48 protein-coding genes (2 of these 48 running past the window's edge) are annotated in these 57,671 nt (G+C 36.9%); 5 read left to right on the top strand and 43 right to left on the bottom strand.

Features of this window, described 5'->3' with window-relative positions:
- On the bottom strand, positions 1-2,055 hold the 5' portion of the coding sequence (locus tag NKG37_RS16560; RefSeq protein WP_254414972.1) for a hypothetical protein. The gene continues 333 nt to the left of window position 1, outside the view; 2,055 of the gene's 2,388 nt are visible here — the first part of the coding sequence; it begins with the start codon at positions 2,053-2,055; its stop codon lies beyond the left edge, outside the window.
- 435 nt (positions 2,056-2,490) lie between these two features.
- On the opposite strand from NKG37_RS16560, the gene NKG37_RS16555 reads away from it, so the two are divergent.
- On the top strand, positions 2,491-3,720 hold the full coding sequence (locus tag NKG37_RS16555; protein WP_100525939.1) for an IS110 family RNA-guided transposase: 1,230 nt from the start codon (positions 2,491-2,493) through the stop codon (positions 3,718-3,720).
- 651 nt (positions 3,721-4,371) lie between these two features.
- Here the strand turns inward: NKG37_RS16555 and NKG37_RS16550 are convergent.
- From NKG37_RS16550 to NKG37_RS16480, 15 genes are all read right to left on the bottom strand, one after another.
- Positions 4,372-4,638, bottom strand: a complete 267-nt coding sequence (locus tag NKG37_RS16550; protein WP_016201086.1) for a hypothetical protein — start codon at positions 4,636-4,638, stop codon at positions 4,372-4,374.
- A 235-nt stretch (positions 4,639-4,873) separates the two neighbouring features.
- Positions 4,874-5,341, bottom strand: a complete 468-nt coding sequence (gene tnpA, locus NKG37_RS16545) for an IS200/IS605 family transposase (protein ID WP_100525941.1) — start codon at positions 5,339-5,341, stop codon at positions 4,874-4,876.
- A 188-nt stretch (positions 5,342-5,529) separates the two neighbouring features.
- Positions 5,530-6,519 (bottom strand): signal recognition particle-docking protein FtsY, encoded by a 990-nt coding sequence (gene ftsY, locus NKG37_RS16540; protein ID WP_016201085.1) that lies wholly within the window; start codon positions 6,517-6,519, stop codon positions 5,530-5,532.
- Between the two features lie 184 nt (positions 6,520-6,703).
- The gene (gene smc / locus NKG37_RS16535) at positions 6,704-10,273 is read right to left on the bottom strand and encodes a chromosome segregation protein SMC (RefSeq protein WP_254414971.1); all 3,570 of its coding nucleotides are present in this window, start codon (positions 10,271-10,273) and stop codon (positions 6,704-6,706) included.
- 64 nt (positions 10,274-10,337) lie between these two features.
- On the bottom strand, positions 10,338-11,078 hold the full coding sequence (rnc, locus tag NKG37_RS16530) for a ribonuclease III (RefSeq protein WP_016201083.1): 741 nt from the start codon (positions 11,076-11,078) through the stop codon (positions 10,338-10,340).
- A gap of 430 nt (positions 11,079-11,508) precedes the next feature.
- The gene (locus tag NKG37_RS16525) at positions 11,509-11,739 is read right to left on the bottom strand and encodes an acyl carrier protein (protein WP_016201082.1); all 231 of its coding nucleotides are present in this window, start codon (positions 11,737-11,739) and stop codon (positions 11,509-11,511) included.
- A gap of 116 nt (positions 11,740-11,855) precedes the next feature.
- Entirely contained in the window at positions 11,856-12,599 is a 744-nt protein-coding gene (gene fabG / locus NKG37_RS16520) for a 3-oxoacyl-[acyl-carrier-protein] reductase (protein WP_254414970.1), read from the bottom strand.
- Positions 12,600-13,544 (bottom strand): ACP S-malonyltransferase, encoded by a 945-nt coding sequence (fabD, locus tag NKG37_RS16515; protein WP_254414969.1) that lies wholly within the window; start codon positions 13,542-13,544, stop codon positions 12,600-12,602. It lies immediately after the preceding gene.
- A 53-nt stretch (positions 13,545-13,597) separates the two neighbouring features.
- Positions 13,598-14,587 (bottom strand): phosphate acyltransferase PlsX, encoded by a 990-nt coding sequence (plsX, locus tag NKG37_RS16510; RefSeq protein WP_254416411.1) that lies wholly within the window; start codon positions 14,585-14,587, stop codon positions 13,598-13,600.
- 16 nt (positions 14,588-14,603) lie between these two features.
- Positions 14,604-15,167, bottom strand: coding sequence for a transcription factor FapR (fapR, locus tag NKG37_RS16505; RefSeq protein ID WP_254414968.1), 564 nt, complete (start codon positions 15,165-15,167; stop codon positions 14,604-14,606).
- A gap of 359 nt (positions 15,168-15,526) precedes the next feature.
- Entirely contained in the window at positions 15,527-17,575 is a 2,049-nt protein-coding gene (gene recG, locus NKG37_RS16500) for an ATP-dependent DNA helicase RecG (protein ID WP_254414967.1), read from the bottom strand.
- Positions 17,572-18,459, bottom strand: a complete 888-nt coding sequence (gene sdaAA, locus NKG37_RS16495; protein WP_254414966.1) for an L-serine ammonia-lyase, iron-sulfur-dependent, subunit alpha — start codon at positions 18,457-18,459, stop codon at positions 17,572-17,574. Before sdaAA ends, recG begins: the two co-directional genes overlap by 4 nt.
- A gap of 14 nt (positions 18,460-18,473) precedes the next feature.
- On the bottom strand, positions 18,474-19,136 hold the full coding sequence (gene sdaAB, locus NKG37_RS16490) for an L-serine ammonia-lyase, iron-sulfur-dependent subunit beta (RefSeq protein WP_016201075.1): 663 nt from the start codon (positions 19,134-19,136) through the stop codon (positions 18,474-18,476).
- A gap of 494 nt (positions 19,137-19,630) precedes the next feature.
- The gene (locus NKG37_RS16485) at positions 19,631-21,310 is read right to left on the bottom strand and encodes a DAK2 domain-containing protein (protein ID WP_016201073.1); all 1,680 of its coding nucleotides are present in this window, start codon (positions 21,308-21,310) and stop codon (positions 19,631-19,633) included.
- A 16-nt stretch (positions 21,311-21,326) separates the two neighbouring features.
- A complete protein-coding gene (locus tag NKG37_RS16480) occupies positions 21,327-21,689 on the bottom strand; it encodes an Asp23/Gls24 family envelope stress response protein (protein WP_016201072.1) in 363 nt (120 codons plus the stop codon).
- 382 nt (positions 21,690-22,071) lie between these two features.
- Here NKG37_RS16480 and rpmB point away from each other — a divergent pair, with 382 nt between their 5' ends.
- Positions 22,072-22,260: a 50S ribosomal protein L28 gene (gene rpmB, locus NKG37_RS16475; protein ID WP_016201071.1), complete on the top strand. Its 189-nt coding sequence runs from the start codon at positions 22,072-22,074 to the stop codon at positions 22,258-22,260.
- Positions 22,261-22,415: 155 nt separating this feature from the next.
- Here the strand turns inward: rpmB and spoVM are convergent, their stop codons facing one another.
- The 11 genes from spoVM to NKG37_RS16420 all read right to left on the bottom strand — a co-directional run bounded on the left by spoVM (position 22,416) and on the right by NKG37_RS16420 (position 34,759).
- A complete protein-coding gene (gene spoVM / locus NKG37_RS16470) occupies positions 22,416-22,496 on the bottom strand; it encodes a stage V sporulation protein SpoVM (protein WP_016201070.1) in 81 nt (26 codons plus the stop codon).
- Positions 22,497-22,584: 88 nt separating this feature from the next.
- On the bottom strand, positions 22,585-23,229 hold the full coding sequence (locus NKG37_RS16465; RefSeq protein WP_254414965.1) for a thiamine diphosphokinase: 645 nt from the start codon (positions 23,227-23,229) through the stop codon (positions 22,585-22,587).
- Between the two features lie 316 nt (positions 23,230-23,545).
- Positions 23,546-24,427 (bottom strand): ribosome small subunit-dependent GTPase A, encoded by an 882-nt coding sequence (rsgA, locus tag NKG37_RS16460; protein WP_101730038.1) that lies wholly within the window; start codon positions 24,425-24,427, stop codon positions 23,546-23,548.
- 150 nt (positions 24,428-24,577) lie between these two features.
- Complete coding sequence (gene pknB / locus NKG37_RS16455; protein WP_254414964.1) at positions 24,578-26,599, bottom strand: Stk1 family PASTA domain-containing Ser/Thr kinase; 2,022 nt, start codon at positions 26,597-26,599, stop codon at positions 24,578-24,580.
- A complete protein-coding gene (locus tag NKG37_RS16450; protein WP_101730039.1) occupies positions 26,596-27,354 on the bottom strand; it encodes a Stp1/IreP family PP2C-type Ser/Thr phosphatase in 759 nt (252 codons plus the stop codon). The genes pknB and NKG37_RS16450 overlap by 4 nt, the downstream gene beginning before the upstream one ends.
- Before the next feature lie 6 nt (positions 27,355-27,360).
- On the bottom strand, positions 27,361-28,458 hold the full coding sequence (gene rlmN / locus NKG37_RS16445; RefSeq protein ID WP_254414963.1) for a dual-specificity RNA methyltransferase RlmN: 1,098 nt from the start codon (positions 28,456-28,458) through the stop codon (positions 27,361-27,363).
- Positions 28,455-29,807, bottom strand: a complete 1,353-nt coding sequence (rsmB, locus tag NKG37_RS16440) for a 16S rRNA (cytosine(967)-C(5))-methyltransferase RsmB (protein WP_254414962.1) — start codon at positions 29,805-29,807, stop codon at positions 28,455-28,457. Before rsmB ends, rlmN begins: the two co-directional genes overlap by 4 nt.
- Positions 29,794-30,753, bottom strand: coding sequence for a methionyl-tRNA formyltransferase (gene fmt, locus NKG37_RS16435; RefSeq protein WP_254414961.1), 960 nt, complete (start codon positions 30,751-30,753; stop codon positions 29,794-29,796). The genes rsmB and fmt overlap by 14 nt, the downstream gene beginning before the upstream one ends.
- The gene (gene def / locus NKG37_RS16430; protein ID WP_254414960.1) at positions 30,746-31,234 is read right to left on the bottom strand and encodes a peptide deformylase; all 489 of its coding nucleotides are present in this window, start codon (positions 31,232-31,234) and stop codon (positions 30,746-30,748) included. The genes fmt and def overlap by 8 nt, the downstream gene beginning before the upstream one ends.
- Before the next feature lie 449 nt (positions 31,235-31,683).
- The gene (locus NKG37_RS16425; protein WP_254414959.1) at positions 31,684-33,000 is read right to left on the bottom strand and encodes an ISLre2 family transposase; all 1,317 of its coding nucleotides are present in this window, start codon (positions 32,998-33,000) and stop codon (positions 31,684-31,686) included.
- 247 nt (positions 33,001-33,247) lie between these two features.
- Entirely contained in the window at positions 33,248-34,759 is a 1,512-nt protein-coding gene (locus NKG37_RS16420) for a glycoside hydrolase family 2 protein (protein WP_254414958.1), read from the bottom strand.
- Between the two features lie 306 nt (positions 34,760-35,065).
- Between NKG37_RS16420 and NKG37_RS16415 the strand changes: the two genes are divergently transcribed.
- Complete coding sequence (locus NKG37_RS16415; protein WP_254414795.1) at positions 35,066-36,253, top strand: IS4 family transposase; 1,188 nt, start codon at positions 35,066-35,068, stop codon at positions 36,251-36,253.
- Between the two features lie 125 nt (positions 36,254-36,378).
- Here NKG37_RS16415 and NKG37_RS16410 read toward each other — a convergent pair whose 3' ends face one another.
- The 6 genes from NKG37_RS16410 to NKG37_RS16385 all read right to left on the bottom strand — a co-directional run bounded on the left by NKG37_RS16410 (position 36,379) and on the right by NKG37_RS16385 (position 42,223).
- Positions 36,379-36,651 carry a hypothetical protein gene (locus NKG37_RS16410; RefSeq protein ID WP_254414957.1) on the bottom strand — a complete coding sequence of 91 codons (273 nt, stop codon included), beginning with the start codon at positions 36,649-36,651 and terminating at the stop codon, positions 36,379-36,381.
- Between the two features lie 18 nt (positions 36,652-36,669).
- Positions 36,670-38,412 (bottom strand): glycoside hydrolase family 2 protein, encoded by a 1,743-nt coding sequence (locus NKG37_RS16405; protein ID WP_169188360.1) that lies wholly within the window; start codon positions 38,410-38,412, stop codon positions 36,670-36,672.
- A 4-nt stretch (positions 38,413-38,416) separates the two neighbouring features.
- Complete coding sequence (locus tag NKG37_RS16400; protein WP_016201060.1) at positions 38,417-38,848, bottom strand: hypothetical protein; 432 nt, start codon at positions 38,846-38,848, stop codon at positions 38,417-38,419.
- A complete protein-coding gene (locus NKG37_RS16395) occupies positions 38,848-39,693 on the bottom strand; it encodes a carbohydrate ABC transporter permease (protein ID WP_016201059.1) in 846 nt (281 codons plus the stop codon). Before NKG37_RS16395 ends, NKG37_RS16400 begins: the two co-directional genes overlap by 1 nt.
- A 16-nt stretch (positions 39,694-39,709) precedes the next feature.
- On the bottom strand, positions 39,710-40,633 hold the full coding sequence (locus tag NKG37_RS16390; protein WP_367975949.1) for a carbohydrate ABC transporter permease: 924 nt from the start codon (positions 40,631-40,633) through the stop codon (positions 39,710-39,712).
- A gap of 321 nt (positions 40,634-40,954) precedes the next feature.
- Complete coding sequence (locus NKG37_RS16385) at positions 40,955-42,223, bottom strand: extracellular solute-binding protein (protein ID WP_169188358.1); 1,269 nt, start codon at positions 42,221-42,223, stop codon at positions 40,955-40,957.
- Positions 42,224-42,448: 225 nt separating this feature from the next.
- Here NKG37_RS16385 and NKG37_RS16380 point away from each other — a divergent pair, with 225 nt between their 5' ends.
- Complete coding sequence (locus NKG37_RS16380) at positions 42,449-43,366, top strand: ArsR/SmtB family transcription factor (RefSeq protein WP_254414956.1); 918 nt, start codon at positions 42,449-42,451, stop codon at positions 43,364-43,366.
- A gap of 109 nt (positions 43,367-43,475) precedes the next feature.
- Here the strand turns inward: NKG37_RS16380 and priA are convergent, their stop codons facing one another.
- The 7 genes from priA to NKG37_RS16345 all read right to left on the bottom strand — a co-directional run bounded on the left by priA (position 43,476) and on the right by NKG37_RS16345 (position 52,614).
- The gene (priA, locus tag NKG37_RS16375; RefSeq protein ID WP_254414955.1) at positions 43,476-45,887 is read right to left on the bottom strand and encodes a primosomal protein N'; all 2,412 of its coding nucleotides are present in this window, start codon (positions 45,885-45,887) and stop codon (positions 43,476-43,478) included.
- Entirely contained in the window at positions 45,884-47,092 is a 1,209-nt protein-coding gene (gene coaBC / locus NKG37_RS16370) for a bifunctional phosphopantothenoylcysteine decarboxylase/phosphopantothenate--cysteine ligase CoaBC (protein WP_101730049.1), read from the bottom strand. Before coaBC ends, priA begins: the two co-directional genes overlap by 4 nt.
- A gap of 385 nt (positions 47,093-47,477) precedes the next feature.
- On the bottom strand, positions 47,478-47,699 hold the full coding sequence (rpoZ, locus tag NKG37_RS16365) for a DNA-directed RNA polymerase subunit omega (RefSeq protein ID WP_016201048.1): 222 nt from the start codon (positions 47,697-47,699) through the stop codon (positions 47,478-47,480).
- Between the two features lie 3 nt (positions 47,700-47,702).
- Positions 47,703-48,317, bottom strand: a complete 615-nt coding sequence (gene gmk, locus NKG37_RS16360; protein WP_016201047.1) for a guanylate kinase — start codon at positions 48,315-48,317, stop codon at positions 47,703-47,705.
- A gap of 9 nt (positions 48,318-48,326) precedes the next feature.
- Positions 48,327-48,590: an extracellular matrix/biofilm regulator RemA gene (gene remA / locus NKG37_RS16355; protein ID WP_016201046.1), complete on the bottom strand. Its 264-nt coding sequence runs from the start codon at positions 48,588-48,590 to the stop codon at positions 48,327-48,329.
- 60 nt (positions 48,591-48,650) lie between these two features.
- On the bottom strand, positions 48,651-49,526 hold the full coding sequence (locus NKG37_RS16350) for a YicC/YloC family endoribonuclease (RefSeq protein ID WP_254414954.1): 876 nt from the start codon (positions 49,524-49,526) through the stop codon (positions 48,651-48,653).
- Between the two features lie 409 nt (positions 49,527-49,935).
- Entirely contained in the window at positions 49,936-52,614 is a 2,679-nt protein-coding gene (locus tag NKG37_RS16345; protein ID WP_254414953.1) for a calcium-translocating P-type ATPase, SERCA-type, read from the bottom strand.
- 330 nt (positions 52,615-52,944) lie between these two features.
- On the opposite strand from NKG37_RS16345, the gene NKG37_RS16340 reads away from it, so the two are divergent.
- Positions 52,945-54,657: an Rqc2 family fibronectin-binding protein gene (locus NKG37_RS16340; RefSeq protein ID WP_016201043.1), complete on the top strand. Its 1,713-nt coding sequence runs from the start codon at positions 52,945-52,947 to the stop codon at positions 54,655-54,657.
- An 843-nt stretch (positions 54,658-55,500) separates the two neighbouring features.
- Here the strand turns inward: NKG37_RS16340 and pyrE are convergent.
- The 3 genes in view from pyrE to NKG37_RS16325 are tightly spaced (each overlapping or abutting the next) and all read right to left on the bottom strand, a layout consistent with a single transcriptional unit that may run on beyond the window.
- Positions 55,501-56,118 (bottom strand): orotate phosphoribosyltransferase, encoded by a 618-nt coding sequence (gene pyrE, locus NKG37_RS16335; protein WP_169188354.1) that lies wholly within the window; start codon positions 56,116-56,118, stop codon positions 55,501-55,503.
- Entirely contained in the window at positions 56,115-56,831 is a 717-nt protein-coding gene (gene pyrF / locus NKG37_RS16330; RefSeq protein ID WP_254414952.1) for an orotidine-5'-phosphate decarboxylase, read from the bottom strand. Before pyrF ends, pyrE begins: the two co-directional genes overlap by 4 nt.
- On the bottom strand, positions 56,803-57,671 hold the 3' portion of the coding sequence (locus NKG37_RS16325) for a dihydroorotate dehydrogenase (protein ID WP_254414951.1). 73 nt of this gene lie beyond the right edge of the window; 869 of the gene's 942 nt are visible here — the last part of the coding sequence; the start codon falls outside the window, past its right edge; the stop codon is at positions 56,803-56,805. Before NKG37_RS16325 ends, pyrF begins: the two co-directional genes overlap by 29 nt.

Genomic DNA, 57,671 nt, shown 5'->3' with positions numbered 1-57,671 from the left:
GATAGCCCCCTCGATTACCGTTAATTTCTGTTCCATGTTCCCTTCATTTAAGGTAAACGGTCCAGGAAAATTATTTGCTATTGTAATAGGCTCCATAATTAAGTTAGTGCTATTCTTCGTTACCTTTCCACTTGTTAATCCAACCTTGACAATATCCTCATTCGTAATTCCAATTAACAACGGATCTCCAGTTGACACATTCTTAAAGTAATCCGTATTTAACACCATACTTGACGCAGCTAATTCCCTATACTCATTTAAATCTTTGCCATTATAATCATAAAGATAATAGCCCTGATTTGTATCAGTTGGTCTGGAAAAATACTTATGTTTATGGGTAGCCTTAACTTTTTTTGTTTCTCCAGCAGCTAGGGAGCCTAAGTCGATTTTTTCCGTCCCAGACCATATAAATACTCTTGCAAAGTCATATGGATAATGATTGGTTATCGTCCCAGAAATTTCTTTCTCTGTTGTGTCAAATTCATGACCAAATCCGCCTTCTAGCGGTATGATAGATTTGCCGAACATAGTACGACTAGACCAATACTCTACTTCTGGAAAAATAATTTCATTCTTTTTTATTTTTTCACTTGTAATGGCCTTTACTTGCAATTCTCCATATCCTAAATACGGAATTGGCGTATATGCATTCTTATCATACGTTAACGTAAAATCACCTGATCTATTCGATAAAAGCGTAGTTGCTTGATATCCAGATAAATAGTTATCGTTATATTGATAAATGCCCATTTCATTGAATTGTGGATTTTTTATTTTATCCTTTGCACCTGTAAAGAACACTCCAATTGATAAAAGAATGGATAGACACGGAATAATCCACCAAGCATGTTCACGCTTGTCGATCTTTTTTAACATAAAATATAAAATCGGCACAATAACGAGCAAATATCCTGCTAAAATAATTAATAAGATACTTGTTGATATAGTAGAATTTTTAAAATACTCATTCGATTCCACAAAGTTATAATAAAGATTACTGATTGGACTATTACTATACTGATAATTAGCGGAATGTTGCGTATTCTCTGCTAATAGTATTTTTTCCATCCAACTATTGAATCCTTGCCAGCTAAGAAAAGCCGGATCACTTAGTGAAAAGGAAGTTTGCATTACTTTTCCTCCACCAAGTGTCTTTTTAGCAATAATAGGCTGGTTATTATGTAAAACAATTGCTTCAGCTCCATCTGTTAGCGAAGATTGAAAACCATTTATTTTCTCTTGTTGTTTGCTTTTTGAATCAATTGCCTCCAAGGAAATCGTTTCTTGATCACCAAGTGCTAACGGCATGAATGTTTCTAAATTGCCGTATACCTGCTTACCATTTGTTGAGGCACCAGTGATTAAAATACCTCCATTTTCAATCCAATTTTTAATCGCTTGTTGCTGCGCATCTGTTAATTCTGTAAGCGAAAACTGATCAACGAGTAAATAACTTACAGTTTCAAGAGCTAACGCTTGATCTGGTAAATCTTCTTTTAAAAGTTCTGTTGTATAAATTGAATTACTTGGAAACTTTCTTAAATCTTTAAATTTATCATATTGATCAGTTAGAATACCTAAGGTTTGTTGAGAAATAAAATTAACTCTCACTTCTTTTACTCCAGCAAAAGTTACCTCATCACCCTTCTTCCAACTCCCGCGATATAATTTCATTTTATTATTAGCATAGTTAGAATCAGAAGAAATCCCTGGCATTGTGACCATATAGGTCTTCTTACTATTCGCCGGAATATCTACAGACACTAATGTTTGTCCTCCCACTTCATAACTCGGAGAATAAGGAACTAATAAATCACCTTTGAAATCTTTACCACTATTTTCAATGGTAACCTTTAATAAAAATCCCTTTCCGTCGATTACTTTTCCAGCTAATCCAGCTTCTGTTGTAATTTTTATTTCGGCTGTAGATGTTGCTGCATTTGCTTCTTTTACAATAAAAGTAGTGGCCAAAAATAAAATAAAACATATGATTATGACTTTTTTGACATTTCGCAAACTCTGTTTCCCCCATTTTTTATTTTTGGCTGTTTTCATAAAGTTTGTTGCTATTACCCGCAGCCGGGAATACACTTCGCTTTCCGTGGGGCTCGCGCTGAGCCGCTTCGGCTCACAGGAGTCTACGTGTATTCCGGCTGCTCCATTTTCCAACTAATTCTTTTCTCCTATTGAAAAAAATAATCTTTTAGAAAAACTCTCATGGCGGCGTTACCCGCCGCCACCGTCTATCATGAAAACTTGCTCCTATCCCATGATAGAAAGTCTAAACCACTTAACACCTGACCATAATTAATAGTACAATACGACCAGTCCGAAGACTGTTTGGTGGATCAATACAAGTTGATACCCCGTTAGAAAAACTGGTTGTGACAGTTTAAAAGAACCGTCTAATGTGTTTATAAACACGAATACAAAAATTTTGTATGATGACTTCTGTCGCTTGTATTGTATTAAAATCTTTGAGGTGATTATATGGAAGCTATGATTGAACGGTGTGCAGGCCTAGATGTACACCAAGAAACAGTAGTTGCTTGTGTTTTATTTGGTTCATTAGATAAAAAACCAAATAAAGAGATTCAAACCTTTCCAACAACCACAAGTGGCCTTTTGGCACTTAGCGACTGGCTATCCTCACACAAAATAACGGATGCTGTAATGGAAAGTACCGGTGTATATTGGAAGCCCGTTTGGAATGTTATAGAATGTGACTTCCAATTAATCCTTGCCAATGCCCAACATGTTAAAAATGTTCCCGGAAGGAAAACAGACGTAAAAGATGCGGAGTGGTTAGCTAAACTTTTGCGTTCTGGACTAATTGAAAAAAATTTTGTACCGCCCAAAGAAATTCGTGATTTGCGAGATTTAACCCGGTATCGTAAAAAACTCATCCATACACGAACTTCTGAGCGCAATCGAATCCACAAAATTCTACAGGATGCAAATATTAAACTAACTTCTGTTTTATCTGACATTTTTGGTGTCACTGGTTGTCGCATTATTGAAGCCCTAATAAACGGCGAAAAAATAGGTGTGTTTGAACTTCAACAAATGGTTGATTCAAGAGTTAAGGCGAGCACAACAGATATTGCAGAAGCCCTTAACGGTGGAATACGTAAACATCATATTGATATGTTACGTTTCCATTGGGACCATATCAATCACATCGATGAAACAATCGAAAAAGTAGTTGAACGCATAGACCAAGCGCTTATTCCTTATCAAGAGGAGTGCGAACTACTAGATACCATACCGGGTGTGGATAAAAATGCATCCGCAATCTTTATAGCTGAAATGGGTGTAGACATGTCAGTATTTAAAAGTTCTAAACATCTAGCCTCATGGGCTGGAGTGAGTCCAGGAAATTATGAGAGTGCCGGTAAAAAAAAAACAGGTAAAACTCAGTACGGAAACAAATCATTAAGAACCACCGCTGTTGAATGTTCCATGGCTACAGATAGACAGTATAATCGCATATCTGCACATAGAAAAAGAATTATGAAACGACAAGGAAAATCGAAAGCACGGATCGCTTCCGCTCATTTAATCCTAACAATTGCTTACAATATTTTAAAAACAAGGCAACCATATCAGGAACTAGGCCCTGATTATGTTGATCTCGAACAAAGTAAAGAACAAAAAATGATTCAATACTTAAAAAGGAAAGGGTATCGTATTGAACCCACTAATGAACAAATTGCTTAATGAATAACAAAAGCACTATATTTAATCATTCCTAGCCTTTTAAAAAAGTTCAAATTTAGAAGGTTCAGCTTAGTGTTGCCTTTTACCTAAAGAGTTTTCATACAAACAGCCTTATTTTTTATTCTATTTAATAGACGTCTGTTAACTGTTTCCCCCCTACAGTAAATTAGAAAAAAATTCATAATGTAATTTTACATTATTATATACTTTTTATACATATATTTTTTTTTGTAATTTCATTATGAGTTTCTATATTTTATTAGACGAGGGGAATGTTGGAAATGTTTTATGTGTTAGCAACTATTTTTTTACGCGTAAAATTTAAAAACTCCTGTTTTGGTATGCTTACAGAAGTTTTGGTGATTAGTATGGATTATAAAATTGTTCGTTTTAACATTTTGTTGTGAAAGATTAATTTATATTTCATTTATCAGCAGTCTTATCAGTCAAAATTTTAATATATCAGCCAAATTTTCCTTCTTTTCAGCCAAACTTTTTATTTATCAGCCAAATTCTCCTTCTTTTCAGCCAAACTTTTTATTTATCAGCCAAATTCTCCTTCTTTTCAGCTAAACTTTTTATTTATCAGCCAAATTCTCCTTCTTTTCAGCTAAACTTTTTATTTTTATCAGCCAATACCACATCAATCTCCTAATTTAAGTGAAATAATATAAGAACGCTAGCTGGTATTGCTATTAAAAGTGCGCCAATTATTTTCATTCGCATACCTGTTAAACTACTTAGGAAAAGATTTTCTTCTTCTATAGTGAGTAAACTTTCTAATTCTGCTTCCTCGTATTTTTTAGCAGGCAAAGAGTCGCCAAGTCGAGCATAGGCATGATGCTGAACAAGATGTCCTTTAACTGTTAACACAATACCTCCAATAAGAATAAGTAATACAGCGCATTGAATAATCAAACATCTTCCCTCCGAAATAAATAGATAATGTTATTTTTTAGTATTCTACTTATCCTTATTTTTATAACGTCTTCGCAATAGTTTAACGATAATTTACAAATCAAAACCACCAGTGTGAACTGGTGGTTTGCTCTGCGGCTAAAAGCCTCTCTTACCGGCCTCGGCCTTAAAGGCCCACTGAAAAGGTTTCCCTTCTGCACCACATTCACTCACCAATTCTAAAGAATTTCTTTATTTACTTCCGATTTTTCTCACCCGTGAACGGATCGAATTCTTCGAACAAAGTTAGCTGATCAGCCATATAATCTTCTTTCAGCTGATTTCTTATATATTCTTGTATTTGTTTCTTATTTCTCCCCACGGTATCAACGTAGAAACCACGACACCAAAATTTACGATTCCCATAGCGATATTTCAAATTCGCATGTCGATCAAATATCATCAGGCTACTTTTTCCTTTTAGGTAACCCATGAACTGCGATACACTTAATTTTGGTGGAATACTAACCAACATATGGATATGATCCGGACAGGCATTTGCTTCATGTATAATGACACCTTTTCTTTCACATAGCTCTCTTATGATTTGTCCTATACTCTTTTTGTATTTGCCATAAATAATTTGCCTTCTGTATTTTGGGGCAAAGACTATGTGATACTTACAATTCCATGTTGTATGTGCTAAACTGTTCATGTCCTTCATAAGGGCATACCTCCTTCTTGCGTGAGATAAAGTGGTCGGGAAACCAACTTTATCCTACCATGAAAGGAGGTTTTTTTGTTACCTCGCTATAAGCTCTCCGGAACCCCCGGCATAGCCAGGGGTTTTCGAAACCATCAAAAAAAAGATGTCGTAAAGTTTCTTTTACGACATCCGACTTCCATTTTCTTTTATTCTTCGCTTTGCTCCACTAAGTTAGAAAATAAACCATATACATATTTTTCTGGATCGAATCCTTGAAGATCATCCATTTTTTCCCCTAATCCTACAAACTTAACTGGAATATGTAGTTCGTTACGAATCGCAAGAACAATTCCACCTTTAGCAGTCCCGTCTAATTTCGTTAGAACAATTCCACTTACATTTGTTGTTTCTTTAAATGTTTTTGCTTGCACTAATGCATTTTGTCCAGTCGTTGCATCTAGCACAAGTAACACTTCATGAGGAGCCCCTGGAACCTCTCGTTCAATTACTCGTTTAACTTTTTCTAATTCCTTCATTAAATTAACTTTATTCTGCAGTCTTCCAGCCGTATCACATAAAAGGATATCAGCTTGGCGAGATTTAGCAGCTTGAACGGCATCAAACATAACAGCTGCTGGATCAGATCCTTCTGTATGTTTAATGACATCTACTCCAACCCGATCTCCCCACACTTCCAATTGTTCGATTGCTCCAGCACGGAACGTATCTCCTGCAGCAAGTAACACTTTTTTACCTTCTTCTTTATACTTATGAGCAAGCTTACCTATTGTCGTTGTTTTCCCTACTCCATTTACGCCTACAAAGAGAATGACTGTTAACCCTTCTGCTTGCATATTAATTGTAGAAGATTCTTCTTCACCATTCTCATAAATAGCAACCAATTTCTCGGAAATTACATCTTGGACTTCTTTTGGATCTTGGATGTTTTTTCTTTTCACTTCTTTTTTTAGCTCATCAATTAACTCCATTACTGTTTCAAAGCCAACATCTGCTCCAATTAGGATTTCTTCCAGCTCTTCGAAGAAATCTTCATCCACTTTTCGGTAGCGAGAAACGAGATCATTCACTTTCTCTGAAAAATTATTTCTTGTTTTTGTCAGACCTTCTTTAAACTTCTCGGTTACCGTATTCGTCTGTTGAGACATTTTTTCTTTTAACTTTTTAAAAAAACTCATTAATATCCCTTCTTCCATTTCAAAAATACTGGTTATGTAAAAGATTTAAAATTTTAACAGTATTGCCAAAGTGCAAGCAATAAAATCTCCCAAGACCTACTGCCTAACCTTCGTAAAAAGCAGTAAGCCTTAGAAAACAGGAGCTTAATATTTTAAGATCACTTGTAGCTCATAGCTAAAAGACTTATCCATTTGCAACTAATTCATTGGTTTCACTTAGACGAACCGAAACTAGCTTTGAAACACCAGATTCTTGCATTGTTACCCCATAAAGCACATCTGCTTCTTCCATTGTTCCTTTACGGTGGGTAATAACAATAAACTGTGTCTCATGGCTATAGCGTTTTAAATAGGAGCTAAAACGAAATACGTTTGCTTCATCCAATGCTGCTTCAACCTCATCCAAAATACAGAACGGAACAGGTCTTACTTTCAGAATAGAGAATAATAGAGCAATTGCTGTTAGCGCTCTTTCCCCACCAGATAATAAACTTAAATTCTGTAGTTTTTTCCCTGGTGGTTGGGCAACAATCTCTACTCCTGTGTTTAAAAGATCTTCTGGATTCGTTAATACTAAATCGGCACTACCTCCGCCAAATAAGCTTTGAAAAACTGTTTCAAAATGAGCTTTTATTCCTTCAAAAGTTTGCTCAAATCGATTTTTCATTTCCTCATCCATTTCATCGATTACTTGGTAAAGGGTATCCTTCGCTTCTTCTAAATCTGTTTTTTGCTCTAGAAGAAACTCGTATCTTTCAGAAATTCGCTCATATTCCTCAATGGCACCAAGATTGACTGTTCCTAGTTCTTCCATTGCTAATTTAATTAGTTTCACCTTTTTACGTGCTTCATCTACTTCTAGTGTTAAAGGATAATCTAGTTTCGCTCCTTCATACGTCAATAAGTATTCCTCACGCAAATTAGTTAATCGAGTATCTAATTCTACGTCTACACGGTTTAATTTTACTTCTTCATCCTTTAAAGCTTGAACGATTCCTCGATGAATTCTACGTTGCTCCTTCGTTTCCAGTTCAAGCTCTTCTAATTGCATTTGCTTCTGCAATCTTTCCTCTCTGCGTAAAGAAATCAACTGGATGGTTTCTTGCTTTTCCTGCTGTTTCTGCTCGGCAGCTTCTTCTAATGTCGCTTCTCCGGAATGAGAATTACTCATTTCAGAAGATAGCAAACGAAGGTCTTCCTTTACAAGCTCCCACTTTTCTTCTGTTGTTTCATGTTCTTGAATAATGGTTGCTAGCTTATCCTTTTCATGTCGAAGCTGTTCTTTTTTAGCTGCAGATTGAATTCGTAAATCACTGATAACATTTACTACAGATTCCTTGGAAACAGTTTGTTTATTTTTCTGCTCCGTAAGCAAAGCAATCTCATTATCTAATTCAGACAGTTTTTTATTTTGTTGTTCAAGCTTTTGTTGCAAATCAGTACGCCTCTTTTGGAGAAGCTCTTGTTCTTGGTGAGAGTCAGCCTTGTTGCGGTCATATAGAGACAATTTATCATTCATTGCTCTTTCTTCGAATTCAACCTCTTTTAAATCGTCTTTCCATGTTTGAATTTGGAAACGAAAATCCTCTATTTTTAAGCGTGCTTCTTCAATCGATAACTCTTCCGTTTGCAAAGCTGCTTTGCCTTTTTTCAGTTGCTCTTCAAGCTTTAGGGACGTTTTATCCATCTCAAAAATCTTTTTCTTAAGCTCTTCCAATTCACCTTTTCGGGTAATAATGGAGGCTTGCTTTTGCTTAATTGCTCCACCAGTCATCGAACCACCAGGGTTAACAATTTCTCCTTCTAACGTCACAAAACGAGAACGATACTGAAGGATTTTCGCCATTTCATTAGCACCCTTTAAGTCCTTAGTAATGACAACATTGCCTAATAAACTACGCATAATTTCACTATATTGACTATCATAGTTAATCAAGTCTGCAGCTATACCAATAAATGCAGGATGCCCTTGAATTAACCGTAGTTGAGAATCAGCAAGTGTTTTTCCCTTAATAACATTCATTGGTAAAAACGTAGCTCGTCCAAAACCATTTTTCTTTAAAAATGCAATTGCTTCGCGACCATTTTGTTCTGTTTCTACTACTATGTGCTGCATCGATCCACCTAAAGCAATTTCCAAGCTAACACTGTATTCCTTTGGAACATGCATTAATTCCGCAATTGCGCCTCTAATACCATGCAAAGACTTACCTCTTGCTTTCAGCACTTCTTTTACCCCTTGGAAAAATCCAGAATAGTCATCTTCCAATTCTTCGAGCATTTCTTTCCGAGACTTTGCCTGCTGTGCATACTGGTAGGATTGATAAAGAGCTTTCTCCACCTGTTGAACTTTTGCTTCTATTCCTTGAAAATGGGTGCGCTTTTCATTCCATATAGTAGACCATTTCTCAAGTATGTCAGAAAGCTCTGTTAGTTTTTCCGTAATCTCACTTTTTTTCTCCTGAATGCGGTCACGTTCATTTGTAAAATTAGCATTTTCCTCATCAAGCTGAGACGTTCTTTTTTCTTGATTCTCTAATTGCTGGATAACAGAATTCAATTCATTTTTTGAAGCTGCTTGGTTACTAACAATATCGATATAGTCACTTTTTAACATTTCGATTTTTTCTTCTAAATTCTCGTTAAAAAGGGCAAGATTTTTCTCATTAACTTTTAATGTTTCTTCAATTTCTTTTGACTCTGCTTGTAATTCGTGAACAAGCTTTTGTTGTGTTTCTTTTTGCGAAAGAAGGGCTGCTACTCTTTCTTGCAATTCCACTTTGCTTTTTTCAAGTTGATCACGATTTTGTGTTGCATTCTTTTTTCGTTCTTTTAATACTTCTTTTCGACCTTCTAGTTTTTCTAATTCTTCACTGACTAAAAGAAGAACTTGTTGGAGATCATCGATAGATTCATCTAGAGCAGCTACTTCATTTTTTACTTCTTCCATCTTTGCTTCTTTACTTTGCAGCATGGAGGATAGCTTTAGCTCCTCTTGTTTATAAGCTTCTAGTTGTTTCGAGATTGCTTCAAATCGTGCGTGCGCTTCTTCAATATCATGAACCATTAGGGCAACTTCAATCGATTCAAGATTTTCTCGATGATGTAGATATTCCTTTGCCATCGAGCTTTGAATCTTTAATGGTTCCACCTGACTTTCTAATTCATGTAATATATCGTTTACACGAATAAGATTATCTTGTGTTTCCACAAGCTTTCCTTCTGCTTTTTTCTTTCGCGTCTTATATTTTAGCACGCCTGCTGCCTCTTCAAAGATGGACCTACGATCTTCTGCCTTACTATTTAAGATTTCCTCGACTTTCCCCTGACTGATGATCGAAAAAGCCTCTCGTCCCAATCCTGAATCCATAAATAAGTCAACAATATCCTTAAGACGACAAGATTGCTTATTGATTAGAAACTCACTTTCTCCTGAACGATAAACACGCCTTGTAACACTTACTTCATGGAAATCCAATGGAAGGAAATGATCTTCATTTTCTAAAGTCAACGTTACTTCAGCAAAGTTGACTGCTTTCCTGGAGTCACTTCCTGAAAAAATAACATCCTCCATCTTACTTCCACGCAAGGATTTTGCAGATTGTTCTCCAAGCACCCAGCGAATCGCATCGGTTATATTACTTTTCCCACTTCCATTTGGGCCAACGACTGCCGTTACACCTGGCACAAAATCGACAGAAATTCGATCTGCAAATGACTTAAAACCGATGATATCTAACCGTTTTAAGAACATACCCTCACCCCGATTCTTCCTTGTTTTCCTCTAGTTGTTTTTCTTTGTTTGCTTTTTTAAGCATTTATTTTTCACTATCCGCCTTTAACATTAATAATGATTTTTGCGCAGCCTGTTGCTCTGCTTCTTTCTTAGAACGTCCCATTCCAGTTCCAAGTTCTCGATCATTTAAAAAGACTTGTGAAATAAACTCTCTATTATGTGCGGGTCCTTTTTCAAGTAGTATTTTATACTCAATTGTTCCAACAGCATCTCTTTGTACATATTCTTGTAGTTGACTTTTAAAATCCATCACATGAGAAAAAGCACCGTTATTTATTTTTGGAAAAATAACTTCCTCTAAAAATGCTACCACTGAATCTAATCCTTGATCTAAATAAAGAGCACCAATAAACGCTTCGAATACATCAGCAAGCAGCGCGGGTCTTGTTCTTCCTCCAGTCATTTCCTCTCCCTTTCCTAAGAGCACATATACACCAAAGGAAAGTTCATTGGCAAAGGAAACAAGAGATGGCTCGCAAACGATTGCTGCTCGCAATTTGGTTAGTTCCCCTTCACTCATCATTGGAAATTTCTTAAAGAGAAATTTAGAAACCGTTAATTCTAAGACGGCATCACCAAGAAATTCTAATCTTTCATTATCTTCGTGTGGTTTTCTTCGATGCTCATTCACATATGATGAATGGGTAAAAGCCTGCTTCAATAGTTTTTCATTCGTAAAATGAATCCCTAATTTATCTTGAAGTTCCTTCATTTTTTTCTCATTTGGTCGAACAGTTCTTTTGTCTTTTCGATTGCCTCGCATTTTGCCTCCACCTTAGCACTAAGTTTACAATTCATTTCAAGTTTAAGTAAAAAAGATAAAAAACGCAAAGAAACTTGGAAAGTTTTTTCTCTCCAAGCCTTTTCTATTACAGAAATCGGGCTACCACTAGGGGGAAAACCCCACTTCACATAAGAAAAACTATTTTATCCATTTATTGCGCTTTTTAAGCGCCGTATTTAATGTCCCTTTGAACGACGACGATCTTGCCGTTCATCAACCATTACTACATGCCTATTTATTATAGGCATTTAGTTATTAGTATACATCAAACAAACAGAGATTGTCATCTATTCTTCAGGCCTTTTCACAATCAATATAGTAACTTTTTCTACAGTAATAGTTTTCACCTAAATAATCGCTCACATACAAAATTAAAAGCCCCGTGGATAACGGAGCTTTTAAACAATGACTAGCGATTACTTATGTAATTCACAGCATCACCAACTGTAGAAATCTTTTCAGCATCGTCGTCAGAAATTTCCATATCGAACTCATCTTCTAATTCCATAACAAGTTCAACTACATCAAGAGAGTCAGCGCCTAAATCATCTTTGAAAGAAGCTTCTAAAGTAACCTCAGATTCTTCCACTCCAAGACGATCTACAACGATTTTTGTTACACGCTCTAATACATCTGCCATTTATTTCACCTCCCCTCAAATGCATTATAGAGTATTTTAACGAAATAATAAATGAGAACTTTATCTAATGTTTGTTCTCTTACTATTCGCACTCTTTCCTTTTCATAAAGGACTCATTACATATACATTCCACCATCAATATGCAATGTTTGTCCCGTAATATAACTGCTGTCATCCGAAGCTAAAAAGACAACGGCATTGGCAATGTCTTCAGGTCTGCCAAATTGGCCTAGAGGGATTTGTGTAAGCATGCTATTTTTTACTTCTTCTGTCAGTTTATCCGTCATATCTGTTGTAATAAATCCAGGAGCGATTGCATTTACCGTAATATTTCGTTGTGCAAGTTCTTTTGCTGTCGTTTTCGTGAAACCAATCACACCTGCTTTTGCCGCAACATAATTAGCTTGTCCAGGATTTCCTGTCACGCCAACGATGGAAGTAATATTAATTATTCTTCCTTTTCTTTGCTTCATCATCGGTCTTGTTACAGCTTTCGTACAAAGGAACACACCTTTTAAATTTGTATTTATAACGTCATCCCACTCTGAATCCTTCATACGCATTAACAGATTGTCCCTTGTAATCCCAGCATTATTAACTAAAATATCTATGTTGCCAAACACTTCAAGTGCCTCTTTCATCATCGCATTTACAGAATCGGTATTGGATACATCACATTGAATGCTAATTGCTTTTCTGCCTAGACCTTCAATTTCCTTTACTACTTCATTGGCACGATCTACACTACCAGCATAGTTAACAACAACGTCTGCGCCTTGCTTCGCTAACTCAAGCGCGATCGATTTACCAATTCCTCGAGATGCTCCAGTAACAACAGCAACTTTACCAGCTAACTTCACTTACAAATCCCCCTTTAACTCTTCTGCAACTTTAGTACTTGTTTCCATATCATTTACAGCATACACTTTCGCTTTTCGATCAATTTTCTTAATTAAACCAGAAAGAACTTTACCAGGTCCAATTTCAATAAAAGTGTCTACCCCTAAATCAAGCATGTTTCGAACAGAATCTTCCCAAAGAACAGATGAATATAATTGTTCTACTAGCTTTGTTTTAATATCTGCCTGATCTTGGATTGGAGCTGCTGTAACATTAGCAATGACAGGGATTTTTGCATCTACTAAGTCCAAGTCATCCAATACAGAAGCAAATTTCTCTGCAGCTGGCTTCATTAGTTCTGAATGGAAAGGACCACTCACTTCAAGAGGGATTGCACGCTTTGCCCCTGCTTCCTTAGCTTTTTCTCCCGCTAATTCTACGCCTTTCGTTGTTCCTGAGATAACAATTTGCCCAGGACAATTAAGATTCGCTAGCTGTACTGAATTACCTGCATTAGAGACCTCAAGTGTCACGGCAGTCAATTGCTCTCGATCTAGCCCGAGCACAGCTGCCATCGCTCCTTCACCTGCTGGGACCGCTTCTTGCATGTATTCTCCACGCTTACGAACTGCATAAACACCATCTTCAAAAGATACCACGCCTGCTGCTACTAACGCTGAATACTCACCTAAGCTATGTCCCGCCACATAATCTGGCTGTATATCAAATTGCTTAAAATGTTCTAAAATGGCGATACTCGTTGTCAGTAAGGCTGGCTGTGTATTGTGTGTAAGTGTAAGCTCTTCCTTTGGTCCTTCAAAAATTAAGTCTGTTAGAGAAAAGTTTAATTTTTGATCAGCTTTTTTGAATAAATTCGCTGCTGGTTCAAATTGTTCAAATAAATCTTTTCCCATTCCGACTACTTGTGAGCCTTGTCCAGGAAAAACAAAAGCAATTTTACCCATTAGTTTTTACTCTCCTTTTCTTCCCATTAGAGTTGAATTTGCCGTTTCTGTCTTTATTCCTCATTTTTCTCCATTGCATCTTTTATTTGAGCGACCACACCTGATTGCACAAACTCTCTTGTTTGTCTAATTGCGCTAAAAATCGCCTGGCTATCAGATGAACCGTGTGCTTTAATAACAGGTGCATTTAAGCCAAATAAGGCTGCACCACCATACTCTGAATAATCCAATTTATTTTTTATTTGTTTTAAATTTGGCTTTAGGACTGCAGCAGCCATTTTGGAAGTAAAGCTGCTCATTAACTCAGCTTTAATCATTTTAAACATAGACATCGCTGTTCCTTCGACCGTTTTTAAAATCATATTGCCTGTAAACCCATCTGTCACAGCAACATCACATACTCCGTCAAGCAAATCACGTGCTTCCACATTTCCTATAAAATGAATATCGGTATTTTGGAGAAGTTCAAAGGTTTTCTTCGCTAATTCATTCCCCTTTTTCTCTTCTGTCCCAATGTTCAATAATCCAACTCTTGGTTTGGCAACGCCTCTAACCTTTTCGGAATAAATGCTTCCCATCATTGCATACTGAACTAAGTTTTCTGGCTTGGCATCCACATTTGCGCCAACATCAAGTAGAAGAAAACCTTCTCCGCCGATTGTCGGTAACGTTGGGGCTAATGCCGGACGGTCAATTCCCTCCATTCTCCCAACTACAAACAATCCAGTTGCCATTAAAGCACCTGTATTTCCTGCAGAGATAAACGCATCTGCTCTAGCCTCTTTTACTTCTGTTGCACCAAGGACCATACTAGCTGTTTTTTTTCTGCGTACTGCCCTTACTGGTTCATCTGTTGCTAAAATTTGCTCTTCTGTATGTAAAATATTAATTCGTTCTTTCGTAGTTAGGAAAGATTGAATCTGTTTTTCGTCTCCAACGAGAAGTATTTCTAAATCTGAAAAAGCTTCTACTGCTTTTTGGGCACCAATAACTATTTCTTTCGGGGCATTGTCTCCACCCATTGCATCAATGGCAATTTTCATCATACTAATTACTCCTTTATCTTTTGGCACGGTACATATCAAATTCACCTTTAAAAACTAATTCCGTGTTCACATAACTATTAACTTCTACCGTTGTTCTGCCGGTTATACTATCTATATGAATTACTTTTGCTTTTGCAATAATACGTTCACCTAATTTAACCGATCTAGTAAAGTGAATATTGGCTTTTGCTGTTAGTGCAAGTTCGTCGTTGATTAAGGCTACCGCAAGAGAATTCGCTTGGGCAAAGAGATGATGTCCCCTTGCAATTCCATTTCGTTTAAAGACATGTTCTTGTTTTACTTCAAAGATAGATATAGCTGAATTATCTAATTCCATATCGATTATTTCCCCAATAACTTCTTCGATAGGCAATGCTTTCACTTCTTCTTCAAGTGATTGTTTTGCGACGTTTTTAATTCGCTCTCTAAGCTCTGGAATTGATAGTTCTAACCGATCTAGTCTTATTGTCTGTACACTAACAGAGAATTTTTCCGCCAATTCCTCGTCTGTAATAAAAGGAGTCTCTTTAATTGTCTCCACTAAAAACTGTTGACGTTCCCGTTTAGTTCTCTTCATTTATTAACACCACCGCACTATTAAGACTAGGTACTAATAGTAGTATATAATTTATATAGTTGGAATGCAAGCCGAAGTTTTGTTCCAACTGCTAGCTATTAATGATTGATAGTAGCCACGTTTTATCCTTAGGTGTGGATTTGTCTTCCGCGGTGTACGCTTGCTTTCTATGGGGCGAGCGTACACTTCTTCAAACCAATCTTCAAATATGATTGCTCTTAATTTCATTCGAAATTAAGTATTTTTTAATAGCCTCACAATTGCCTGCTCAGTGTTTAAACTCCTATTTCCTTGTTTACCATCGAGAAGTATTGAAGGCTATCAATCAGCTTGTTATTTACTGGGAAATATAGTCGCGATTAGTCTAGTTTTTCTCCATTTAGGACACCTGTTTCCTTTAGCATATCTCTTAGGGCTTTGTAGTCGTCATTTTGCCAGAATGCGGCTGATTCGATTAGAATGGTTGCATCGTTTCTTGCCGTTTCTAAGATGCGGTAGTCGTGAATCATATCGCCCATTTTAAATTCAGGTAAACCACTTTGTTTTTTTCCGAAAAAGTCTCCTGGTCCTCTTAACTCTAGATCTTTCTCACTTAGAACGAATCCGTCGCTTGTTTCGGTCATGATTTTCATTCTTTCTTTTCCAACATCTGTTTTTGGGTCTGCGATTAAGACGCAATAAGATTGAGCGTCACCTCGCCCGACTCTTCCTCTAAGTTGATGGAGCTGTGATAATCCGAATCGTTCTGCATCATACACAAGCATAAACGTCGCATTTGGAACATTTACGCCTACTTCGACAACCGTTGTACTTACTAGAACTTGAATGTCATTTTGACTAAACTGTTTCATCATGTTGTCCTTCTCATCTGCATGAAGTTTCCCGTGCATCAGGCCAACCTGGTATCTTCCGTGAAAAAAGGTAGATAACATCGCATGGACATCAATCGCATTTTGAACATCCAGCTTTTCCGATTCTTCGATTAATGGACAAATAACATAGGCTTGTCTTCCTTGATGGAGTTCTTTTTCCATAAATTGAAGGATCCTTGTTAACATATCGTGCTTTACCCAATATGTTTCAATATTTTTTCGTCCTGCTGGCATTTCGTCAATGATACTAACATCCATTTCGCCAAAGACAGTAATGGCGAGCGTTCTTGGAATTGGGGTTGCTGTCATAAACAGAACGTCAGGATTTTCTCCCTTTTCCCTTAATACTCTTCTTTGCTCAACTCCAAAGCGATGCTGCTCATCTGTAATGACTAATCCTAGCGATTTAAATTCCACATCGTCTTGGATCAGTGCATGTGTGCCTATTAAAATATCTATTTTTCCTTCTTTTAATTGGACCAGCAATTCTTTTCGTTTTTTTCCTTTAACAGAGCTTGTTAACAACCCGCAAGTAACCCCGAATTTTGAAAAGATACTGTGGAGAGAATCCGCATGTTGCTCTGCAAGAATTTCTGTCGGCGCCATTAATGCACCTTGGTGACCAGAAAGGATAGATGCATATAAAACTATAGCAGCAACAATTGTTTTTCCAGATCCCACATCCCCTTGCAGCAACCGGTTCATTCGGACCTCTGCTTTCATATCTGTCAAGATTTCATTAACCACTCTTTTTTGAGCATTTGTCAAAGGAAAAGGAAGAGTTTCTATAAAGGCTGTTAGCTTTTCAAGGGAATACTGCTGACTTTTCCCACCGGAATGCTCTCTTTCGTATTTTCTTAACGCACTCATTTTCAGTTGAAACAAGAGGAATTCCTCATATACAAATCTTCTTCTTGCTTGGGTAAGATCCTCTCTCTTTTCAGGAAAATGAATAATTTGCAGTGCTTCCTTCCGTGGTAGCAATCGATACTTTGTTAGCATAGAAGACGGAAAGTTTTCTTCGATTAACTCTCCAAATTGACTTAATGCGGACGAAATATATTTACGTAAATTTTTGACCGTAATATTGCCCTTTACCGCATACACTGGTTCAAATAAATGCCCCTTTTGGTTACTGCCAATTTGCAAATGATTCGCCGTAATTGTTTGGCGATGCTGATCCCATTTTCCTGTTACTGTAATTAATTCTTGCACAGCTAATTTACTTTTTAAATAAGGCTGATTAAAAAATACGACCGTAATTAAGTATTGTTCTACTAATAGCTTTATCGTTAATCTAGATTTCTTTCTTCCATAAAAAATAAGGGATGGTTCGCTATGAACCTTCCCTTCTACCGTCACTTTTTCTTCATGCTTTATTTCTTCGAGGTTTTTCAGACGATAATCCTCATAGCGATAAGGAAAATATTCTAGCAAATCATTTATTTTGTATATATTCATTTCTTCTAATTGTTTTTTTGTTTCTGCTCCAACGCCTTTTATGTGATCGACGGATAGTTGTAATGTTTCATTCACTTGTTAGCGGCAGCGGCACTACCAAAGATTTCAGCTTCCAGTCTCCGACCAGTTGGTGTTGCTGCCAACCCTCCCCGTGCTGTTTCTTTAAGCGCCGTAGGCATTGCCTGACCAATTCGATACATACTATCAATTACTTCATCACAAGGAATACGACTTTTTATGCCTGCAAGCGCCATATCTGCAGCAATCATTGCATTCGCTGCTCCCATGGCGTTTCGTTTTACACATGGAACTTCGACTAAACCAGCAACTGGATCACAAACAAGACCTAGCATATTCTTTAGTGTAATTGCCATAGCGTGCGCTGATTGTTCAGGTGTTCCTCCTGCCATTTCTACAATCGCAGCTGCAGCCATCCCAGCAGCGGAGCCAACTTCCGCTTGGCATCCGCCAGCAGCACCAGAAATTGATGCGTTATTTGCAACCACGAACCCAAATGCACCTGAATTAAAAAGGAACGCAATCATCTGCTCTCTTGTTGGATTCAGTTTATTTTTCACAGCAAAAAGCGTACCAGGTACAACACCTGCAGATCCTGCTGTTGGTGTTGCGCAAATCATTCCCATTGCTGCATTTACTTCATTCGTTGCAACAGCTTTACTAACTGCATCTAAAATAATTTCTCCTGAAAGAAATTGACCTTTTTTAATATATTCTTGAAGTAAAACGGCATCTCCACCAGTCAATCCGGAATGGGATACTACTCCATTCAACCCTCTTTCCACCGCTTGCTCCATTACCTGCAAATTTGTTTCCATCTGTGCAAGTATTTCTGCTCTTGTTCTTCCTGTTACCTTCATTTCTTGTTCAATCATAATTTCGGAAATCGGTAAATTTCTAGTTGTTGCCATTTCTACCAATTCTGCTACATTACGGAACATATTTACCCCTCCCTTTATTCCACGATTGTTGTTACTTTTTCAATCGAATCTAACTGCTCAAGCTCTTTTAAAATCGCTTCTTCTATATTTTGATCGACCTCAATTGTCATTAAAGCCAATTTCCCTTTTTCTTTACGGCTTACTTCCATATGACCGATATTTATTTCATATTTAGCCAATACATTCGCAACCTTAGCAATAGCCCCGAATCGATCATTATGAACAACCAATATTGCAGGGTGATGACCAGAAAGCTTTAATTTAAACCCATTAAGTTCTGTGATTTCAATTTTTCCACCGCCAATAGAAATACCAACTAGCTCCATTTCACCTTTTTCGTCTCCTAAATGGATTTTAGCAGTATTTGGATGCTCTGGTATCGCTTCTTCTATATGGAATTTAACTTGGATTCCATGCTGTTCCGCTATTTCTAAGGACGCTTTAATTCGTTCATCAAATGTATCAAAATCAAGAATCCCTCCGATAATTGCCACATCCGTCCCATGCCCCTTATAGGTTTCAGCAAAGGAACCATAAAAATGAATATTTACCCATTTTGGCTCTCTTTCAAAAAGATTGCGTGCGACTCTTCCAATTCTCGCCGCACCTGCTGTGTGGGAACTGGACGGACCAATCATGACCGGACCAATAATATCAAAAACACTTTTATATTTCATGGATTTTTCTCCCCTTAAATACCCAAAATCAAATGATGGACGTCTTTCCGTAATACGGTGTTTCAATTCATTACACTATATAATATCATACTATATTAATATATGGTTCTAATTCTTATCGTTCTCTTTATTTTGCTGAATGGAAAATAAAGACTGTTATGTATGTTGCTTGATATGAAAAGTTAATATAGTTGGAGGGTGTTTGCTTTAGGGATTTTAGGGAGGGCTCCTTCTGTTACCTTAAGCGGCTTTTTCTTCCTTGCGCGGGCTTAGAGATCGCTTCTCTGTTACCTTAAACTCTTTTTTCTGCACTGCACGGGCTCAGAAATCCTCTGTTACCTTTTCGTTCAACCACTCACCTTCAAAGTAACAGACATACCTTCCCCAGCTCTCTTCTTCAAACAAAATTGCCCGTCCGTCCCGACCGTTCCACCTCCCCCAAAAAACAAAAAAGGGCATACCTCTCCTAAGGCACACCCTTTTTTAGCTAATGATTATTCGATTGAAAAGATGAAGGAATATAGTGGTTGCTTACCGTCATGAACTTCAACTTCCACATCTTCAAAATTTTCTTCAATAAAGGATACAAGCGTATCTACTTCTTCTTCCGTCGCTTCTTCTCCTTTGATTACCGTTACAATTTCAGAATCCTCATCAATCATAGATTGTAAAAGTTCTTGTGCAGATTCTGTTTTTTCTTTGCTTTTTACAACGATTTTTCCATCTGCAAGTCCCATAAAATCGCCTGTTTCAATCTCTAGCCCATCGATGCTTGTATCTCTGACCGCATACGTAATTTGACCTGTTTTTACATGTTCAAGCGCAGCTTTCATATTCTTCTCATTTGTTTCTAAATCACTAGAAGGATTGAAAGCAAGCAACGCTGACATTCCTTGAGGAACAGTTTTAGAAGAAATAACAACTACGTCTTGTTCTAATACTTCAGCTGCTTGTTCTGCTGCCATAATAATATTTTTATTATTTGGCAAAATAAAGACTTTTTTCGCGTTAATATGTTTCACTGCATTAACGATATCTTCTGTACTAGGATTCATCGTTTGGCCGCCCTCGATAACATAATGAGCACCGATGCTTCTAAAAAGATCTGCAATTCCGCTTCCCATAGAAACCGTTACAATCCCATACTCTTTTTGTTCTTCAACAGAATGAGCGCTAATTGCTTCCTCTTGTTCTGCTGAATCCACTAAGTTGCTATGCTGCTCGCGCATATTTTCAATCTTCATTTTTACTAAGTTACCGTACTTTTGACCAAATGATAAAACTTCACCTGGGTGATTAGAGTGAATGTGAATTTTCACAATCTCATCATCTGCAATAACAAGTAAAGAATCTCCGTATTTACTTAAAGCCTGTCTAAAGTCTTCTTCTGAAAACGGCTTGTTTCCTAATTTCTCCTGTTCTAAACGAACCATAAACTCTGTGCAATAGCCAAATTCAATATCTTCTGTATTGATATAACTATGAACATTTTTATGATGCTCTGCATTTACTAATTCGTTCATTGAAACAACGTTTTGAACAGCGTCAGGAAGTTTTTCACCTTTAAGCTCAGCAAGGAAGCCTTCATAGACAAATACTAATCCTTGCCCACCACTGTCCACAACACCTACTTCTTTTAAAACAGGTAATAGGTCAGGTGTTCTATTTAATGAAGCTTTCGCTTCTTTCACTGTATCTTCCATGATAACAATAATGTCGTCATTCGTTTCGGCAGATTGAACCGCTTTCTTTGCAGAATCCTTCGCAACTGTAAGAATCGTTCCCTCTACCGGTTTCATTACTGCTTTATATGCTGTTTCCACACCGAATTGTAAAGCTTGTGCAAATTCTTTTCCAGTTATTGTTTCCTTTTGCTCTATATGTTTTGAAAAGCCTCGAAATAATTGAGAAAGAATAACCCCAGAATTTCCTCTAGCTCCCATTAATAGCCCTCTAGATAATGAGGTTCCAACTTTACCGATATGCGATTGAATATTCTTTTGAACTTCCTTTGCACCTGAAGTCATCGATAAATTCATATTCGTTCCTGTATCTCCATCTGGCACTGGAAAAACATTTAACGCATCTACATATTTAGCATTAGAGGATAAATGGTTTGCTCCTTGGATTACCATTTCGGCAAATCGCTTTCCTTCTAAAACTGTAATTGACACTGTGTTTCCTCCTCTACTACGGGTTCGTCACACGAACTCCCTGAACGTAAATATTAACCGAGTCAACGGCAAGTCCAACTGTCTTATTGAGCGTGTATTTTACTTTTGATTGAACATTGTGCGCAACCTCGGAGATTTTCGTTCCGTAACTTACAATGATATACATATCAATATGTACTTCTTCTTCAACTTTTCGAACGATTACACCACGTGTAAAGTTATCTTTACGCAAAATATCTGTTAAACCGTCTTTAATTTGATTTTTCGACGCCATTCCAACGATACCGTAGCAGTCTACTGCTGCTCCACCTGCGATTGTAGCGATAACTTCTGTTGATATATCAATTTGTCCGAAATTCGTTTTTAGTTCAATGGACATGAGTTTTCCCCCTTTGGAATTGCTCCTTGACTACTGACATTTTACTATAACCAAAACTTTTTTGAAAGCTATAGTTAAAAAGCTTATCATTATTATATAACAAAATAATACTACTATTAAAGTATTGGCACAAATTCAGAAAACAACTACTTATTTTACTATTCCCATAAAGAGTTGGAATAAACGAATTTATATAGTGAGAAATACATGTCAAGGAAATTTTCTTGAAAGCTTTTAATCCAACTATTGCATTCATTTAAGTTGTATGATAAATTATTAAGGTATCTGTAACGAGGATTATTTAGCAGACTATAAGTAAATTGCTATCTATGACTTTTCAAACTCATTTTAATGGGTTTCTGTAATAAGGAGGGAAATATACATGCCACGTAAATGTGTTATAACTGGAAGAAAAACAACTACAGGTAATGCTCGTTCCCATGCTATGAACGCTAACAAACGTACTTGGGGAGCTAACCTTCAAAAGGTTCGTATTTTAGTAGATGGTAAACCTAAACGTGTTTGGGTTTCTGCTAGAGCATTAAGATCTGGTAAAGTAGAACGCGTTTAATCAGATCAATTGCAATAAAAAAGGACATGTCACATGTCCTTTTTTATTTTGTCTCCAAACAATCAGCCAAGCCGTATAAGTACAGTAAGTTCTCGAAATTTTCCGCCTTAAAGCGAAAGGTTGTCTTTACTAAAAAAATCCGCAGACTCTTTTTGTTAGTCCTTCTTAAAGGTTCCTAACATTGCTCGGACAAGTCCTCCTAAAAATTTCGGCAATTTAATGGTATAAAATCTCATGAATACTGTCCCTCCTTAATCAATAAACATCGCTAGCACTTACATATCCTATTCAGATAAAACAAATTAGTACCATCATTTATCAAATTTAATCACAACTTCTTATTACCATTAATATGCCTTCATCAAAGGAAAAAGTACCAGTTTCTCGAATTTGTTCATTACTAATGCATAATGTGCTGCTCGCAGGAAGATTTCTCCTTACTAAAGGGTATTTAAAACCTTCTAAAGTTAGACCTACAATCTTTGTACTAAAAGGAAAAAATGAAATATATTTATATTCACTCATTTTTTTCAAGGTGTAAGAGCCTGCTGGGACAACGGCTACGCTATTTTGCTTATCGATAATTTCCACTTTAACATCTTTATGATCTATAGCTTCTCTTAATAAGAGCTGAAGGTTTGCTATCGTATGATCGAGTCTTCCTCCTGTTGCTCCAAATAGTCGAATGAGTGTTGCTCCCTCTTTGATTGCCCACAGAAGAGCAAGCTCCATATCTGTTTCATCTTTTTCTGGTTTAAACCGCTTAATAATTCCTGTTTTTGCTTCTATGTTATGTAGTTCTTCTTCTGAAATAGAATCAAAATCACCAAAAGCAGCATAGGTCGGAATAGATTTTTCCATTAAATAAATAACGCCTCGATCTACGCCAATCCAACAAATATCTTTCGGATACTTGTCTAGATTAGGAATATACTGCTTAGGTCCACCAGCCATAATATGTACAATCATATTTCTCCTCCTCTTATTTCTTTTTCTATACAAAAATGCAGACTCTTTTTTATATGCCTATGTTTAAAACTAAACATAGCGCTATAGATAAAGAATCTGCTTTTAAAAGGTACATTCTAACTTAATTGAATTTGATTGTTTAAATGCTCTTTAGCTGTATTTTGATCCTGCAAAATGTTTTCTTTTGAATCGAAACAACCATTAAAAAACTAGGCTGGTTTCGTAAAGTTTGTGGTTATTCTCCGCAGCCGGAATACACTTCGCTTTCCGTGAGGCTCGCGCTAAGACAACAATCCTTTAGAAACCAGCAAAAAAACTAATACCGAGGTTTTCTATCTCTAATTTCTTGGAGAAAATCTTTGTAATGCTCATAACGATATAATGGGATTTCATTGTTTTCGACGGCTTCTTTAACTGCACATTTTGGTTCTGAAAGATGAAGACAGCCTCTAAATTTGCAGTTTTCGCTTGTTTTTTCTATTTCGGGAAAACAATAATTCAACTCTTCTGCTTCGATTTCCATAAACTCAAGGGAACTAAAACCTGGTGTATCGGCGATAAGACCGTCTCCGATTGAGATAAGCTCTACATGTCGAGTTGTATGCTTTCCTCTTCCTAAATGGGAAGAGATTTCATTTGTTTTTAGTTCTAAATCAGGTCTTATTACATTTAATAAAGAAGACTTTCCTACACCTGATTGTCCTGCAAATACTGATATTTTATCCTTAACATAAGGAAGTAACTGCTCTACTCCTAATTCTGTCTCAGAAGAGGTTAAAATAACAGGATATCCAATTGCCTCATATTGTGCTGCAAATTCTTTCATTTTTTCCGCCTCATGGCTACTCGCCAAATCCATTTTGGTAATACAGATGACTGGATCTATTCTGTTATATTCAATTAATACAAGAAAACGATCCAATAAAGCTGTACTAAACTCAGGCTCCACACTCGAAAATACAAGAATAGCCTGATCAACATTGGCAATTGGTGGTCTTACTAATTCATTTTTTCTTTCGCTTACTTCTAAAAGATAGCCATCTGTTTCGTTTTCCGCCTGAAAAACGACTTCATCCCCTACTAAAGGGGTAATCTTATTTTTTCGAAAAACCCCTCTTCCGCGGCATTGTATTAATTGACCCTCACTTAATACATAATAAAATCCACTTAATGCTTTAATGATTTTGCCTTTGGGCATAAATATAACGCTCCTTACTACTATAGCTCTCTTTTAAAAAGTTCTAGTATGTTTCAAATAACTATGTGAAAGAACAACAGTCTTTTAGAAAACCACATTCTAAAAAAGCATTCCCTTTCTTTCTAAATTCAAACCACATACGAACGTCTATTAGTTTGGATAAGGAACTTCCTCATCAAGGATGACAACACTGTCAATTTGCACTCGATAATAGCCTTTTTGTCCCTCGGGAATTTGAAGATAGATTGTCTTTTTGGTATTCTCCGTAATCGTAAACGTTTCAGCAGGTTCTGTCATACTATTATTAAAATCGCCAATATAAATTCTTACTGTTTGTTCTACAGGCTTTCCATCCGGAGTCATTTCGGTTGGCTCATACGGTATCGAAATTTCTTTCATTACTTCTTTCGGTTGGACTTCTTTCTTTCCTTTAGAAAGAACAACAGAAATTTCTGTTCCTTTTTTCAAGTTAGTTCGAGCCTCTGGAGATTGGGAAATAACAAGTCCTTTTTCTACGGAATCACTATACTCTTCCGTAAATTTTACGGTCAACCCAACAGCATCAACATAATCATTTACTTCTTTTTTCGTATAATCGGATAAATCTTTTATGCTAATTAACTCGACGCCTTTACTAATTGTAAACTCTAAAGATGTTTCACTTGGCACTACTTCCTCATTTGGATCAAAATTCTGTTCTAATATTGTTCCTGGTTCACTATCATCGAATACCTCTATTGGATCAATATCTTTAAAATCAAAGCCTTCTGATTCTAATAGCTTCACAACATCATCATATTTCCTGCCTACATAATCACTTAAAACAACTGTTTCTTTTCCAAGGCTTTCGTAAATGACAATTTCTGTTCCTTCTCTACGTGCGCTTCCTGCACTAGGGCTTGTTTTAATAACATGACCTTTTTCTACCTCATCGCTATTCAAAGTGATAGTATCTGACACTACAAATCCTTTATCCTCTAGCGCCGTCTTTGCTGCATCTACTTCAAGACCAGTAACATCAGGAACTACTATATCATCAGGAGCAAGTAAATCTGGTAGTACGAAAATAACTAGTCCCATTATCAAAATCAATGCAAGAAACGTCGAAATAATAATTGCCGCTATTTTTTTACCTTTTTTCTTTTCTTTTTTCTTTTCTTTTTTCTTTTTCTCTTTCTTTTCCGGCTTTTTCGGTTTTTCGTTTACCTGCTGTTTTGCCGGGACTTCTTTCTCATTTTTATGAACAATTGTTTCATCGAAATTTTTATATAAACCATCATTTGTAATAACCGGAATTGCTTTTGTAGCTTCGTCATCAACCGGTATCGAAAACTTGGATTCATCCATTCTTTCTTCATCAAGAGCAGTACGCAAATCCTCTGACATTTCTTCCATACTATTGTATCGATAAAAAGGATCTTTTGCAGTAGCTTTTAAGACGATGTTTTCCACACTTTGTGGAATTACTTCATTCCATCTTCTGACACTAGGTGTTTCGGATTGTAAATGCTTTAACGCAATGGAAACAGCGGATTCTCCTGAAAAAGGAAGTCTCCCTGTCAATAATTCGAACATCACAATCCCAAGTGAATAAATATCTGATTTTTTATTCGCCATCCCCCCACGTGCCTGCTCCGGAGATAAATAATGAACTGAACCCAGTACAGAATTTGTTTGGGTAATACTTGTCGCACTCAATGCCATTGCAATTCCAAAATCCGTTACTTTTACATTCCCATCTTTATCTATTAAAATATTATGCGGTTTAATATCCCGATGAATTATATTATTTTGATGAGCATGTGCAATTGCCGAGGTTATTTGTTGCATAATTGCAATAACTGTTTCTACAGAAAGCGGTGAATGTTTATGTATATACTGCTTTAATGTATCGCCTTCCACATATTCCATAACAATATAATAGATGTCTCCTTCTTCCCCAACATCATAAATATTGACAATATTCGGATGAGCTAAGCTTGTTGCTGATTGTGCTTCGCGATGAAATCGTTTAATAAATTCTTCATCATTAACATAATCGAGTCTTAGCATTTTAACAGCTACATCGCGATCAAGAATCATATCATGCGCAAGATAGACGTTTGCCATTCCACCTCCGCCAACCATATCTAAAACCTTATAACGACCACTTATTCTTTTACCAATCATCATTGCACTTCACCTGCTTGATGACCATCCCCATGCTCTAATATAACAACCGTGATATTATCTTCTCCGCCATTTATATTAGCAGTTTCAATTAATGTGGAAGCTTGTTCCTCAAGTGTATTCTCTTTTTCAAGGATTTCTTTAATTTGTTGATCTGTTACTTTATTCGATAACCCATCTGAACAAATAAATATGATGTCTCCTTCTTCAAATACAATAGTCATCACATCAATATCTAATTGAGCATCTGTTCCAAGCGCTCGTAAAACGACATTTTTTCGTGGATGGTGCTCAGCAGCTTCTTTGGAAATCTGCCCCATACGAACTAATTCATTTACTAAGGAATGATCTTCTGTAATTTGTTTAAAGCCATCTTCGTTATAAAGATAGCATCTGCTGTCTCCAACGTGTGCGATCGTAGCAAAATTTTCTGTACTAATCACACCAATTATCGTCGTCCCCATACCTTCACATTCTGGATGTGTAGATGCATAATCAAAGACATACTGATTTACTTTTAAAATATTCGCTTTTAACCAGTTTTCTGCTTCATCTGCTGTTTTCATTTCCTCTACCATGTTCCAAAGTTCTGTCAGTTTTTCAACAGTAAGTGAGCTTGCAACATCACCAGCACGGTGTCCGCCCATGCCATCTGCTACGATGGCAAGGCGTTGACCGCTTTTATTTCTTATAATCGCTCCACTATCCTCATTATGTTGTCTAACTTTCCCCTTATCAGTCATAAAAATTTGACTCAAAGGTGATCACCTCGTCTCTTCTTTTCTCTCCTTCGCACGAAGCTGTCCACATGCAGCATCGATATCTGAACCTTGCTCACGACGGATTGTAACATTTACTCCATGTTTCTTTAACGTTTTTTCAAATAAAAAGATTTGATCTTTCGGTGTTCTTACATAATCTCTTTCTGGTACATAGTTTACAGGAATTAAGTTGACATGACACTTTATTCCTTTGACAAGCTCTGCTAGCTCTTCTGCATGTTCTACTTGATCATTTACATTTCCAAACAAACCATATTCAAAGCTCACTCTTCTTCCTGTTTTATCAACATAATAACGGATTGCTTCGATTAGTTCAGGCAGTTTATAAGCTCTGTTGATTGGCATTAGTCTACTTCTTAACTCCGTGTTAGGCGCATGAAGGGAAACAGCAAAATTAATTTGCATTTTTTGATCAGCAAATTCATAAATTTTTGGGATAATTCCACTAGTAGATACCGTGATATGTCTTGCTCCAATATTTAATGCTTGTTCATGATTAATAATTTTTAGGAAACTTAACATATTATTAAAGTTATCAAATGGTTCCCCAATTCCCATGATTACGACCGAACTAACACGCTCGTCCATTTCATCTAATGCCTGTTGTACTTTTACGACTTGAGCAACGATTTCTCCTGCTTCTAAGTTTCTTTTTAATCCACCTAAAGTAGAAGCACAAAATGTACAGCCAATTCTACAGCCTACTTGTGTTGTTACACATACAGAGTTACCATAATCATGGCGCATTAAAACTGTTTCAATAGAGTAACCGTCATGTAATTCAAATAGAAATTTAATTGTTCCATCATTAGATGTTTGCTGAATAAGTGTGTTTAATGTCGTAATTGTAAAATGCTCTTGTAGCAATAGTCGTAAATTTTTCGATAAGTTGGACATATCTTCAAAAGAGGTTACTCTCTTTTTATAAAGCCATTCAAAAATTTGGTCGGCACGAAATGCCTTTTCATTATGTTCTGTTAACCAATCCTTTAATTCTTGCAACTGCATCGAGTAAATCGATGGAATCGTTGGTTCTTCTTTTTGTCTTCTTCTTGATGATGTTTTTACTTGTTCCATCATTGCACCTTCTTTCTTAATGCTGCAATATAAAAGCCATCTGACCCAAAATATTGCGGTAAAATCTGTAGCTCATTTCCTGTTGTATATTGTTGTAAATCTAATGGTAATCGTTCAGCAAGTGTTAAGTCTCTTTCAAACTGGACATTCTCTGCCAAAAACTTTTCAACGACTTCTTCGTTTTCTGCTTTATCTATCGTACATGTACTATATACTAACAATCCACCTTTTTTTAAAAGAGAGGAAACAGAAGTTAATAGATCTAATTGGATTTTCTGTAGTCGATCAACGTCTGCTTCTGTTTTCGTATATTTCATGTCTGGTTTTCTTCTTATGACGCCAAAGCCTGAACATGGGGCATCAAGCAGAATGCGGTCAAAGCTTTCTGCTTCAAGCGTACTGTCTAACTTTCTTGAATCCATTGCTTTCGTTTCAATCGTTGGTAAATCTAAGCGATCAGCATTTTGCTTAATTAGCTTTACTTTATGCTCATGTAGATCGATCGAAAGGACTTTCCCTTCCTTGTTCATCTTTTCAGCAATATGCGTCGATTTACCGCCTGGTGCAGCACAAGCATCCAATACCGAATAAGGCTTGTCTACATCTAAAGCATAGGCAACAATCATCGAGCTTTCATCCTGAATGGTTAAATATCCTTTTTCAAAAACTGTCGAGTGCGCTACATTCCCTCGGAGAATTTTTATACCTTCTGGAATTACGGCACTTACTTCTACTTGGAAGCCTTCTTCTATTAAGAGCGCTAAGCATTCATCGACAGAGATTTTCGTTGTATTTACCCTTGCTGTTTGCGTTGGTGCTGTTAAGTTGATTTCGCACATTTTCCTTGCTTCTTCTAAGCTAAGCTGCTCAACCCATCTTTTGACAAGCCAATGAGGATGGCTTGTTTCAATCGAAAGTCTTTCTATACCGTCTTGAATCTCATTAAAAGACGGTAAACCTTGTCTAAGCATATTTCGCAATACCGCATTTACAAAACCACTAATTCCCTTATGGCCTCTTTTTTTAGCAATTTCAACCGCTTCGTTTATTGCAGCATGATCTGGAATACGATCCAAATAAACAATCTGATAAACAGTCATTTGCAGGAGAATATAAACCCATTCTTCTATTTTCTTTCCTTTATTAAGGAAAGGACGAAGAAAATATTCAAGAGCCATTTTTCGTTGCAACGTTCCATAAACGATTTCTGTTAACAAACCGATATCTTTAGTTGGAATCTCATTTTTTTTAATCGTTGTATTTAATAATAGATTACTGTACGCTTGATTTTTTTGAATACTTTCCAGGATATCTAATGCTGCTTCCCGTACATTTTTTCTAGTTTTCTTCATTTGTAACTCCTAGTATTTCATTTACTTGCATTTTGCTGCCTGCACCTCGTAAAAATTGACCAATATCCATTTTCTTCTTTCCTGCTGGCTGCACTTCTGTTAATTGAATATACGTATCATTTCCAGTAGCAATAACCGGTCCTTGTTCCGTAATTTCTACAATCTTTCCAGGAACAGCCTCAATTTTTTTAGCAACTTTCTTTCCAGCCCATACTTTCATCACATTCCCTTGATAAAGGGTGAAGGCTACCGGCCATGGATTTAAGCCACGAATTTTGTTATAAATTTCTTCTCCTGAAGCAGACCAATCGATTTTTTCATCCGAACGTTTCAAGTTTGGCGCAAATGTAGCCTCCTCATCATTTTGAGGAATCGACGTAATTTCTCCTGCTAACAGTTTAGGCAAAGTTGCCGATAATAAATCACTTCCGACACTACTTAATTTATCGTGAAGTGTTCCAACTGTATCTTCTTCCGTAATTTCTACTTCTGCTACGGAAATAATATCACCGGCATCTAATTTCTCTGCCATATACATAATCGTAATACCTGTTTTTTCTTTTCCCTGGAGAATACTATAATGAATTGGTGCTCCACCTCTTAATTCTGGAAGTAATGAAGCATGCACATTTACACATCCAAATTTCGGTGCATCCAATAGTTCTTTCGGTAGAATTTGACCAAAAGCAGCCGTTACGATAATATCTGGGTTAAGCGAGATAATTGTTTTCAGCTCTTCTGATTGGCGAATTTTCTCTGGTTGATAGACTGGAATATTATGTTTTAGAGCTTCCACCTTTACTGGAGGGGGAGTGAGTACTTTTTTTCTGCCAACAGGTCTATCCGGCTGTGTAACTACCGCAATTACATCATACTTTTCTTCTATTAATCTTTGTAATACTGGAACGGAAAAATCAGGCGTTCCCATAAATACTACTTTAGTCATTTGTTTCCACTCCTTCTAGCTCATCTTCCTCTAGATAACGAATCACTTTTGAAGTAAAAAGTACTCCATCTAAGTGATCCATTTCATGTAAAATAGCACGCGCTAAATATTCTTCTGCTTCTATTATATATTTTTTCCCTTTTCTATTTCGAGCCTCTACTTTTATGGAAAAAGGTCTTTCGACATCTCCAAATAATCCTGGAAAGCTTAAACACCCTTCAGGTCCTACTTGCGAGCCGTTTATTTCTAATAGTCTTGGGTTAATTAATTCCAGTGTACCCATTTCGTCATCAATATCTACTACTGCAATTTGTTTTGAGATACCGATTTGCGGAGCGGCAAGTCCTACTCCATCAAATTCAATCATTGTCTCATACATATCATTTAATAGTTTTGCTAACTTTTTATCAAAGACTGTAACTTCCTCGCACGGTGTTTCTAATACCGGATCTGGAAACATTACAATTTGTTTTACTGCCACATTATTTCCTCCAAACGTTAAGAGCGATAGCCGGTTAAATTTGTATTTTAACGAAGGCTACTTTTTAATTATTGTTCCTATTATTTAAATAAAGTTCGTCCAAACAGCCTATACTAAAACTCATTCTTTTGTATTTTATCAAACCCTGATACAAAATAGCTATGTATTCCTTTTGGAAATTAATAAGTTCGTTAATTATATTTGGGTTAACAAAATAAAAACCCATGTCAGGAAACTCAGGATAACTTTAAACCATCCATCATTTTCGCTGTCATGAGCCTTGAACATTTTAACATATTACTATCCAAAAAGAAAGGAACGGTTCCCCGTTGATTGAGTCAAGTTTTTGTGGGAGTTTTTTTAGCTCCCTTTTTTATAAAGTAAAACCTCTAAGTTTGTATCCGCTTTCCAATTGGTTTTGTTCTTCCAACTGTTGATTCTCTCATTTTTTAAAAACCTTTTAATCCCTGTAAGGCAAAGTGAACGGGTTTTCCAATCGCTTGATTTAAGTATGGCATGTTCTGACGCACGGTTTCTGTTACTAATTTTGTGGGTATTTTTCTTTTCGCTCGATGCTCTTTCTTTGATTTTTCCGTGGCTTTTTCCCATTTCCCATATATCGTTTGGATGGATAGGTCATCCTTCAATCCAATCCACAAGCGCGCCATGCTCATGACTCCTTTTTTGCTCCATGCTCTTCCATTCTTTAATCGTTTGGCTAATTGATTCATCATCGCCTCTGCACTTCCCATTGGACGATACGCTGTCGTGTCCACACCTTTTTCCTGTAACCAACTACGGTAATCTTTTATGGTTTCCTGATGATGCGTTAAAAAGGCAAGGAAATGCTCTAGTTTTTCTTCTTTTTCTGGTGTATCCATTGTTCCTACTGCGCTATTCAACTCTAGAAGTAATGTTTCTACCTGGTAGTTTCTTAACGCTCTTTTCATGTAGCGGTATCGAGGATGGCTCTTCATTAGTTGCTTCATCGAACGAGCGACATGAAAACGATCCATGGTGAAAAAGGCGCGTTCCCGAAAATACTCCCGACATGCCGTTATCCAGCCTGCTCCATCACCATTAATAATAAGCAAGGTTTGGGTAGGATCATACGCATAATGATTCTGTAAGAACGTTTCAAAGGCTTCCCAAAAGGGTTCTTTTCCTTCATAAAGAAAATGCCTTTTATTTCGGAGCCTGATTCGCTTTCCGTTTTCTTTCCATCCCTCGTGTACAGCGGCGAATTTCAACTCCCATCCACGCTTTTTCTTTTCTTGACTCTTCACATATAATCTATCTACTTCGACAAACAATACCTTTTGAAAAGGGCGTTTTTCCTTAGCGGGAAGTACGCTTGTTTGAAGAAGATGTTGCCGTAATGCTTCGTGGCTCATCGCCGAATAGCCTAAAAATTGTTCGAACGTTTCCACCGCCTTTCGATAGGAGGAGCCATTCGTCGCTAGTTCTAACCCCCATTCTTCTAGTAGCGGACTAAATCCCTTATTCCCCTGAAACTGTAAATAGTGATCTAATAGACAAATATATTTTTTAGTCACACGATCAAAATAATAATTACGCTTCAGCTCCACAGCTCCAAACGCTGTATCTAATCGTATTTCTCGTTTATCACGTAAAGCAAATCTTCTTTTGTCTCGTTGCTTGGCAATCTCTTGATCCCAATTTTCTAACGTTTGAATAAGGATTTCTTGAAACGTCATTTGTAGTGTTCGAAATAAAGTTTTTTCCAATTCTTTTAATGATGGCATTTTTATGTTACATTGATTCATGAGAGCCTCTCCTTTTCGTAGTTTTCTAGTCAAACTCTACTTTACAAAAGGAAGCTCTCTTTTTTAATACTTAATTTTTTCCAGCTACCGCGCTTTCGCTTGGTGGCCTTTTTGTCTAGTTGGGGGACTCGTCCCCCAACTAGACAAAAAGGATATTTATTCTCCCACAAACATTTTACTCATACTTCCCCGTTCCCTAACTTGATTATAGTAACTAACGAAACATTTACCCCTTAATCGCCAATCGATCTGGAAAGAACAAATTATTCAGCTCTTTAATCTTTGCTAAATCGCATTTTGGAACGCGATTATACGTTAGAATACCATTAATCTCTTGTTCAACATCTGTTAGCTGTGTATAGCAATAGCCCCATAGTCCTTTTGATTGGAAAATTGCTTCCATGATTTTGCGGTATTCGGTTACATAATCTTCTGCATTCTCCACAGAAGTGTACCCCCAACCGCTTTGATCGCCCATTTTAAATGCGATGCCTCCAAATTCTGTTAACAGAATTGGTTCTCCTTGATGGGAGTGATTTTCCGCATACACGTCCCATTTACTATGGGCATGGGTAAGTAAATTTTCAACAGTTGAAATAGATTCCTTGAAATATTGATATTTTGCCTTTTCATCTGCATTCCCATGACCGTAATTGTGAATCGCACAAATATCTGTAACCGTCGCTTCCCATCCGTCATTAGAGATTACTAGACGTGTTCCATCAATTGCATGGAGCATATGATACATGGTTGTTGAAAAATGCTGCTGTGTTTTATCATAATGAATATCTGGAATACCCCAGCTTTCGTTTAGTGGTACCCAAGTGATAATGGATGGATGATTATAATCTCGTTCCACAATTTCCATCCATTCCTTCATTAATCTTGTTGCGGCTTCTTTTGTATAAACAGGAGCTGATGCACATTCTCCCCAGACTAGAAAGCCTAATGTATCTGCATAATGTAAGAAGAGAGGATCTTCTGTTTTTTGATGTTTTCTACATCCGTTAAATCCCATTTCTTTCGCTAATTCGATATCTTTTTTATAATCTTCTGCTCTCGGCGCTGTTAAAAGTCCCTCTGGCCAATATCCTTGGTCCAGCACAAGTTTCTGATAATACGGTTTATTATTTAAATAGACCATTCCATTTTCGGTATGAATTTTCCGATAGCCGAAATAGGATTCCACTTTATCTAAAACTGTTCCACTTTCATCACAGAGCTCGATGGAAACATCAAATAAATTTGGATGTTCTGGTGACCAAGTGTAACCGCCGTCATGGAAATTCGTACGGAAAATTTTATTTTGGATAATGTCAACTGCTCGTTTTTCGGCAATATTATTCATTTTAATTCGATCTTCTGCGATTAAAGTATTCTTAAACATCATTTTGTAGTTCACATAATAATTAGCTTTTGAAACTTCTGTATCCTTATTTAAAGCAAAATCTATCCATACGACACCGTGATCAAGATCAGATGTAAATCGAACTTTTTCAATATGTTCTTTATTTACTTGTTCCACCCATACAGTTTGCCAAATTCCTGTAGAATTCGTATACCAAATTGCTCGTGGCTCATCTTCCCAAAACTGTTTGCCACGTGGGATTGTTTCATCTTTTAAAGGATCATAGACCTTAACAGTAATACTTTGTTTTTCTTCTGCTAAATAATTCGAAATATCAAATGAAAACGAAGTATGTCCGCCTTCATGGTCTCCCACGAATTGTCCGTTCACATAAACTTTGCAATAGTAGTCGACCGCACCAAAATGCAAAATTGTTCTTTTACCAGGATCATTGGCAATGTCATAAACCTAAATTGTAAAAATATGTAAATATTAAAAAAGATTCATAAAATTGTTGTATAAAATTGAAAAAACCCCTTGACTTTTCAGAAACACCTCCATAATCAGCGTGAATACCAGTTCTTGGTATATCTCGTACGAAATGGGGTTTTTTTGTTGAAAAAAAGCAAGTTTTTAGAAGCGATTGAAGTATGTAGGGAGGTATTGTACGATTTCCATTTCATGTGCGATTCCCGCATGAAATCAACCTACTTTACACGTAAAGGAGGCAAATTGACTTTCCCAGAAACAATTTTGTTTGTGCTAAATCTAGTAACGAGAAGCTTGCAGATTGAGTTGAATGACTTTTTTGAGTTGATTAAAAAAGAAGGAGAAATTATAAGTAAACAGGGATTTTCACAAGCGCGAAAAAAAATAAAACCAGAAGCCTTCAAGACGTTATTTGACACCATTACGACGTGGTTTTATCAGACAAATAACTCCTTTAAATATAAGGGCTTCCGGTTATATGCGATTGATGCGTCTATCATAGAAATAGCCAATTCCCAAAGGCTAAGAGATACCTTCGGCGCATCAAAGGGCAATGGCAAGGAACTTGCCAGAGCCATGGTATCTACTATTTATGATATCGGAAATGATTTATTTGTAAAGGGGATAATCACAAAATGTACAGATAGCGAGCGCACAGTAGCGATAGAATTAATTGATAGTTTCCTAGAACTGCGTTCTAACCACGACCTTTTTCTTTTTGACCGTGGGTATCCATCTCAATATTTCTTTCACTATCTTTTGAAGAATAAAGTGAATTTTGTTGTTAGAACGCCAGTTAATTTTTACCGAGCCGCTATAAAAGAAGGGATCCCTGATCAGGTCATTGAACTCAAGTATAAAAGCAACGTCATGCGTTTGCGTGCGGTCCGTATCCCATTAGGCTCTGGAGAAGATGAATTACTTATAACGAATATATTAGATGAGTCTTTTGATATTCCGGCTTTTAAAGAGTTGTACTTTAAACGATGGTCAATCGAAACAAAATACGATGTCTTAAAAAACAAAATACAGATTGAAAGATTCTCAGGCGAAACAAAACAGACGATTGAACAAGAGTTTTATGCTGCTTTATTTTTAAGCAACATGGCTTCCCTACTAAAGCATGAGTCAGATGTGATCATCGCCGAGGATCAGAAGGATAAAGACTTAAAGCACAAATATAAAACTAACACCAATATTTTAATTGGCGCACTAAAAGATAAGCTCATTTGTTTAATCATTGAACCAAGTCAAAGGCGAAGAAAAAAGATGTATAAAGACCTACTGAACGAAGTTCAGCGAAATAGAGTCCCAATTAGACCTGGAAGGAAATTTAAACGTTCCAGAGGGCTAAATGCGAATAAACATGGATTTGGACAACGACCAGCTATCTAACAAAACGAACAAATAGGAAAATCAGGGAAATGCCAAAAAAATTAAATAGGCACTTCCCGGGCATCCTATTGGCTTTTTTAGTTATCAGAATATTATAAACATCAATTTTGGTTTACCACTGGTAATTACTGGTTTCTTAACTTGATGACATTGGGATCATTGGGGATAACCACTTCTTTCTTATACCATACATATTCATGAACCGTTCTTTCCCCAATCCCACTTAACGTAGATTGGTAAACAAACGGTACTTGAATTTCTTTATCAAGTGTTTCTTTATTAAAATAATGCTCTTTTTCTCCAACATTCTCATCATCAAATTGAAATTGCCATGTTCCATTTAAGTTAATCCACTGATCACGCACGAACTGAGGGCGCGGATATTCTTGTCTCGTCATCTTTATACACTCCTATGATTATAATCTTCGGGTATTTACCTGTCTTACTCTCTCAACGGAAACTTTTGGTTTTCTATCGATTGTAAGCAAGCCGTTTACTTCTTGTTGTACATCGGTTAGTTGTGTATAACAATAACCACATACATATTCTAAATCTTGAACAGCATGATGGATATCTTCAAAACGTTTAAAAAACGCTTCTTCATCCTTTACTTGATTTCCATAGCCCCAACCATCCTCTGTTTGGAAAGCGATTCCGCCAAATTCAGAAATAAGGATCGGCTGACCTTTATATGGATAACCATCTGCAAAGGCATAAAAACCTTTATTAAACTGGATAGAATTAGACATTAATTTTTCATTATCTTCATATCTGCTTGCAAGAAGTGATCCGTATTCTTCATAATCATGCAGTGTGATAATATCGGAAATAGTATGTTCCCAACCATCATTTGTGATAACAGGGCGATTGCTATCATATGCTTTTGTTAAATGATAGATACTTTCCGTAAAAGCCTGTTGCTGCTTGTCATGATGGATATTACCAATTCCCCATGATTCATTAAATGGTACCCATGTGATCACACTTGGATGGTTGTAATTTTGCTTCACAATTTCCAACCATTCATGGGAAAAATTACGAATTGCTTTGTCATTAAATCCAAACGTTGAACCAACTTCTAACCAGACAAGAAGACCTTTTTTATCCGCTAAATATAAAAATCTACTGTCCTCTACTTTTTGATGCTTCCGGACTCCGTTATATCCCAATTCTAATACTTTATCGATATCTTCTTCTAACGCCGCAACACTTGGTGGTGTTAAATCCGATTCTTCCCAGTAGCCTTGGTCTAAAATTAAGCGTTGATATAGCTCTCTATTATTAAGAAGGATTCTATTTCCTTCAATGGATATCTTACGCATACCAAAATAGGATTGAACTTCATCAAGTAATACATCTTGATCGTACAATTTAAGAGTCAGGTCATATAGATTCGGATTTTCTGGACTCCAAGCCTTCATTGTCCATGGATCTAGTCTTTCTAATACACTTCCTTTAAGTGAAGCAGCATTATCAACTATATTAGCAGTTAATTCATTAATCACTTTGCCATTAAATCGGATAGATGCCACTACTTTGTATCCTTCTGCTGTAAACGGAATATCAGTTGTTTCTACTTCAATCACAATTTCTTGCTCATCAAATAATGGCGTAATTTTTGCATGATTTAAGTGAGCTTCATTTACATATTCTAACCAAACGGACTTCCATATTCCCGTTGTTTGAACATACCAGCAGCCAAAATTCTCATCATGCCAGCGCTGTTTTCCTCTCGGTTGTGCACAATCCTTGGAATCTTTGACTTTAACAGTCAGTTTATTCTCACCAGATGTCACATAATCGGCTACATCTACAGAAAAACCATGGTAACCTCCTTGATGGATGGTTACGAGATTACCATTTACATAGATAAATGCCTCATAATCTACTCCTTCAAAATGGACAATCGGATGTTTTTTCGTATCATCGATTGTAATCGTTCTTTCATACCAAACCGTTTCGTGGTGTTCTTGTTGATTAATACCACTTGCTTTCGTTTCATAAGTGAACGGTACATTTATTGGTGTACTCTCTGGAAAAGATGCATACCATCTCTCCTTCTCTCCTACTTTTTTATCATCAAAAGCAAATTTCCATTCTCCGTCTAAAGAAACCCATTCCGCTCTGTGAAATTGAGGATTTGGATGCAATTCATTCATTAATTTATACCTCCGACTCTTTCATTTTTGTCATATTTAATTTTCGAATACCTTTATTTTTTGCTAAAACTAAGATACCTGCTGACATACATAAAACTAAACTGATAATATCCATGATAATATAGGATAGCGTTCCACATACGAACAGCCACACTGCAACCTTCACATGGACTTGATCATCTATCATATATTTCTTTGCACAAACTAAATTAATTAACCCCAAACCAATTAACAGGGCGCCAAACATACCTATAAATATATAGATACTTCCAACATAAGATTCCATCGCTTTCATATAAGCAAAACCAGAGTCTTCAACAAGCTTTGCACCTTCGACCTTTTTTAATGTTCCATAAAGTAAGATCGTAAAAAGACCATCGATGATTTGCCATATCCCTACTATTCTTACTAAATTTCTTTCTAGCTTTCTATTCATTATCCTTTCACCCCAGCGGATAGGGACATAGATTCTAAGAAATATTTCTGTGCAAATAGATACAAGATAAAGGTTGGAATAATCGCAACCAATGCTCCTGCCATTAATAAGGTTGGTTGTGCTTGATACATCCCTTGTAATAATTGAAGACCTGGTGTAATTGGCATCTTATCTATATCATTAAATACAATGGATGGCCATAAGAAATCGTTCCATGATCCCGTAAAGGAGAATAGGGAAACAACTAAGAGAACCGGTTTAATCAATGGTAAAATTACTTTTCCTAAAATTTGAAAATCATTTGCACCATCCATACGGGCAGCTTCATCAAATTCGAGCGGAATATTATTCATAAATTGTCTTACTAGAAAGATATTAAATACACCTGCTGCTCCAGGAACTATCATGGCAATCGGTGAATTTACCCAACCAAGGACATCGATGATTTTATAAAGAGGAATAAGATTTACTACTCCTGGAAACATCATCGTTGCCATTAAAAAGGCAAACAATCCATGTTTCCCTTTAAAATTCAATCTACTAAAAGCGAAAGCAGATAATGTAACAACAATTAAAACTAATAATGTATGTGATAGGGAAATAACAAGTGAGTTTGTAAACCAGCGAATCAATGGTGTACTTGCATTATCAACTAATAATGTTGTGTAATTTGTAAGCACCCATTCAATCGGAAGAAATTTAAATCCCACTGTTTGTAGTTCTATTTCTGATTTAAAGGAGGTTACAACTCCCCATAATAAAGGAATAATCCAAATCACAGCCATGATAAGCAAAAAGGCAAACGCGATTATTTTAGGTATTGGATTGCTTCTTTTACTGTCCATACTCTTCCTCCTCTAATTAATTCTTTCTCTCTCTTAAGAAAAAGAATTGTAATGATGCAACAACCATTATACAAAGTCCAAGAATAACAGCCATTGCAGACGAGATCCCAGCAATCGATTGACCTGAACCAAAGGCATTTTGCTGAATATCCATTAATAACACTCTCGTTGAGTCTGTTGGACCACCACCAGTTAACATTAATGGCTGACCATAAACGTTAAATTGAGCAATCGTTGTGATTACAACCGTATAAAGAAGTTGCCCTTTAATACTCGGAAGGGTAATCTTAATAAATTTCTGGAAAGAAGAAGCGCCATCAATATCTGCTGCTTCATAATAATCTTTCGGAATTCCGTTCAACGCTGCTTGGTAAATAATCATATTTCCACCAATCGTCCACCAAACTGTTACAGCTACTAGCGCAATCCATGCATATGGCTGTGTACCAGTCCAAACTGTTTCAAGATTGAAAATATTATTAATTGGACCATACGTTACATTAAACATAAGTCCCCAGATTATGATGACTGCAGAAATCGCGAATAACGATGGTAAATAGAATAAAGACTGAAATACTTTCCATAGAGTTGGTTTTGTATTTAATGCTGCTGCAAGAAGCAGAGGTACAATAATACAAAATGGGACGGTAAATAGAACAAATAAAAAGGTGTTTTTTAAACCATTATGAAGTTGTTCATAAAAGATGGAATCAGATTGAAGTAATAATTCTTTATAATTATCCAATCCAACAAAGGTCGGGGAACTAATCAAATCCCATTCTGTAAAAGAAATATAGATTCCAAAAAAGATTGGAATCAGAAAAAACACTCCAAAAATGATCAAATGAGGTGCTAAAAATAGCCATGGTGCAAAGGAGGTATTCCTAGACTTTTTTATATTCATTTGTTTCACATTTTTCGTAGCGGGAACCGTTTCCATACGCCCTACTTCCTTTCCTCTTGCTTCTATTAGAATAAGATTCGTAGATCTTATACATTTTAAGGTTACAGCCCAAATACATAAGTTTACCTACTAGCAATTTTGGTTTCTGTATTCAGGCTGCCTTACTATGTTTATTGATTTGGCTGTTTTATTAAAGATTGTTGAGATTACCCGTGACCAAAATACACTTCACTTTCATTGGGGTTTCTCCTGACTCGCTAATTCCCTAGGCGTCTTCAGGTGTTTTAGTATCTTTTAAAACAGCCATTGATTTCTAGCATCAAAACTCAAAGAAAATACTTTCATTTTCGCTTAAAATTATTTATTCGTATTATCTTTTGCTACCTTAGCAGATATTTCTTTTTCCATATCCTCTAACGCTTTATCTGTTTCTGCTTTTGAGAAAACAACATCGCCAGCTTTAGAATCAAGTAACTCAGAAACATAGCCATTGTATTTGTAGTCGAAGATTTTTAATGTTGCTTGTTGTTCTGGTGTTGCTAAGAAAAATGATTGTGGCATTGCTTTATATTCTTCATTTTCTAAAAGAGAAAGTGTTGCTGGATTTTGTCCGGATTTTGCCCATTCCATTGAGTTATCACGAACCCAGTCTAAAAACTCAACGACACCTTTTTCTTTTTCATCGCTTCGAGAATCATCTTTCAACATGACAAATTGGTGAGAAGAAGACCAGTTCACTGCTTTAGATAAGTCATCTGATAATTGAGGAGCATTTGTTAATCCCCAATTTACCTTTGACTCTTTAATTTGGTTTTGCATCCAAATTCCTTCTGGAAGAAAAACAACTTTTCCAGTTAAGAACATTTGTGTTGGATCTTCTCCATCCTTTGTTGTATAACCAGCCTTCACATAATCTCTCCACAGATTAAAAGTATCTTTCGCTGCTTGGTTAACTAAAGTTGGCTGAATGCCATCTTCTGTTAACTCTCCACCATTTTGTGCATATAGTGACAAGAAGTTAGGTTTTAGCCATGTTACCCCTAATGTTCTAATTTTATCTTTTTGTGCTTTCTCTCCAACTTGCTTAATCTCATCAAATGTTACAATATTATCATCCAATGCTGTTGGCAAATATTTATCCACTAAGTCTTTGTTATAGTAAAGTCCGAATGTATGAATATCTAACGGAATACTATAACGTTCTGAATCTAGTTCTCCAATCTTCCAAGCCTCTGCTACATAATTATCTCCATTAATTTCTGGGAAATCTGTGAGCAATTCATTATAAGAAGTTAACATATCATTATCTTTGAACTGTTTAATTCGCTCAGCATGGACAATTGTTAAATCTGGAATATTCTTTTTAGAGTTTACAATCGTTGGAATTTTTGTATACATGTCCCCTTCTTTTAAAGAAACGTTTTTGATTTTGTACTCAGGATTCGTTTTATTATATTCATTTACCATAGCCTGCATGTTTTTCCCATCTGGCCCTGTGAATGGATTCCAAAACGTAATTTCATTTTTGGCACTGCTACTAGCTTCTGAATCTCCACAGCCTGCTAAAATACCAATCGACAGTCCGATTACTCCAACATACTTCCAAAGCTTTCTCTTTGCCCCCACAATAATTCCTCCTTTTTATTTAACTCATCACACAATCAAATTCTTTAACTAAAAAGTTAAAGATTATTAAATAAAGCACTTTACACTATTAATTTAACAACATAAGAAAGCGTTGTCAATCTTATTTTAACAATATTTTTTGTGTTTTCTATTGCGGTTAAACACTATGAATGCTAAAATAAGTAGGCAAGCTAATGTTTAACTATAAAGTTAAAGGAGATACCTATGCAAATTCAAATTTCAAAAGATTATTTTCATATTTATCAAGCACTCGCTAGTGAAACAAGAATTGAAATCATTGAACTTCTCTCTAAAAACAACATGAATATATCCGATTTAGCTAGACATTTAGGCATAAGTGCCGCCATTGTTACACGCCATATCCAAAAGCTAGAAGAAGCTGGTATCGTAAAATCAGAAAGAGCTCCCGGAAAATCAGGTCTACAAAAAATTGTCTATTTAGCAATAGATAATATTGAAATCCATTTTCCGAGAAAAATATTTAAAGAATATTTACTTCATCTTACTGATTTAAAAATTGGCCATTATACTGATTTCTCTGCAAAACCGACTTGTGGAATCGCAACTGAAAAAGAAATAATCGGTAAAGCAGATGATCCTAAATATTTTATGGATGCTCAAAGAGTGGATGCGCAGCTCTTATGGTTATCACAAGGATATGTAGAATACAAAATACCTAACTTGCTTGGACCAAATCAAATCCCAGAAATGGTCGAGATTAGTCTAGAGCTCGCCTCTGAGTTTCCGATTTCCAATAATGTATGGCCTAGTGACATCACTTTTTACTTAAATAAGGTCAAGCTCGGCACTTACACCGTACCTGGGAATTTCTCAGATGTGCGAGGTCGCTATACCCCAAAATGGTGGAATGATAAATTTAGTCAATATGGTCTCTTAAAAACGATTCGGGTAAATAAAATGGATACAGGAATTGATGGGGAACCGTTCTCTAGTATAACCATCAATGATTTACAGCTAGAAAACTCGCCATTTCTATCATTGAAAATTGCTGTGGAAGAAGATTCAGAAAGAGTCGGAGGCTTAACTTTATTCGGGGAACATTTCGGTAATCATAAACAAAATATACAGATCGGGATTTATTATTTGGAGAAGGAAAATTAATTAGTGCAAAATAAAAAGAAATGACAGTTTCTAATTTGTCATTTCTTTTTATTTTTTTGTTGTGCTCATCAAGTTATAGTAAAAGTAAGTCCGTTTCATAACAAGACACCTACATCAAAATAAACGGATTAACATCAATCGAGATTTGCAGGCCGTTTGTGCTTATTTCTGTTTGGTAATGATCTAAAATTGATTTTAAAACTTCTTCCAAGTTTGGTTCTTGTTTATACTTTATTAGGCATTGATAGCGATATTTATTTTTTATTCTTGCGATTGGTGAAGCAACTGGTCCCAAAATAACCGTTTGTGGTGATAATCTATTTCTGACGATCTGCGTGATTTTTTCCGAAACACCGACTACTTTCATTAGCTCTTCATGACTAATCGTAATCATGGTAAGAAAATAGTATGGCGGATAGGCATGTTGGCGGCGAATCATCATCTCCGTCTCATAGAACCGGTCATAGTTCTGTTCGCTCGCAAGCTCAATACTATAATGCTCTGGTGTATAGGTTTGAAATATAACTTCCCCTTGCAATTCATGCCTGCCTGCTCTTCCGCTAACCTGTGTGAGCAATTGAAAGGTTTTTTCAGATGATCTGAAATCAGGCAAATGGAGCATCGTATCTGCTGACAGTACGCCAACTAGCGTAATTCTTGGAAAATCTAGTCCTTTAGCAATCATTTGCGTGCCTAATAGAATATCCGCTTCTCCATCTTGGAATTTTTGCAGCAGCTTTTCATGAGCTCCCTTTCGACTAGTTGTATCCACATCCATGCGAATTACCCTTGCTTCTGGGAGGATTTTCGTAAGCTCTTCCTCTACCTTTTGAGTACCTGTTCCAAAATAGCGGATATGCTCACTATTGCATTCCGGACACTGCGTCGGCGTATACGTTTCATAGCCACAGTAATGACACTTCATCTGATTTTGAAAACGGTGGTAGGTTAAGCTAATATCACAATTCGGGCATTTAACCACATACCCGCAGTCACGGCACATAACAAAAGACGAGTGTCCTCGTTTATTTAAAAACAATACCGTTTGCTCTTTCTTTTCTAAGCGATCTTTTAGTTTTTCCAGCAACACTTCGGAAAACATGGAGCGATTGCCACCTCTTAGTTCTTCGCGCATATCGATAATTTCCACGTTTGGGAGGGCCTGATTATTCATTCGATTCGGTAATGACAGTAATGTATACACCCCTTTTTGCGCTCTCGCAAAGCTTTCTAATGAAGGAGTCGCACTACCTAAAATGATTGGACAGCCATGCTTTTCCCCTCTTTCAATCGCAACGTCTTTTGCATGGTAACGGGGATTTTCCTCTTGTTTATACGTCATTTCATGTTCTTCATCAATAATGATTATGCCAAGATTCGTAAATGGCGCAAAAATTGCGGATCTCGCTCCCACAACCACTTTTACTTCATTTCTTTGAATTTTGCGCCACTCATCATATTTTTCGCCCACCGATAAGCCGCTATGAAGAACGGCCACCTGCTCACCAAAGCGACCTTTAAAGCGATTGACCATCTGTGGAGTCAGAGCAATTTCTGGAACAAGTACAATCGCTTCCTCTCCTTTTGCCAAAACTTTATCGATCGACTGTAAATAAACCTCTGTCTTTCCACTGCCAGTTACCCCATATAAGAGAAACACTTCATGGCGATCCTCTTTGACCGCCTGATGGATGGGTGCAAGAACTTTTGCTTGATCATCTGTTAAAGGCAAGGCATATGTTTTTTCAAACTCACGCTCTTGATAAGGATCTCGGTAAACCTCCTTGTCCATTTCACCGAGAAGACCTTTTTCGACTAATCCTTTTATAGCAGCTGTAGAAATATTTAATTTCGTTAAAAGCTGTTTTTGTTCAATTGGTTCTGGATGCTTACTAAAATATACAAGCAATTCTTTTTGTTTTTTAGCATTTTTATTTAACGATTCTTCGTAATTAGTTAATTCCGATTCCGCTACAAGAGGATAAATATGTTTTGCCTTCTTCTTCTGGCCTCTTGATTGAACCTCATAGGAAACCTCTATTGTTCCTTTCTTTACGTCCTTTTGCAAAACAGAAAGAGACACATTCTTTCGAGCTTCCTCCCACACTACTTCTTCCGCATTATTAAAAAGAGCAGCTACCCCTTCTGCCATGTCTTGTTCTTTCCCTATTACTTTTTTTATCTTGCGTTCATATTTAGCCTTTAACGCTGGCGGCAGCATCGCTTGAAAAGCGGAAATCTTATAGCAGAGGGTAGAATGAGACAACCAATCAGCAAGGGATAGAAGTTCATTATTTAAAACAGGAACTAAATCCATCGGTTCGATTACCTTTTTCAGCGATTTAAAACTAGATGTTCCCTCCAAGCTTTCCACAAAGCCTTGTACTTTTCTAGGACCAAATGGAACAATAACGCGCATCCCCGGTTGAATAACATCTTCCAATTCTTCTGGAATTAAATAATCAAAGGGCCTGTCCGTTTGTTTTGCTGGAACATCGACAATTACTTTGGCTACCGTCATTTTTGAACAGCTTCTTTCAGTAACATAGCTTGTTCCAATATTTTTTCCGCTACCTCATCCTTAGAAAGAAGGGGTAGCTCGATAGAAGTTCCATCTCTCTTATACATAGTCACAAGATTCGTATCTGTTCCAAAGCCAGAATCCTGTCTATTTACATTATTAGCAACGATCATGTCTGCGTTTTTGCGCTGTAATTTATCCATTGCATATTCAGCCATATTTTGTGTTTCCGCCGCAAATCCGATCAAAATTTGCTGTTCTTTTCTTTTTCCAAGTTCAGACAAAATATCCTTTGTCCGTGTAAATTCGATTGTTTCTGGACCATTTTGTTTTTTTACTTTATGGTCATATACAATTGTCGGTCTATAATCACTAACCGCAGCCGTTTTAATGATAATATCGACTTTCTCACTATAGTTCATTACGGCATCATACATCTCTTCCGCACTCTCCACTGAAATAACCTGAGCTCCTTTTGGTGGAGTAAGATTCGTTGGCCCAGATACTAAAATAACATTTGCGCCATAAGCGATTGCCATCTTCGCAATACTATATCCCATTTTTCCAGAGGAGTGGTTGGAAATAAAACGAACAGGATCAATTTTTTCGCGAGTTGGTCCAGCAGTCACGAGAACGGTTGTACCTGCAAGAATATTTTTTTTCCGAGAAAAATAGTCCTCCATATGCTGAACAATCATTTCTGGTTCTTCCAATCTTCCTTTTCCTACATACCCGCATGCTAAATAGCCTTCACCTGGGTTGATAAATCGATAACCATAGTCATGAAGCGTGTTAATATTTTTAATGACTGCAGGATGATCATACATATGTACATTCATTGCTGGAGCAATCCAAACATCACTTGTTGCTGCAAGCAAAGTTGTTGTGATCATATTATCCGCAATACCGTTTGCAAGCTTTCCAATTACATTTGCCGTTGCCGGTGCGACTAAAATTAAATCTGCCCAATCTGCTAAATCAATGTGAGCAATCACTTTCGGATCTTTCTCATCAAATGTATCTGTATAAACCTCATTTTTTGACAGTGCTTTAAAGGTCAATGGATTCACAAACTGCATTGCCGATTCCGACATAATAACCTTCACATCCGCACCTTTTTGCGTTAATTTACTAGTTAAAGCACATACCTTATAAACCGCAATTCCTCCCGTTACACAAAGAAGAATCTTCTTCCCATTCAACATCATGTGCCTCCTTCCTTTCTTTCTGTTCTAAAGTTTATGATAAATAATATTGTTTGTTTTTTTAAAAGTTCTATTGGAGTACCTGGTTGATTGGAGAGAAGGTGCGAGACTCCTGCGGGTTTAGCGGGACAGATGAGATCCCACAAACCATAAGCCGGGGATGCTCACCTCCCGCCCCGCAGAAAGCGAGCATCCTGAACGGAAATCAACCTAATTAGTTAAAAATTAAACAATTACGGTAACACTCTTATGTACCATTTCATTACTTCTATTATTGTTAAGCATATAATTAAATAATCATTATGTCCATGAAAAAAGACTTAGTAAATGGAATTGTTCCTTTTACTTAAGCCTTTTATTCCGTACTATATTTTCCACAAAAAAATTAATATTCTTCGGTTGATCCACTTGGTGTATTTACACGATATGTCAGCTGATCTTTGTTAATCTCTTCTAATGCTTTTCCTACATTTTTATGAGAAACATATTTCGCTAATTGTGGTTTTGCATTTGTTTGCAGCTTTCTCGCTCTTTTTGCAGCGACAGATACTAATGAATATTTTGAATCAATTTTTGTCATTAATTTATCAATAGATGGATATAACATAGATTAATTAACCTCCAGCATTTTTTTGTATTTTGGTTCTACTCTTTCTCTACGACAATGCTCAGCAACAATAATTGCTTTTATTTTTTCACATGCATTCTCTACTGTATCATTTTCTACTACATAATCATATAAGTGCATCATTTCTATTTCTTCTCTTGCCACATTCATTCGATTATTTATAATCTCTTCTGATTCTGTACCTCTTGTGACAATGCGATTTTTCAATTCTGATAAACTTGGTGGACTTAAGAAGATAAATAAGCCGTCAGGAAACTTCTCGCGAACCTGCTTTGCACCTTCTACTTCAATTTCTAAAAAGACATCTTTGCCTTTTAATGTTGTTTCTCGTACGTAATCGACTGGTGTACCATAGTAATTCCCTACAAACTCTGCATACTCGAGTAATTTTCCTTGTTCGATTAATGCTTCAAATTCTTCTCTCGATTTAAAGAAATAATCTACTCCATCTACTTCACCAGCGCGTGGAGATCTTGTTGTCATGGAAATGGAATATTCAAAGGATGTATTTTTTTGTGAGAAGATTTCCTTTCTCACTGTTCCTTTCCCTACACCAGAAGGTCCAGACAAAACGATTAAAAGTCCCTTTTCTACCAAATCTTTCTCCTACCCTTCCTCTATAATCTCATCACGATCGTTTAATCGATGTGCAACTGTTTCTGGCTGAACTGCTGAAAGAACAACATGATCGCTATCCATCACAATAACAGCTCTCGTTCTTCGACCATACGTTGCATCTATTAAGGACCCTCTATCCCTAGCATCTTGGATAATGCGTTTAATGGGAGCAGATTCTGGACTGACAATAGAGATAATTCTATTTGCAGAAACTATATTTCCAAAACCAATATTAATTAATTTAATGGACATTCGTCTTCTCCAATCCTATTATTTTTAGTTTTAACTAGGAAGATTTATTCTAAACCCTTTTTATTCAATGTTTTGGATTTGCTCTTTCATTTTTTCCAAACAGCTCTTCATTTCAACAACTATCGATCCTATAGCTGCTGAATTAGCTTTGGAGCCAATTGTATTGATTTCCCTATTCATTTCCTGAAGTAAGAAATCAAGCTTTCTTCCAATCGGGCTTTGTTCTTCCATGATCTGATAAAACTGTCTAATATGACTATGTAATCTAACTAATTCCTCATTAATATCTGCTTTATCTGCAAAGATTGCCACTTCTGTAATAAGACGTGCTTCATCTATCGATTCCGGTAAGTAGCTTTCAATCCGTGTTTTTAACTTTTCACGATATTGAGTAATCACTTCTGGAGCTAATGACTGTAATTTTTTAACCCACTTCTCCGTTTGTTTAAGGTTGGTTTCTAAGTCTTTATATAACTCCATTCCTTCCACAGCTCGCATATTATTCAACTGAACAACTGCTTCTTCCACTGTAGCAAGCAGTATTTCTGATAGTTCTTCCATATCAAGCTCACGTTCAACTATCTGAAAACACTCTTCTTGATTTAATAGATCACGAAGCGAGACAGGCTCTTTGATGGAATATTTGTCTTTTAATTGATGAAACAATTGGTAATATTGATCGAGCAATGGCCAATCTACGATAATTTCTTGACCTTTCTTCTCTTCATCTTCTAATGTTACAAATACTTCTACTCTACCTCTATGTAAATAGTTAGAAATAATTTTCTTTATTTGATCTTCCAAATATAGAAACTGCTTTGGCATCCGAATAATCTGATCACTAAACCTGTGATTGACCGATTTTATTTCGATATGAAGTGTTGAATGGTGATAATGTTTTGTTGCTCTTCCAAATCCAGTCATACTTTTCATCATACTGACACATCCGTTTTCTAAAAAATATAAGATGATGGATTTGTTTTCCGAGGCGTCCGCTCGCTTTCCATGGGGCGAGCGCCAAGCCTCCTCGTCACTACGTTCCTGCGGGGTCCCGGACTTTCTCGCAGCTCCCATAGGAGTCGAGCGGACGCCTCTCCAAACCAACCTTATTTTCACTTTCAAATATGCTTGCTCTTCATTTTACACGAAAAAAAGACTTTTTCCATGGTCTCCTCGCTAATCCCACAGGAGTCTCCGTGTATTCAGGCTGCTTTATTATTCTTTAATAATTTCTCATCATCCTTGCATAGCGTCGAATATTTTAGAAAAAACAGCATTAAAAACTACATTAAATAAATAAAAGGTAATAGAGTGGTCTCTACTACCTTTTGGATTATAACATATTTTATTTTGATTTACTTAATAAAAATGATCCTGCAAGTAAAAAAGTTGGTACGGAGGCGAATCCGATGATCATTGGCCAATCTTTCATTGCTATTGGCAGAGTATGGAAGATCTCTTGTAGGAATGGTACGTAGATGACAACTAGTGCCAGTACCAGGGAAGAGATTACGGCCCATACGAGATACATATTGCCAAATGGGTTTCTTGAAAGAATGGATTTTTCACTGCGACAGTCAAAGACATGAATTAACTGTGCAAGTACTAATGTGATAAAAGCAACGGTTTGTGCATATTCGAGATTTTCTGGATTATTGTCGTAGGCGAACATAAACGCTAGTATCGTAGAAACCCCGATTAAGAAACCTCTTGAAATTACTTTCCAGCCTAGCCCTCTTGAAAATACTCCTTCATTAGGACTTCGCGGACCTCTCTTCATGACATTATCTTCTGGTCTATCTAATCCTAAAGCCATCGCTGGCAATCCATCTGTCATTAAATTCACCCATAAAATTTGAATCGGAACAAGCGGAAGTGGCATTGCTAATAACATCGCAAATAGCATAACGAGTATTTCCCCAACGTTAGAAGCAAGTAAATAACGGATAAATTTACGGATATTTACGTAAATATTTCTCCCTTCTACAATTGCAGCTTTGATACTTGCGAAATTGTCATCCATTAATACTAAAGAAGAAGCTTCCTTCGCCACATCCGTACCTGTGATTCCCATTGCTATCCCAATGTTCGCTTTCTTGATTGCTGGCGCATCATTCACCCCGTCACCAGTCATTGCAACCACATGTCCTCTATTTTGGAAGGCTTGAACAATCTTTAGTTTATGTTCTGGTGACACCCGAGCAAACACGGAAACGTCTTCCACAATATCCTCTAATTCATTTAAACTTAAATCAGAAAGTTCTTTTCCTTCCATTACCTTTGAACGGTTATTAGCAATGCCTAGCTGTTTCGCAATTGCTTTTGCAGTAATAACATGGTCACCAGTAATCATAACCGTCTTAATTCCAGCTTCTTTACACTCTTTGACAGCTTGTTTTACTTCTGGTCTTGGTGGGTCAATAATTCCTTGGAGCCCGATAAAAACTAAATCTTTTTCTGCTTCTCTTTCATGCAGAATAATGGTATTAGCAGAAATTTCTTTATATCCCACAGCAATTGTCCTAAGCGCCTGTGAAGCTAAACCATTTATCGCTTCTTGAACTACCTTCTTCTGTTCAATGCCTAATACGGTGGAGCGATTTTCAAAGAGAATTGATTTACTTTGACCGATTAAAACGTCTGGCGCCCCTTTTGTAACGACAAACTGACGTCCAGTTGGATCTTTGACAATCACACTCATCATTTTTCTCGTAGAGTCAAAAGGGAATTCATTGACAATGGTAAATTGATTTAATAACTGGTTACGAGTGAATCCCGCTTTCATACCAGCTACTAAAATAGCGCCTTCTGTCGGATCACCGTTTAAAACATATTCCCCATCTTTTTGTAAAATCTCTGCGTGATTACAAAGCATTCCGAATGTTAATAGTTGTTGAAGCGCCTTATCTTTTGTCGGTTCCACTATTTTTTCGTCTACATAGTATTTTCCTTGTGGTTCATATCCTGTTCCATCAACCGTATACGTTTTTCCGCCAATCCATGCTCTTGTAACCGTCATTTTATTTTGCGTTAGTGTACCTGTTTTATCAGAACAGATGACAGAAGCACAACCTAGCGTTTCTACTGCAGGAAGCTTACGGACAACCGCATTTTTGCGAATCATTTTTTGAACACCAAGCGACAATGCAATCGTAACAATCGCTGGTAATCCTTCTGGTATTGCAGCAACTGCTAAAGATACCCCTGCAAGTACCATTGTATATAGATCATTACCTTGAAGAACCCCAATTACGACAACTAATACTGTTAAAAGTAAAGCTGTGACAATAAGAATTTTCCCCAACTGCTCTAAACGTCTTTGCAATGGAGTAGTCACAGAATCTGCATTTTGCAGTAAATCGGCAATTTGCCCCATCGCTGTTTTCATTCCCGTACCGATAACAACGCCAACTCCGCTTCCACGAGAAACCATTGTCCCCATAAAGCCCATGTTCTCCATATCTCCGAGTGCTAAATTGTTATTTTTTATCGCCGATACGGTTTTTCGTACCGGAACTGATTCACCTGTTAAAGCAGATTCCTCCACTTCTAAACTTCTAGATTCAATAATTCTAACATCTGCACCAATTCGATCCCCACTAGCGAATTTAATGACATCACCCGGAACCAATTCCTTTGATAATATATTGATCCATTCCCCATTACGAAGGGCGTGTACATGGGGCTGTGATAGCTCCTTTAAAGCAGACAAAGATTTCTCTGCCCGAATTTCTTGAAAGAAGCCAAGAAAACTATTGAGAATGATGATTGCAATAATCGCAATCGCATCAATATATTCGCCCAATAAACCCGAAACAAGCGTGGCAGCTAAAAGAACAAGTACCATAAAATCCTTAAATTGACTAAAGAAAATAAGCAATAGCGATTGCTTTTCCCCTTCATCTAATTCATTGAATCCAAATTTCTTTCGTCGCTTTTCCGCTTCTTCCTCTGTTAACCCAGCCGAAAAATCAGTATTCAATGTTTGTTCTACTTCTTTTTCGTGCATTTCATGATAGTTCATCCGGCCATCTCACTTCCCCCTTTTTCATTCACCATTCGCGAATAACACTTTTGCGAAGTAATCCGTAGTAGTTCTGAACAAAAGGTTAGCAATTCTAACTAACACACATAGTTGTCCCAACACCACTCTATGGAAATCATATTCAGGCTTGGCCGAAAAAATGCTAAGGAAGTGAAGATTTCTTTCTTTTAAGTTTGGAAACATCTAAAAAAGCAGTTACTGTTCTTCTAAGAGAAACAACGGCTCCATTTTGTTAGTCCAAATCCTTGTAATTATGCACAATAAAAGATACAGTAAAGATGGAAATTATTAAAAATGAGGTTGTTACTTATGTCATTTGATGGTTTATTTACAAGAGCAATGTCCCTTGAGTTAAAAGAGCTTTTACTAGGAGGCAGAATTAATAAAGTTCAGCAGCCTTTTACGAATGAAATTATTTTATCAATACGTGCAAATGGAAAGAATCAAAAATTACTATTATCTGCTCATCCTAGCTATGCCCGGATTCAAATTACCGAAGAATCGTATGAAAATCCAAAAGAACCACCAATGTTTTGCATGCTCCTCCGCAAGCATTTAGAAGGTTATTTTATAGAAGATATATATCAAATAGACAATGAACGTATCATTGTTTTAGAGATTAGAGGAAGAAATGAAATTGGCGATACTTCCTATAAAAAGCTCATGATTGAAATCATGGGAAGACACAGTAATATTATTTTAGTCGATCGAGACAAAAATACAATTCTAGATAGTATTAAACATATTTCTTATGCGGTTAATAGCCATAGAGCCATTCTTCCTGGCTATGAATACTTGGCTCCACCGAAACAAGAGAAAAGGGATCCTTATACTGCGACAGAAGAGGATATTTTACGGGCGATTGATTTTAATAGCGGAAAATTGGACAAGCAGCTCGTACAGCAGTTTGCTGGATTTTCACCGTTAATAGCAAGAGAAATTTTCCTTCATGCAGGTCTTGCCAATAAAGAAACTTTGCCAAAAGCTTTTCTTACTGTAATAGACCCAATAAAAAAAGGAAATTATGCTCCTTCTATTATGGATACTCCAGACAAAGAATACTTTTACTGTCTGCCAATCGAGCATGTCAAAGGAGATATAAAATCGTTTCCTACTTTAAGTAAGATGCTTGACCGTTATTATTTCGGTAAAGCAGAGCGAGATCGGGTAAAGCAGCAAAGCAATGATCTCGAACGCTTTATCGTAAATGAACGAGATAAAAACAGTAAAAAAATTAAAAAACTAGAACGTTCTTTATCAGAAGCAGAGAATGCCGAGGAATATCAATTACTTGGTGAACTTTTGACAGCCAACCTATATGCTGTTAAAAAGGGGATGGCAGAAGTAGAAGTAATCAATTATTATGATGCAGATAGCAAGATGGTTAAGATTCCTCTTAGTCAGAGACTATCCCCTTCTGAAAATGCACAAAAATATTTTACCAAATATCAAAAAGCCAAAAAGTCGATTGATATTATTAAAGAACAAATTAGGTTAGCACAACAAGAATATGAATACTTTGAAACACTGTACCAGCAAATTCTTGCTGCGTCCCCAAAAGATATTCAGGAAATTCGCGAAGAATTAGTGGAAGAAGGTTATCTGCGAGAAAGACAGAAAAAGCAAACTAAAAAACCGCAAAATGTGAAACCTGTCTTAGACTATTATATTTCCAATGATGAAACAGAGATTATCGTAGGTAAAAATAATAAACAAAATGATTATTTAACAAATAGAGTTGCCGCTAGAGATGAAATTTGGCTCCATACAAAGGATATCCCAGGATCACATGTTGTTATTCGCAGCAAGGAGCCGTCAGAGGAAACGATTTTACAGGCAGCTAAATTAGCCGCTTATTTTAGCAAAGCACGCCAATCTAGCTCCGTTCCGGTTGACTACACATTAGTGCGCCATGTGAAAAAGCCAAGTGGTGCGAAACCAGGGTTTGTCATTTATGATAATCAGCAAACCGTTTATGTTACACCAGATGAAGAAACCGTGATTCAATTGAAAAAGAGTTAAAACTTTATTAACGAGAGGGGCTTTAGTTGCCTCTCTTGCTTTATTAATTCGTGCTTGATTTACTTGTGACCACCTTTTATTGGATAAGCACCGGCATTTTCTGCGCTCAGCAAGTCTATGAACACCACTTTCCTTGATTTTCCTGCCTAATGTGGCTTTCAGCAAACCGATAAACGTACTTCCCCTACTTCCAACCCCACTAGTGTTGTTCATCCCACTCCCACTTAATAAACCTCCCCCAAACCAAAAACAAACAAAAAACGAGGCTGGGACAAAACTAGATAGCCAATCTGTAAAGACGAACAATCTCTAATTTATCTCTTAAATAAAGGTTCCTTTTATACAATGGTTATTTATGTTTTTAAATATAGTCAAGTGTAAAAACTAATTCGTTCCATTGCGCTACAGAAACACGATTCGCCGGGGAGCAACCTAAGCCTCCTCGGCTAAAGCCTGTGGGGTCTAAAGATTGCTCTACTTCCCGCAGGAGTCGAGTGTCTTCCGCTCCATTCCACTCTGTTTTTAAAGGCAATTCCCTAAAAAATATTGTTTTTTTAGAAAAAATGAATTAGTAGGAAATATGGAGCAGCCTGAATACACGTAGACTCCTATGGGAGCTGCGAGAAAGTCCGAGACCCTGCAGGCCAGAGGCCGAAGCGGCTCGGCGCTCGCCCCATGGAAAGCGAAGTGTATTCAGGCTGCGGATATTAACACTAACTGTACTGAAACAGCCTTTTATAAAACTAATAAAACCCGAACAATCATTTAGGATTATTTGATAGTTGTTCGGGTTTATCTATGACTGGAATACTTATGTCCCAGCCTCGTTCAATCCTCCTTTTATTACCATTTCTCCGGATTTTCTTTCCATGCGTTCAAGCTTGCTAAATCCCCTTCTTCAATATAGCCTTTTTTCTGTGCTACATCTAATAAGCTCGTATAATCTGTTAATGAGTATGCTTTAATTTCAGCCTCACCAAGTAATTCTTTCCCCTTTGGCAATTCGTATGTAAAAATAGCAACAACTCCAAGTACTTCACAGCCTGCTTCTCGTAAACTATTAACAGCTGTGATCACACTTCCGCCAGTTGAAATTAAATCTTCGACTACTACAACTTTTTGTCCTTTCTCTACTTTTCCTTCGATCTGATTTCCTTTTCCATGCGCTTTTGCTTTGGAACGTACATATGCCATCGGCAAATCTAGAATGTCACTTACCCAAGCTGCATGGGGAATACCTGCTGTCGCCGTTCCGGCCACTACTTCGGTTTCTGGAAAGTTCTTTTTAATTAGTTCAGCTAATCCAGCAGCAATATTTTTACGAACCTTTGGATAAGACAAGGTTAAGCGGTTGTCGCAATAAATTGGCGATTTCAATCCAGAAGACCAAGTAAATGGAGCATTAGGTTGTAAAAATACTGCCTTAATATCTAATAATTGTTCTGCAATTTCATGTTTCATATCGTGATGCCCTCCCACTCGGATTTAAATAATGAATAGCTTTCATATGGATTTTCTGCTCTTGTAATGGAACGTCCAACAACAATTGCTGATACCCCATTTTCTCTCGCAATCTTTGGTGTTGCTACTCGTACTTGATCCTGTACCGCATCTGTCTTTAAACGGATTCCTGGTGTTACCGTTAAAAATGAATCACCTAATCTATCACGTATCGCAGCGGCTTCTAATGTCGAGCAAACGACACCATCTAGGCCAGCCTCTTTCGTAATCATTGCATAATGTAATACCGATTCCTGTAAAGGAACTTTAATTAATTGCTCTTTTTGCATGCTTTCTTCAGACGTACTTGTCAACTGTGTCACACCAATACATTTCGCTCGTTTCATTCCAGATGGTGTACCCGCTTCGAGTCCCTCAACCGCTCTAGCCATCATCTCGATTCCACCAGCTGCATGTACATTTACTAAATCAACGCCTAAGCCAGCAATATTTTTCATCGCACTTCCAACAGTGTTTGGAATATCATGAAGTTTTAAGTCTAGAAAAATTTGGTGATTTCTTTCCTTTAATTCCTGAATAATGCTTGGTCCTTCTTTGTAAAACAGTTCCATTCCCACCTTTAGAAATAACGATTCTCCGTTAAATTCTTTTAAAAAGGAATGCACCTCGTCTTTCGAGGCAAAATCAAGCGCGATGATAAGCGAATTGTTCATGTTTTCCCCAGCTCCTTCCCGTTACTTCTGATATATGTTCGAATCCGTATTGATCTAATAGTGCAGGTAGCTCCTCGATTATTTTTGGGCAAATAAACGGATCTACAAAGTTTGCTGTGCCGACTGCTACCGCACTTGCGCCTGCATAGAAAAATTCTAAAACATCTTCAGCAGTGGATACTCCACCCATTCCAATAATCGGCAGGTTTACCGCTTGACTCACTTCATAAATCATACGAATTGCTACAGCCTTCACTGCTGGGCCAGATAATCCTCCTGTTTTATTCGCTAAAATCGGCTGGCCTGTTTTTAAATCGAGACGCATGCCAACAAGAGTGTTAATCATCGTAATTCCATCTGCTCCCCCTGCTTCTACCGCTTTTGCCATCTCTACAATATTTGTTACATTTGGCGAAAGCTTCACATATACCGGAACCTCTGATACTTCTTTTACTTTTTTCGTTAATTCCTTAGCAACTTCTGGAATCGTTCCAAAAGCAATTCCTCCTGTTTTTACATTCGGACAAGAAATGTTTAATTCTAGTGCTGCAACATTTGAGGCTTTTGATATTTCTTTCGCAACTGCCACATAATCCTCTTCCACTGATCCTGCTACATTTGCAATAATCGGTACATCAAACTGGCTTAACCAAGGCAATTCTTCACCAACCACTTTTTTAAGACCAGGATTTTGAAGACCAATGGCATTCAGCATTCCAGAAGTAGTTTCTGCTACTCGAGGTGTTGGATTACCAAAGCGTGGCTCAACCGTAGTTGCTTTAATCATAATCGCGCCTAGCTTACTTAAATCATATAAGTTGCTATATTCCCGTCCAAATC

It is taken from the genome of Niallia sp. RD1, assembly GCF_024219955.1.
GTDB classification, from domain to species: domain Bacteria; phylum Bacillota; class Bacilli; order Bacillales; family Cytobacillaceae; genus Niallia; species Niallia alba.
This window is presented reverse-complemented; position numbering and strand designations above follow the sequence as displayed.

Excerpts from the sequence above, each read along its gene's own strand:
- NKG37_RS16555 (WP_100525939.1), top strand. The coding sequence starts at position 2,491 with ATGGAAGCTATGATTGAACGGTGTGCAGGCCTAGATGTACACCAAGAA.
- tnpA (WP_100525941.1), bottom strand. The coding sequence starts at position 5,341 with ATGAAGGACATGAACAGTTTAGCACATACAACATGGAATTGTAAGTAT.
- ftsY (WP_016201085.1), bottom strand. The coding sequence starts at position 6,519 with ATGAGTTTTTTTAAAAAGTTAAAAGAAAAAATGTCTCAACAGACGAAT.
- smc (WP_254414971.1), bottom strand. The coding sequence starts at position 10,273 with ATGTTCTTAAAACGGTTAGATATCATCGGTTTTAAGTCATTTGCAGAT.
- rnc (WP_016201083.1), bottom strand. The coding sequence starts at position 11,078 with ATGCGAGGCAATCGAAAAGACAAAAGAACTGTTCGACCAAATGAGAAA.
- NKG37_RS16525 (WP_016201082.1), bottom strand. The coding sequence starts at position 11,739 with ATGGCAGATGTATTAGAGCGTGTAACAAAAATCGTTGTAGATCGTCTT.
- fabD (WP_254414969.1), bottom strand. The coding sequence starts at position 13,544 with ATGGGTAAAATTGCTTTTGTTTTTCCTGGACAAGGCTCACAAGTAGTC.
- plsX (WP_254416411.1), bottom strand. The coding sequence starts at position 14,587 with ATGAAAATTGCCATTGATGCAATGGGTGGAGACAATGCCCCGAAAGAA.
- fapR (WP_254414968.1), bottom strand. The coding sequence starts at position 15,167 with ATGAAGAGAACTAAACGGGAACGTCAACAGTTTTTAGTGGAGACAATT.
- sdaAA (WP_254414966.1), bottom strand. The coding sequence starts at position 18,459 with ATGTTCCGTAATGTAGCAGAATTGGTAGAAATGGCAACAACTAGAAAT.
- sdaAB (WP_016201075.1), bottom strand. The coding sequence starts at position 19,136 with ATGAAATATAAAAGTGTTTTTGATATTATTGGTCCGGTCATGATTGGT.
- NKG37_RS16480 (WP_016201072.1), bottom strand. The coding sequence starts at position 21,689 with ATGTCCATTGAACTAAAAACGAATTTCGGACAAATTGATATATCAACA.
- rpmB (WP_016201071.1), top strand. The coding sequence starts at position 22,072 with ATGCCACGTAAATGTGTTATAACTGGAAGAAAAACAACTACAGGTAAT.
- spoVM (WP_016201070.1), bottom strand. The coding sequence starts at position 22,496 with ATGAGATTTTATACCATTAAATTGCCGAAATTTTTAGGAGGACTTGTC.
- NKG37_RS16465 (WP_254414965.1), bottom strand. The coding sequence starts at position 23,229 with ATGATTGTACATATTATGGCTGGTGGACCTAAGCAGTATATTCCTAAT.
- rsgA (WP_101730038.1), bottom strand. The coding sequence starts at position 24,427 with ATGCCCAAAGGCAAAATCATTAAAGCATTAAGTGGATTTTATTATGTA.
- pknB (WP_254414964.1), bottom strand. The coding sequence starts at position 26,599 with ATGATGATTGGTAAAAGAATAAGTGGTCGTTATAAGGTTTTAGATATG.
- rlmN (WP_254414963.1), bottom strand. The coding sequence starts at position 28,458 with ATGATGGAACAAGTAAAAACATCATCAAGAAGAAGACAAAAAGAAGAA.
- rsmB (WP_254414962.1), bottom strand. The coding sequence starts at position 29,807 with ATGAAGAAAACTAGAAAAAATGTACGGGAAGCAGCATTAGATATCCTG.
- fmt (WP_254414961.1), bottom strand. The coding sequence starts at position 30,753 with ATGACTAAAGTAGTATTTATGGGAACGCCTGATTTTTCCGTTCCAGTA.
- NKG37_RS16425 (WP_254414959.1), bottom strand. The coding sequence starts at position 33,000 with ATGCCATCATTAAAAGAATTGGAAAAAACTTTATTTCGAACACTACAA.
- NKG37_RS16415 (WP_254414795.1), top strand. The coding sequence starts at position 35,066 with ATGAAATCAACCTACTTTACACGTAAAGGAGGCAAATTGACTTTCCCA.
- NKG37_RS16410 (WP_254414957.1), bottom strand. The coding sequence starts at position 36,651 with ATGACGAGACAAGAATATCCGCGCCCTCAGTTCGTGCGTGATCAGTGG.
- NKG37_RS16405 (WP_169188360.1), bottom strand. The coding sequence starts at position 38,412 with ATGAATGAATTGCATCCAAATCCTCAATTTCACAGAGCGGAATGGGTT.
- NKG37_RS16400 (WP_016201060.1), bottom strand. The coding sequence starts at position 38,848 with ATGAATAGAAAGCTAGAAAGAAATTTAGTAAGAATAGTAGGGATATGG.
- NKG37_RS16395 (WP_016201059.1), bottom strand. The coding sequence starts at position 39,693 with ATGGACAGTAAAAGAAGCAATCCAATACCTAAAATAATCGCGTTTGCC.
- NKG37_RS16390 (WP_367975949.1), bottom strand. The coding sequence starts at position 40,633 with ATGGAAACGGTTCCCGCTACGAAAAATGTGAAACAAATGAATATAAAA.
- NKG37_RS16380 (WP_254414956.1), top strand. The coding sequence starts at position 42,449 with ATGCAAATTCAAATTTCAAAAGATTATTTTCATATTTATCAAGCACTC.
- priA (WP_254414955.1), bottom strand. The coding sequence starts at position 45,887 with ATGACGGTAGCCAAAGTAATTGTCGATGTTCCAGCAAAACAAACGGAC.
- coaBC (WP_101730049.1), bottom strand. The coding sequence starts at position 47,092 with ATGTTGAATGGGAAGAAGATTCTTCTTTGTGTAACGGGAGGAATTGCG.
- rpoZ (WP_016201048.1), bottom strand. The coding sequence starts at position 47,699 with ATGTTATATCCATCTATTGATAAATTAATGACAAAAATTGATTCAAAA.
- remA (WP_016201046.1), bottom strand. The coding sequence starts at position 48,590 with ATGTCCATTAAATTAATTAATATTGGTTTTGGAAATATAGTTTCTGCA.
- NKG37_RS16350 (WP_254414954.1), bottom strand. The coding sequence starts at position 49,526 with ATGATGAAAAGTATGACTGGATTTGGAAGAGCAACAAAACATTATCAC.
- NKG37_RS16345 (WP_254414953.1), bottom strand. The coding sequence starts at position 52,614 with ATGAACTATCATGAAATGCACGAAAAAGAAGTAGAACAAACATTGAAT.
- NKG37_RS16340 (WP_016201043.1), top strand. The coding sequence starts at position 52,945 with ATGTCATTTGATGGTTTATTTACAAGAGCAATGTCCCTTGAGTTAAAA.
- pyrE (WP_169188354.1), bottom strand. The coding sequence starts at position 56,118 with ATGAAACATGAAATTGCAGAACAATTATTAGATATTAAGGCAGTATTT.
- pyrF (WP_254414952.1), bottom strand. The coding sequence starts at position 56,831 with ATGAACAATTCGCTTATCATCGCGCTTGATTTTGCCTCGAAAGACGAG.